Annotated in this window: 46 protein-coding genes (1 of these 46 cut by a window edge); 40 read left to right on the forward strand and 6 right to left on the reverse strand. The window is 45.4% G+C overall.

Going from position 1 to position 57,671, the window contains the following annotated elements; all coding sequences use genetic code 11:
- Positions 1–542: 542 nt before the first annotated feature.
- From DWW60_RS03715 to hydE, 6 genes are all read left to right on the forward strand, one after another.
- Positions 543–2,531, forward strand: a complete 1,989-nt coding sequence (locus tag DWW60_RS03715; protein WP_117874397.1) for a fibronectin type III domain-containing protein — start codon at positions 543–545, stop codon at positions 2,529–2,531.
- A 4-nt stretch (positions 2,532–2,535) separates the two neighbouring features.
- Complete coding sequence (locus DWW60_RS03720; protein WP_117874398.1) at positions 2,536–3,489, forward strand: DUF4430 domain-containing protein; 954 nt, start codon at positions 2,536–2,538, stop codon at positions 3,487–3,489.
- A gap of 59 nt (positions 3,490–3,548) precedes the next feature.
- Positions 3,549–4,430: an energy-coupling factor transporter transmembrane component T gene (locus DWW60_RS03725; RefSeq protein WP_243002910.1), complete on the forward strand. Its 882-nt coding sequence runs from the start codon at positions 3,549–3,551 to the stop codon at positions 4,428–4,430.
- A 13-nt stretch (positions 4,431–4,443) separates the two neighbouring features.
- Positions 4,444–7,227 carry an ATP-binding cassette domain-containing protein gene (locus tag DWW60_RS13635; RefSeq protein WP_117874399.1) on the forward strand — a complete coding sequence of 928 codons (2,784 nt, stop codon included), beginning with the start codon at positions 4,444–4,446 and terminating at the stop codon, positions 7,225–7,227.
- Between the two features lie 31 nt (positions 7,228–7,258).
- A complete protein-coding gene (locus tag DWW60_RS03735; protein WP_015534575.1) occupies positions 7,259–7,933 on the forward strand; it encodes a YkgJ family cysteine cluster protein in 675 nt (224 codons plus the stop codon).
- 103 nt (positions 7,934–8,036) lie between these two features.
- Entirely contained in the window at positions 8,037–9,128 is a 1,092-nt protein-coding gene (gene hydE, locus DWW60_RS03740) for a [FeFe] hydrogenase H-cluster radical SAM maturase HydE (protein ID WP_015534576.1), read from the forward strand.
- A 122-nt stretch (positions 9,129–9,250) separates the two neighbouring features.
- On the opposite strand, the gene DWW60_RS03745 is transcribed toward hydE, so the two are convergent.
- The 3 genes from DWW60_RS03745 to DWW60_RS03755 all read right to left on the reverse strand — a co-directional run bounded on the left by DWW60_RS03745 (position 9,251) and on the right by DWW60_RS03755 (position 12,122).
- Complete coding sequence (locus DWW60_RS03745) at positions 9,251–9,922, reverse strand: YoaK family protein (RefSeq protein ID WP_015534577.1); 672 nt, start codon at positions 9,920–9,922, stop codon at positions 9,251–9,253.
- An 84-nt stretch (positions 9,923–10,006) separates the two neighbouring features.
- Entirely contained in the window at positions 10,007–11,374 is a 1,368-nt protein-coding gene (locus tag DWW60_RS03750; protein WP_055147433.1) for a threonine/serine ThrE exporter family protein, read from the reverse strand.
- Positions 11,361–12,122: a DUF4866 domain-containing protein gene (locus tag DWW60_RS03755; RefSeq protein WP_055280157.1), complete on the reverse strand. Its 762-nt coding sequence runs from the start codon at positions 12,120–12,122 to the stop codon at positions 11,361–11,363. Before DWW60_RS03755 ends, DWW60_RS03750 begins: the two co-directional genes overlap by 14 nt.
- Before the next feature lie 203 nt (positions 12,123–12,325).
- Here DWW60_RS03755 and DWW60_RS03760 point away from each other — a divergent pair, with 203 nt between their 5' ends.
- The 6 genes from DWW60_RS03760 to DWW60_RS03785 all read left to right on the forward strand — a co-directional run bounded on the left by DWW60_RS03760 (position 12,326) and on the right by DWW60_RS03785 (position 19,615).
- Positions 12,326–13,216: a LysR family transcriptional regulator gene (locus tag DWW60_RS03760; RefSeq protein WP_015534579.1), complete on the forward strand. Its 891-nt coding sequence runs from the start codon at positions 12,326–12,328 to the stop codon at positions 13,214–13,216.
- Between the two features lie 4 nt (positions 13,217–13,220).
- Positions 13,221–14,273, forward strand: coding sequence for a LysR family transcriptional regulator (locus DWW60_RS03765; RefSeq protein WP_117874400.1), 1,053 nt, complete (start codon positions 13,221–13,223; stop codon positions 14,271–14,273).
- 169 nt (positions 14,274–14,442) lie between these two features.
- The gene (gene metE / locus DWW60_RS03770) at positions 14,443–16,707 is read left to right on the forward strand and encodes a 5-methyltetrahydropteroyltriglutamate--homocysteine S-methyltransferase (RefSeq protein WP_117874401.1); all 2,265 of its coding nucleotides are present in this window, start codon (positions 14,443–14,445) and stop codon (positions 16,705–16,707) included.
- Positions 16,708–16,777: 70 nt separating this feature from the next.
- Entirely contained in the window at positions 16,778–17,380 is a 603-nt protein-coding gene (locus DWW60_RS03775) for a GNAT family N-acetyltransferase (RefSeq protein ID WP_330417739.1), read from the forward strand.
- A gap of 174 nt (positions 17,381–17,554) precedes the next feature.
- Positions 17,555–18,919 carry an ATP-binding protein gene (locus tag DWW60_RS03780; protein WP_117874403.1) on the forward strand — a complete coding sequence of 455 codons (1,365 nt, stop codon included), beginning with the start codon at positions 17,555–17,557 and terminating at the stop codon, positions 18,917–18,919.
- Between the two features lie 51 nt (positions 18,920–18,970).
- Complete coding sequence (locus tag DWW60_RS03785; RefSeq protein WP_015534583.1) at positions 18,971–19,615, forward strand: phosphoribosylanthranilate isomerase; 645 nt, start codon at positions 18,971–18,973, stop codon at positions 19,613–19,615.
- 137 nt (positions 19,616–19,752) lie between these two features.
- Here the strand turns inward: DWW60_RS03785 and DWW60_RS03790 are convergent, their stop codons facing one another.
- Entirely contained in the window at positions 19,753–23,205 is a 3,453-nt protein-coding gene (locus DWW60_RS03790; protein WP_117874404.1) for a glycoside hydrolase family 2 TIM barrel-domain containing protein, read from the reverse strand.
- A 293-nt stretch (positions 23,206–23,498) separates the two neighbouring features.
- On the opposite strand from DWW60_RS03790, the gene DWW60_RS03795 reads away from it, so the two are divergent.
- The 3 genes from DWW60_RS03795 to DWW60_RS03805 all read left to right on the forward strand — a co-directional run bounded on the left by DWW60_RS03795 (position 23,499) and on the right by DWW60_RS03805 (position 25,305).
- Positions 23,499–24,353 (forward strand): helix-turn-helix domain-containing protein, encoded by an 855-nt coding sequence (locus DWW60_RS03795; protein WP_117874405.1) that lies wholly within the window; start codon positions 23,499–23,501, stop codon positions 24,351–24,353.
- A gap of 97 nt (positions 24,354–24,450) precedes the next feature.
- Positions 24,451–24,636: a hypothetical protein gene (locus tag DWW60_RS03800; protein ID WP_117874406.1), complete on the forward strand. Its 186-nt coding sequence runs from the start codon at positions 24,451–24,453 to the stop codon at positions 24,634–24,636.
- Positions 24,637–24,684: 48 nt separating this feature from the next.
- Positions 24,685–25,305 carry a flavodoxin family protein gene (locus tag DWW60_RS03805; protein WP_015534585.1) on the forward strand — a complete coding sequence of 207 codons (621 nt, stop codon included), beginning with the start codon at positions 24,685–24,687 and terminating at the stop codon, positions 25,303–25,305.
- A gap of 321 nt (positions 25,306–25,626) precedes the next feature.
- On the opposite strand, the gene DWW60_RS03810 is transcribed toward DWW60_RS03805, so the two are convergent.
- Complete coding sequence (locus DWW60_RS03810; RefSeq protein WP_117874407.1) at positions 25,627–26,517, reverse strand: AraC family transcriptional regulator; 891 nt, start codon at positions 26,515–26,517, stop codon at positions 25,627–25,629.
- A 416-nt stretch (positions 26,518–26,933) separates the two neighbouring features.
- Here DWW60_RS03810 and DWW60_RS03820 point away from each other — a divergent pair, with 416 nt between their 5' ends.
- From DWW60_RS03820 to proC, 15 genes are all read left to right on the forward strand, one after another.
- Entirely contained in the window at positions 26,934–28,223 is a 1,290-nt protein-coding gene (locus DWW60_RS03820) for a galactokinase (RefSeq protein ID WP_117874408.1), read from the forward strand.
- A 289-nt stretch (positions 28,224–28,512) separates the two neighbouring features.
- The gene (gene galT / locus DWW60_RS03825) at positions 28,513–30,021 is read left to right on the forward strand and encodes a UDP-glucose--hexose-1-phosphate uridylyltransferase (protein WP_117874409.1); all 1,509 of its coding nucleotides are present in this window, start codon (positions 28,513–28,515) and stop codon (positions 30,019–30,021) included.
- 254 nt (positions 30,022–30,275) lie between these two features.
- On the forward strand, positions 30,276–31,292 hold the full coding sequence (gene galE / locus DWW60_RS03830; protein ID WP_022217011.1) for a UDP-glucose 4-epimerase GalE: 1,017 nt from the start codon (positions 30,276–30,278) through the stop codon (positions 31,290–31,292).
- A gap of 199 nt (positions 31,293–31,491) precedes the next feature.
- Positions 31,492–32,277 carry a glycosyltransferase family A protein gene (locus DWW60_RS03835; protein ID WP_242859110.1) on the forward strand — a complete coding sequence of 262 codons (786 nt, stop codon included), beginning with the start codon at positions 31,492–31,494 and terminating at the stop codon, positions 32,275–32,277.
- Positions 32,274–33,305: a glycosyltransferase family 2 protein gene (locus tag DWW60_RS03840; RefSeq protein ID WP_117874410.1), complete on the forward strand. Its 1,032-nt coding sequence runs from the start codon at positions 32,274–32,276 to the stop codon at positions 33,303–33,305. The genes DWW60_RS03835 and DWW60_RS03840 overlap by 4 nt, the downstream gene beginning before the upstream one ends.
- A 25-nt stretch (positions 33,306–33,330) precedes the next feature.
- On the forward strand, positions 33,331–34,119 hold the full coding sequence (locus tag DWW60_RS03845; RefSeq protein ID WP_015534593.1) for an ABC transporter permease: 789 nt from the start codon (positions 33,331–33,333) through the stop codon (positions 34,117–34,119).
- 12 nt (positions 34,120–34,131) lie between these two features.
- Entirely contained in the window at positions 34,132–34,992 is an 861-nt protein-coding gene (locus tag DWW60_RS03850) for an ABC transporter ATP-binding protein (protein WP_022217009.1), read from the forward strand.
- A gap of 48 nt (positions 34,993–35,040) precedes the next feature.
- The gene (locus tag DWW60_RS03855) at positions 35,041–36,873 is read left to right on the forward strand and encodes a glycosyltransferase family 2 protein (protein WP_055145048.1); all 1,833 of its coding nucleotides are present in this window, start codon (positions 35,041–35,043) and stop codon (positions 36,871–36,873) included.
- Positions 36,874–36,901: 28 nt separating this feature from the next.
- Positions 36,902–39,472, forward strand: a complete 2,571-nt coding sequence (locus tag DWW60_RS03860; RefSeq protein WP_117874411.1) for a polysaccharide pyruvyl transferase family protein — start codon at positions 36,902–36,904, stop codon at positions 39,470–39,472.
- A gap of 5 nt (positions 39,473–39,477) precedes the next feature.
- Entirely contained in the window at positions 39,478–40,578 is a 1,101-nt protein-coding gene (gene glf, locus DWW60_RS03865; RefSeq protein ID WP_015534596.1) for a UDP-galactopyranose mutase, read from the forward strand.
- Between the two features lie 158 nt (positions 40,579–40,736).
- Entirely contained in the window at positions 40,737–44,603 is a 3,867-nt protein-coding gene (locus DWW60_RS03870; RefSeq protein ID WP_117874412.1) for an EAL domain-containing protein, read from the forward strand.
- A 97-nt stretch (positions 44,604–44,700) separates the two neighbouring features.
- Entirely contained in the window at positions 44,701–46,131 is a 1,431-nt protein-coding gene (locus tag DWW60_RS03875) for an MBOAT family O-acyltransferase (RefSeq protein ID WP_117874413.1), read from the forward strand.
- A gap of 12 nt (positions 46,132–46,143) precedes the next feature.
- The gene (locus DWW60_RS03880; protein ID WP_015534599.1) at positions 46,144–47,586 is read left to right on the forward strand and encodes a DHHW family protein; all 1,443 of its coding nucleotides are present in this window, start codon (positions 46,144–46,146) and stop codon (positions 47,584–47,586) included.
- Between the two features lie 51 nt (positions 47,587–47,637).
- On the forward strand, positions 47,638–47,790 hold the full coding sequence (locus DWW60_RS13380) for a hypothetical protein (protein ID WP_158565871.1): 153 nt from the start codon (positions 47,638–47,640) through the stop codon (positions 47,788–47,790).
- A gap of 52 nt (positions 47,791–47,842) precedes the next feature.
- The gene (proC, locus tag DWW60_RS03885) at positions 47,843–48,625 is read left to right on the forward strand and encodes a pyrroline-5-carboxylate reductase (protein ID WP_055272153.1); all 783 of its coding nucleotides are present in this window, start codon (positions 47,843–47,845) and stop codon (positions 48,623–48,625) included.
- A gap of 62 nt (positions 48,626–48,687) precedes the next feature.
- Here the strand turns inward: proC and DWW60_RS03890 are convergent, their stop codons facing one another.
- Positions 48,688–51,267, reverse strand: coding sequence for a hybrid sensor histidine kinase/response regulator (locus DWW60_RS03890; RefSeq protein ID WP_117874414.1), 2,580 nt, complete (start codon positions 51,265–51,267; stop codon positions 48,688–48,690).
- Positions 51,268–51,517: 250 nt separating this feature from the next.
- Here DWW60_RS03890 and DWW60_RS03895 point away from each other — a divergent pair, with 250 nt between their 5' ends.
- From DWW60_RS03895 to DWW60_RS03940, 10 genes are all read left to right on the forward strand, one after another.
- A complete protein-coding gene (locus DWW60_RS03895; protein WP_117874415.1) occupies positions 51,518–52,627 on the forward strand; it encodes an HD domain-containing phosphohydrolase in 1,110 nt (369 codons plus the stop codon).
- Positions 52,624–52,971 carry an Hpt domain-containing protein gene (locus tag DWW60_RS03900; protein ID WP_117550159.1) on the forward strand — a complete coding sequence of 116 codons (348 nt, stop codon included), beginning with the start codon at positions 52,624–52,626 and terminating at the stop codon, positions 52,969–52,971. The genes DWW60_RS03895 and DWW60_RS03900 overlap by 4 nt, the downstream gene beginning before the upstream one ends.
- Before the next feature lie 37 nt (positions 52,972–53,008).
- Entirely contained in the window at positions 53,009–53,263 is a 255-nt protein-coding gene (locus tag DWW60_RS03905; RefSeq protein WP_117550161.1) for a hypothetical protein, read from the forward strand.
- A 71-nt stretch (positions 53,264–53,334) separates the two neighbouring features.
- Positions 53,335–55,209, forward strand: a complete 1,875-nt coding sequence (locus DWW60_RS03910) for a hybrid sensor histidine kinase/response regulator (RefSeq protein ID WP_117874416.1) — start codon at positions 53,335–53,337, stop codon at positions 55,207–55,209.
- Between the two features lie 69 nt (positions 55,210–55,278).
- Positions 55,279–55,824, forward strand: coding sequence for a stage V sporulation protein T (gene spoVT, locus DWW60_RS03915; RefSeq protein ID WP_015534608.1), 546 nt, complete (start codon positions 55,279–55,281; stop codon positions 55,822–55,824).
- Positions 55,825–56,011: 187 nt separating this feature from the next.
- Positions 56,012–56,284, forward strand: coding sequence for an HU family DNA-binding protein (locus DWW60_RS03920; RefSeq protein WP_015534609.1), 273 nt, complete (start codon positions 56,012–56,014; stop codon positions 56,282–56,284).
- Between the two features lie 16 nt (positions 56,285–56,300).
- Entirely contained in the window at positions 56,301–56,540 is a 240-nt protein-coding gene (locus tag DWW60_RS03925; protein WP_015534610.1) for an RNA-binding S4 domain-containing protein, read from the forward strand.
- A gap of 89 nt (positions 56,541–56,629) precedes the next feature.
- The gene (locus DWW60_RS03930) at positions 56,630–56,902 is read left to right on the forward strand and encodes a YabP/YqfC family sporulation protein (protein ID WP_055272159.1); all 273 of its coding nucleotides are present in this window, start codon (positions 56,630–56,632) and stop codon (positions 56,900–56,902) included.
- Positions 56,903–56,910: 8 nt separating this feature from the next.
- Positions 56,911–57,243, forward strand: coding sequence for a spore cortex biosynthesis protein YabQ (gene yabQ, locus DWW60_RS13985; RefSeq protein WP_242859117.1), 333 nt, complete (start codon positions 56,911–56,913; stop codon positions 57,241–57,243).
- Positions 57,244–57,373: 130 nt separating this feature from the next.
- On the forward strand, positions 57,374–57,671 hold the 5' portion of the coding sequence (locus DWW60_RS03940; RefSeq protein WP_055145071.1) for an FtsB family cell division protein. 23 nt of this gene lie beyond the right edge of the window; the window shows 298 of its 321 coding nt (coding positions 1–298); the start codon lies at positions 57,374–57,376; the stop codon falls past the right edge of the window.

Genomic DNA, 57,671 nt, shown 5'->3' on the forward strand with positions numbered 1-57,671 from the left:
CTGCGCTACCGATTGTCGGATATATATATTACCAAGCGGGTCTTACGTTGTGGCCGGCTTTGAGGATTGCATTTTGAAAAAATTTAAAATTGTGTTCTTTTTGGGGGATTTTGGCTTGTTTGGGAGAAAATTGTATCTAAATGAGTTTTAAAATGGCTAAAAGATACAATTCCTGGAAATTTGTGTTATTTTAGGTGCTTTTTTGCAAAAAAGATAAAATTTTGTGCTATTTGACTTGCTTGCTTCAGGTTGACATAGAACATGGGCGTTGATAAGATTGGGGTAATTGTGACAATATAATATGTTGGGTGTATAGTCCCGGAGAATTCCGGCGAATGAGACATACCACACACATTGCGGACTGGGCGTATAAGGAAGCTTATGGTGCCTGGGAGGATGTTGTAAACGAGGTGTGCTCAGTAAGAAGAGAAGTGCGGTGAGAATCCGTCGCAACAGCCATTACTGTATGCAGAGCATAGACTCTGGCAAGTCAGATCGCTTGCTATATATCCACTCGGAATAATGTGAAAGGAGACACGATTATGAAGAGAAGAATTTTTGCTGTGTGTATGGCGATGTGCACGATGGCAATGGTTATGTTCACGGAAACAACAGGAAATGCTGTGAACGTGTATGCGGCGGCTGATGTAACGGATTCTACGATATATGCAGAGTCGGATGGTGTAACAGATTCTACGATATACACAGTGCCAGACGATATGACGAATCCAGCAGTATCTACAGCGACGAATGACGAGACGGATCCGGTGACAGGAACTGCGACAGAGGAAACTGCAGATGTGGCTATGGTTGATTACACTCAGGCCCTTGGCAATACTCTTGTATATCTGAGGAAGACTGCGGATGATCCACAGTATGAGGCTGAGTGGAATGTGATGACTCTTGCCAGATGCGGTTATGAGGATGAGGCATGGTATGGAGAATACTATGACAATATTGTGAAATATGTTCAGTCATGTGTTGAGGAGACAGGTTCTCTGAAGCTCGATAAAAAGCAGTATAAGGGTACGGATAATTCCAGGGTAATACTGGCCTTAACTGCGATTGGCGCTGATGCCACAGATGTTGGTGGATACAATCTGCTTGAGCCATTGGCCGATATGAATTATGTAACAACACAGGGAATCAATGGCCCGGTGTTTGCGTTGATTGCATTTGACACGGCAGGTTATGATATTCCGAAGCTTCCGGATGGAAGTGACGGTGTTCAGACGACAAGAGAAGGACTTGTTGAATATATCCTTGGACGGGAGCTTTCTAGTGGTGGTTGGGCATTTTCTGGTAGTAATGCTGACCCGGATATGACAGGTATGACAATTCAGGCACTTGCGCCGTATTACAAGTCTAACACAGAGGTTAAGACGGCGGTTGACAGGGCGCTTGATGTAATGTCGGGGCTGCAGAAGGCTGATGGTGGATTTGCTTCATGGGGAACTGTGAATTCTGAGAGCTGTGCGCAGGTGATATGTGGATTGCTTGATATAGGCAGGGATGCCGGAACAGATGAGGCATTTGTCAAAAATGGACATTCTGTGATGGATGCTTTGATGGAATTCTATGTTGCAAGTGCCGGTGGATTTGCGCATGCGGCAAATCAGAATGGAGAACTGGTTGTAAATGGAATGGCTTCGCAGCAGGCAGGATATGCTCTGGCTGCCTATGACAGATTCAAAAAAGGAAAGAACACACTGTATGATATGTCTGATGCAAAGTCATTATATATCCGATCCGTGGCGACAGCGGATGTGAAACTCAGCACCAGCACGTATGTGTACGACGGCAAGGCCAAGAAGCCGGGCGTGACGGTGAAGATCGGTGACAGAGAGCTTAAGAATGGTGTGGATTACACCATTTCATATCAGAACAATGTCAATATTGGCAATTCGGCAAAGGTAGTGGTGACCGGCAAGGGAATATTCAAGGGCTCAGCCAGCAAGACATTTGTCATAAAGATGGCTGCGCCGGCTAAGACGAGTGTGTCGGCGGGTAATGGAGCAGCAGGCATAACAGTAAAGTGGAAGAAAGCGGCACGGGCTGACAGATATGTGGTGCTCAGAAAGGTTGGAAATGCAAAGAATTGGACGACTGTGGCCACCACAAAATCTCTGAGCTACACTGACCGGAAGGTCGCAAATGGCAAGAAATATATCTATGCAGTTAAGCCTGTTGGAAGTGGCGGGGAGGCTGCGTATACGACCCAGACAATATACAGGGTCAATCAGGAAAAGATAACAAAGATAAAGTCAACGGTGAAGAAAAAGTGCACTGTGACTTATAAAAAAAATGCGAGTGCTTCGGGTTACAGGGTGATGTATTCCACGGATAAGACATTTAAAAAGAATGTCAAGGTGTACAGGGCATCGGTAAACAAGAAGACAAATGTGACGTTGAGCGGACTCAAGGCGGGAAAGCGGTATTATGTCAGAGTTCAGGGATTCAAGAAGGTTGGAAAGACTTATTATTACGGAGCGTGGAGCAAGAGTGTAAACGTTGTGATCCGAAAGAAGTAGGTATATGGATAAGATCAAAGAATTTGTAAAGAAATATAAGAAACATATAGGCGGAGCTGTGGTTGTTCTGCTGATCCTGGTGTGGGCTTTCTGGTACGGAGGAAATGCGCCGGGGGCCAGAGGTTTCAAGCTGGAAAAGACCGAAGAGGGAGTCACAACTGAAGCTGTAGGCGGTGCGGAACTGACGGAGACAACGAAGAGTGCGACAGAGGAAAATACTGATGCAGGGAATGACAAGAAAAAGAAATCAGACAGTTCTGTAACCGATACCTCCTCAGGAACTCATTCGGATTCTGATACATCGGAAAAAGAATATCAGACTTCCGATGAGAGCACATCGGAGAATGTGACGGAACGAAATACTGAGACAACCACGGAGAAGAAGACGGAGGCTACTACAAAGAAGAATACCACCACGGAGTCTCAAAAAACAACTGAGAAGAAACCGGGGACCACGACGACTACGGAAAAGCGGAAACCGGATAAGACAACTGCTGATTCTTCTGCCACGACAAAGGCAACTACAGAGAATACAACTGAAGCGCCGAAGAAAACCTACAGCTGCACTATATCAATAGGATGTTCCACAATATTTGACAATCTGGAACTGCTAAGACCGGAGAAAAAGGACTATGTACCTGATGATGGTGTCATTCTGGGAACTGTGACTGCCACATTTGAGGAGGGGGACACAGTATTCGAAGTGCTTAAGTCGGTGTGCAGGGATTATGGTATACAGCTTGAATATTCATGGACGCCTATGTATGGAAGTTATTATATAGAAGGAATTCACAATCTGTATGAATTTGACTGTGGTGATGGCTCAGGCTGGATGTACTCGGTAAATGGCTGGTTCCCGAATTATGGCTGTTCAAGCTATGAACTCAAGCAGGGAGATGTGATAAAATGGCTCTATACATGTGACCTGGGAGCAGATGTTGGATCCGAGATGCATTGACAGATTCGTTGAGACATGGGTACTGGACATAGTGATTGATAGGAGATAAAAATATAATTGTGAAAAGACAGGATTCATTTTCCACATATCACCCTATAGTCAATCTGGTATACTTTATATTCACTATAGGATATGCCCTGGCATTTACCCATCCGGTTTGCCTGGGCATGTCTTTTATAGGGGCATTTGTGTATTCGGTATTGCTTAGGGGATATGATGGCTTCAGGACTAATATAAAATATATGATCCCGCTTATATTGCTGACGGCGCTCATCAACCCGGCGTTCAGCCATCAGGGAGTGACGATACTCACATATTTTCCGTCTGGAAATCCGTTGACATTGGAGTCTATAATGTATGGAATCATGGCTGCGTTTATGCTGGTGACAGTGATATGCTGGTTTTCGTGCTTTAACTGCGTTATATCATCGGACAAGATGGTGTATCTGTTCGGCAAGGCGGCGCCAGTGTTGTCTCTGATACTTTCCATGACACTGAGGTTTATTCCGGACATAGCAGGACAGTTTGGAAAGGTGTACAGAGCTCAGAGGGCATCTGGATACAAACCAAAAGGTTCGTATTTTGTGAGAATTAGAACGGGCTGCCATGTGTCTTCTGCCGTTGTAACCTGGGCTCTTGAACGGGCGCTTGTCACTGCAGACAGTATGAGATCAAGGGGATATGGACTTTCCGGAAGATCTGCATATTCACTGTATAGATTTAGAAAAAGTGATACTAAAGCGCTTGCATTTATACTTGTGTGTGGATTGTATGTGCTGGCCGGCAGTGTGTGCGGAGGATTTGCGTTCTGGTATTATCCGTCTATAAGAGGAAGTATAAGTGGTACACTTACTGTAAGTATGTATGTAGTGTATGTATGTCTTATATGTGTTCCAATATATATGCAGGCAAAAGAAAATTTTAAGATTCGCAAAATGTGACAAAGGAGAAGCGGTGAATATATTAGATATAAAAGAACTGACATTTGCATATCCCGATAGCAATGATGATTCGGGCGAGAGATATTTGCCTGATGCATTGAAAAATGTGACACTATCAGTGGGGCAGGGGGAATTCGTGGTCATATTGGGAAGTTCCGGATGTGGAAAGACCACACTTCTTAGGCAGTTGAAGACAAGTATCGCTCCTCACGGAAGATCGTCCGGGAAGATAGAGTTCAAAGGAAGAAGCCTGGAGGAGATGGATGACCGGACATCAGCAAGGCAGATCGGATTTGTACAGCAGGATGTCGATGCACAGCTTGTCACTGATAAAGTGTGGCATGAGCTGGCATTTGGATTGGAGAGTCTGGGATACGATAATGGATATATCAGACGACGCGTTGCGGAGATGTGTTCATTCTTCGGGTTATCCGGGATATTCCACAGGCGTGTCGCAGAGCTGTCTGGCGGACAGAAGCAGATGGTGAATCTTGCGTCGGTCATGGCTCTGTCTCCGGAGGTGCTGATACTGGATGAACCAACCAGCCAGCTCGATCCGATAGCTGCGAATGAATTCATAGCATGTCTTGTGAGAATCAACAGGGAGCTTGGCACGACCATCATCATGACTGAGCATAGGCTGGAGGAGGTGCTTCCGGTGTGCAGCAGAGCGGTGGTCATGGATGAAGGCACAGTGCTGTGTCAGGGAACTGTCAAGGAGGTAGCTGCCACCCTGAAAAATGAAGGACAGAGGTTAAAGGAAAAAGGTATAAACAGAAATGGATTGTATCTCTCCATGCCGGCGGCTGTCCAGGTGTATCTGGGGCTTGATGGCTCGGATGAATCTCCGGTGACCGTAGCGGAGGGGCGAAACTGGTTGTCACAGTTTGACAGTAAGTACAGGGAATCGGGGCATGAGGTTGCGCCTGGGTATGTGCTGGTGGATGAAGGGGATGCCAGGGAGGCAGATGGTCAGAAAACTGACCATGGTGCTGTAGAAACTACAAGAAAAATTGCGAATCGTCAGGACAAGTCCTGGGCAGTCAGGATAGATGAGGTTCACTTCAGATACGACAAGGGTTCGCAGGAAGTACTTCGCGGTCTGGATCTTGACATATACGATAATGAGATACTTATGATAAATGGAAGCAACGGATGCGGTAAGTCGACGTTGCTCTCCCTGATAGCGGGGGTAAATAAGCCGTACCGTGGAAGAATAAAGATAAAACAGGGTAAAAGTGTGGGCATGCTCCCACAGAACCCGGAGCTTCTTTTCACAAGACGTTCTGTACGGGAAGAACTGGTGGACGCAAGTGACAGAAAAAAGTTGGTGGACACAGTGAGGTTCTGTAAGCTGGAGCATTTGATGGACAGACATCCTTACGATCTGTCAGGAGGAGAGAAGCAGAGGCTGGCACTTGCAAAGGTACTTCTGTATGATCCTGATATTCTGCTCATGGATGAGCCGACAAAGGGGCTTGATAATGGGTTCAAGGCAGAACTCAAGTGTATGCTCAGAGATCTGCAGCGACATGGCAAGACCATAGTGGTGGTGAGTCATGATGTGGAATTCTGCGCTGTGGCGGGAGACCGCATAGCGCTGCTGTTCGATGGCGAGCTTGCCACAGTGAACGGTGTACAGGAATATCTGGCGGGCAACAATTTCTTCACCACTGCGGCGGCAAGGATCTCCCAGGGAATACTTCATGGTGCTGTTACTGTTTTTGATATATTGAAGGCATATGGAGTCAGGGAGTCGAGGACGGTATGTGGAGACGGAAACAGGATCGACGATGATGCTATAATAAAGGACATAACTTTGACGAAGGAGCGCGAAGCTGATCCCCTGAAATGGTGGCAGATACTCACGATATCTGTCACGTCGGTGATCATCATATTCTGCTTTTGGCAGACCATGGCCCAGTCCAATCTGGCAGATCTTGTGCAGAGAGGGATGACCATCACGTCAAAGGGATGGAAATATCTGGCTATGTATGGAGTGATGATATGTGCCATAGCGGGGCTGCTCCTTGCTATAAGGCCTGTCACCAGAAAGAAGAACGAGGATATCGTCATGGAAGCTGCCGGTCACAGATCCGTCAGGAGAACGATATTCAGCATAGCGGCTATGCTCGTTGTGATTCCACTTACGATATGGTTTGGATGCGAGAGACTTGGAGACAAAAAATATTATTTTATATCTCTGCTGATTATAATAGAGGCAATGATCCCGTTCTTCGTATCATTTGAGGGAAGAAAGCCCAAGGTAAGGGATATAGTCATATTGGCGGTTATGTGTGCTCTGGCCGTCACGGGCAGGGCGGCATTCTTCATGCTCCCGAACTTCAGCCCGACCATGGCCATAGTGATCATATCCGGAGTGGCATTTGGCTGCGAAGGAGGATTTGTGGTCGGCGCAATGTCCATGTTCGTGTCTAATTTCCTGATGGGGCAGGGTCCGTGGACTCCATGGCAGATGTTTGCCATGGGACTGGTGGGGTTCTTGGCGGGACTCTTCTTCTCCAAAAGCGGAGTGCGGACAAAGAACACGACAAAGCTTGGACTGTGCATATTCGGTGCACTTATCTGTATCCTGATATACGGCGGAATAATGAATCCGGCGTCGGTGATAATCTGGCAGCCGGCTGTGAACAGGAGCATGATCATAGCGTCATATGTGACGGGATTCCCATTTGACGTGGTGCATGGAACTGCAACGGTGATATTCCTGTGGCTGTTGGCAAGACCATTTCTTGAGAAGCTTGACAGGGTGCGGATCAAGTATGGTGTTCTGTAGACAAATAATAAAATGATTGAGGATTACTGCTATGATAAGAAATGAGAAACTGGAAGATATCTCAGATGGAAGATTATACGATGCAAATGATATGGTGAAGGCGTACTGCGATGAGTGCAAGGGGTGCCATGCCTGCTGCACAGGGATGGGGAGTTCCATCATCCTTGATCCACTGGACGTGATGAGACTTTGTAAGGAGACCGGAAAGAACTTTACACAGCTGCTTGAAAAGGAGCTTGAGGTCAATGTGGTGGATGGTCTGGTGCTTCCAAATATAAGGATGACGGCGGATAAGTGCCCATTCTTAAACGATGAGGGCAGATGCAGCATCCATAGCGCGAGACCTGGCTTTTGCAGACTCTTTCCACTTGGCAGATATTACACCGATGACGGATTCAGATACATCCTGCAGATACATGAGTGTGAGCGCGCGGGCAGGACTAAGGTCAAGGTGTCGAAATGGATAGATACAGAGGACTTGCCGCGGTACACGAAATATATAAATGACTGGCACAAGTTCCAGAAGGACATGCAGAGAAACTTGATCGAGTATATGCGCGCTGGCGAGGATGAGACAGCGAGAAATCAGACCATGCTGGTGCTGCAGGTTATGTATGTGGGAATGTATGATGCGGAGAAGGATTTCTATGATCAGTTTGATGCCAGACTTGCGCACATTAGGAGTCTGCTGTGTATGACGGAGTAGAAAGGGATGGAATGGAGTATCTGGATGTAACTTTGTTTACCTTGTATCGGAAGTCACTTGATCATACAGAGTTATAAATGTAAAAACAGGGTATAGAGTTTATATGGGAAAAGTTAGAGATATCATAGATAAGACATTTGAATATGGACAGGGCAGAGGTGAACTGCCGGGAGTCAATGAGCTGGGTGAAGCTATAAGAATTTTGTCGGATTCAGAGAACCCTCAGAGCTCTCAGGATGATCTCTCTGACTTTGAGTATCTCAGAAGGAAGGCTTACGATCTGGCTCATCAGAGTTTTGGCAACAGGATATATATAAGAGGACTTATCGAGTTTACGAACATTTGCAAGAATGATTGCTACTACTGCGGTATCAGGAAGAGCAACAGCCATGTGGACAGATATCGTCTGACAATGGATCAGATTCTGGCTTGTGCCGATGAGGGATATGTGTTGGGATTTCGCACATTTGTGCTTCAGGGAGGCGAGGACGGAGGCTTTTCGGATGAGGCTATAGCTGACATAGTGAGGTGCATCAAGGAGAGATATCCGGACTGTGCTGTCACGCTGTCATTTGGCGAGCATCCATATGAGACTTACAGGCTGTGGCGGATGGCCGGGGCGGACAGATATCTTCTGAGACATGAGACCGCGGACAGGGTGCATTATGAAAGATTACACCCGGATTCGATGAGCTATGACAACAGAGTCAGATGTCTGTATAATCTTAAAAGTCTTGGGTATCAGGTGGGAAGCGGATTCATGGTGGGATCGCCGTATCAGACGCCGGTGAATCTGGCCGAGGATCTGCATTTCCTTGCGAAGCTGCAACCACAGATGATAGGAATCGGGCCGTATGTTCCTCACAAGGAGACGCCATTTGCGAAGATGAAGCAGGGAACGGTCAGGCAGACGTTGGTGATGATAAGCCTGCTGAGACTGATGTTCCCGAAGGCACTCATACCATCCACCACATCTCTCGGAACGATAGCGGCGGATGGCAGGGAGCGTGGGTTTATGCACGGTGCGAATGTGGTCATGCCGAATCTGTCTCCTGTGTCTGTCCGAAAGAAATACGAGCTCTACGACAACAAGATATGCACGGGGGAGGAATCAGCTCAGTGCCGCGGCTGCCTTGACAGGCGCGCAGAGGCGTTCGGATTCCAGGTAGTTGTCGATAGAGGAGATCCCTTATGATGTCTGGAAGCGCACTGATGTGCGCGTAGGTCATCAAGCAAAGCTTGACGATATATCACGCAGACGCCGCGCGAAGCGCCTTTTCATGCGTCTGCTCCTTGAGGACTCGCGTAAGCTCATTTTTACTCTCTCTCTTCCTTGATGAACATGAACAGAAAGCTCACGAACAGCAGACAGCAGGAGAACCAGATGGTCCTCATATCAAATATACGGATGAAGTGACCGCCCACAGCGGCACCGATTCCGAATAGCAGGATGATCGCCCAGTAGCATAGGGATTTGAACAGTGTGTTCCTGTCCTTTGTTCTGAAGTATGCACACAGGGCATCTGTGCCGCTTCGGATATTTCCAATGCACATGGTGCTGGCAAATGCGTAGCCGTTGACCTTCCTGAATGCCTGAACCTGCATGGCACATGAAAATGAAACCATGGCATTTGCGAGAAGATTGAGTTTTATGGGAAGAAATCCCACGATAAGAAGCAGAAAAATCTCACACAATACAACGATCTGTCTCCAGTGAAACTGCTGCATATTCTGAAATTTCTGTTTTATACACTCGGCAGCAGCAATTCCAAGCGCAAAAAATAATAGAGGAACGGCATAGTGTACACACATTCTCCAGTTTCGGTCTACAAGATTCTGACCGAGAAGAACTATGTTGCCTGTCTGTGCATTTGCAAATACCTTTCCTCTGAATATATAGGTATATGCATCCTGCAGACCTCCTGATACTGACAGGAAGGCCGCAGTGATGAAAGATTCTGACATTTGTCTATGTGGATAAAACTTCATGGTTCATATACTCCTTGGTTGTAGATTTGACATTCAGGCGCTGATCCCATCTGGGGGACGGAGGTGCCTGTCCCCATTTGGGGATCAGGTGCAGTACCTGAAGGTTTTGTCCGTCAGGATCCTTGCAAATATCAGTCCAAGTGGCAGGGCTATGATGATCATGATGGCAGCTGCAAACCAGGACACGGCATCGGAAAGTGACATGATTCCAAAGTTGTATATTGCACGATAAAGATAAAGCCCTGGAACCATGATGACTATGGATGGGACTGTCAGAGAGATTCGCGGATAACCGTTGGTGCTTTTGATGAATGAAGCGAGCAGTCCGGCCGTGAGGGCTCCGGCAAATGCGGCGGCAGCTGCAGGGATGCCGGCAAGATCTACCAGTTCAAGACGGAGAGTGTTGGCTATGGCACCGATGGCAGCGGCTGTGGCGGCCATGTGTATGGAGCTGTTGAACATGATGGAGAATCCGAACACACCACAGAAGCTGGCAATCAATCTGAATACCAGATGAAGTCCTGGTGTTATGTCGAGTGCTACAAAATCCTGTGGGTGAAGCTTCAGCAGAAGCGCCATGATCCATGCGAACATCGTTGCCACAAGCACAATGATGATCGAGTATGTAAGCCTCTCAAGTCCTGATCTCAGATCCAGCTTTGAAAGGTCTATGCCGCTGGTGATGAATGGAAAACCCGGTATGATGAACAGCATTGAGCAGATATATCCGGCTTCGTGGAAGGCGGGTATATGGAATGCCAGTTCAGCGGCCTTTAGCAGCAGTGCGTACACAAGACAAGCGGCTGACACGGATACCGCTATGTTCATATATAAAGTAAAATGGTGTTTGATAAGCTTTGTCCTTATGAGGTTTCCAATTCCAGCTGCGACAAATGCCAGCATCATTTCTACAGGCCCGCCGCCTAGAAGAAATGTGAAGGCACAGCAAGCGAGGGCAGAGGCAAGTCCGAGACGGAGAGGAGAGTACAAGGTATGTATTTTTTCTATCTCATCAAGTCTCTGATGGATTTCCTCACCGGTCAGATGCGCCTCTTCATTTGGAAAATTGTCAACAAACTGCTCCATTCTGTAGAGTTTTGAGGTGTTCACGCCTGTATTGGCGATGCACAGGGACTGTGATACACAGTCGTGACCGTCAAAACAGTTGAATTCTATGGACATGAGTCCGACATCGACGGTACATGTGACACCCAGTTCTTTGGAAAGCCTGTTCATGGAAGTACGGACACGCCATGCACCTGTTCCGCATGAGAGCATGATAAGACCGACTCTGCCTATGACAGAAGCCTTTTCAATCAGACCTGCCTTGCATATGAGTACATTGCTGTCGGCACTGGCGTAGTCATGCCATGGGATCTCCATGTGATTTTTCTCCATAATGTCTATGTACGATTCTGCATTTGCGTTTTTTGCATTCTTACTTTTCCGCATATATGATCGCCTCGGCTTTCGCAACGTGTCTTTCCAGATTCTTCATGAGCAGTGAATCCGGCAGGAATATTCCAAGCTCGTCATATCGCATGCCTTGTTTGTCCAAAGTATCCTGACCGTAGAATACAAATGCCATGGGAAGATTCTTCTCCAGTTCAACCATGATGTCCCACACAGCACAGTATGCCTCAGCTTCGGTTTCCTTGAGCTTTACCGTGTCCGGCAGCTCTCTGATGAGCAGGACTCCAGTGCACTCCTCAAGGATCTTCTGTCCGACTTCCATATTGTCAGAAGTGTATTCATGGCTGTATCTGTACGCCTTTGCAAGATACATATTCTCGTTGTGTGTCATATGTGTGTATATATCGTGAAAGTGCTGATAATCCTTTTCTCTTACAGAGTTTCTGAATTCAGGCAGAAGTTCGCCGTGCTCACCGGTCATGATGACAGGATTGGTCTTGCCATCGGCGTTGAAGCGATATGGGATGAGGTAGGAATTCCTTAGCAGATCGAACATGGTATTGTTGCAGATGGACATGAGGAATGCCGACATATCTCTGTCCAGATAAGCTGAGAGCAGTGATTTTGTAAATTCTTCCGGTGAAAGATTGCAGTCGAAGTCATCATTGCAGAACAGGTAATTACAGAATGTGTCCATGAGCTTTTCACATGCCCAGGGATCCCTGAGGATTTTTTCAAATAATATTTCTGATTTTTCTTCCCTTGGGAAAATGGTCTTTTCTTCCATAGATATGCGCATCCTTTCATATGATAAATGCTGTCTTGTCATTTAAATCTGGTTAGATTATACTATTGGAGTAGCAATAAGTGAAAATCATAATTGATATGGCAGTGATAACAAAATGATATGTCGGGGATGCTGCATGGAAAATAATTTTAAGAAAGGGAGTATAGCAGACATGTAATATAGTCTGTGGCTAACAATAGATTATGAACGTTAATTTCGAGTATTATAAGATATTTTATTATGTTGCGAGATATCATAACTTTACCAAAGCCGCAAAGGTTCTTGGAAACAGTCAGCCAAATGTGACCAGGGCGATGAACTGCCTGGAGCAGCAGCTTGGAAGGATACTATTTGTCAGGACAAACAGGGGTGTACAGCTCACAAGAGACGGGGAACAGCTCTATTCATATGTGGAGGCTGCAATGTCACAGCTTCTGACGGCGGAGGATGAGCTGGCAGATGGTGAGAATCTCACTCACGGAAGTATAACGATAGGTGTCAGTGAGACGGCGTTAAATATATATCTGTTGGACAGACTGCGGGCATTTCACATGGCGTATCCGGGTATAAATCTCAAGATATACAACCATTCTACACCTCAGGCTGTGGATGAAGTGAAGAATGGAAGTATAGACTTTGCAGTAGTTACAACTCCGGCTGATGTGGAGGCTCCTCTCAAGAAGATCGTGCTGCAGTCATATCGTGAGATACTTATCGGCGGAACGACATTTTCTTCACTTAAAAAGCAAAAACTGTCCATTGCGGAGATGAGGAACTATCCTATGATCTGTCTAGGCAGGGAGACTATGACATTCAGATTCTACGACAGAATATTCAGGGAGCATGGCGTGGAGCTTGCGCCGGACACAGAGGCGGCCACCACGGATCAGATACTGCCACTTGTGAAGTGTGAGCTTGGACTTGCATTTATACCGGAACTGATGGCGAGGGAGGCAGTAAAGAACAAAGAGGTTGTAAAGCTTTCACTTGAGGAAAAGCTTCCGGACAGGAATGTATGTCTTGTGTATGACTGCCTGCACCCGCTGAATGAGGCAGCAAAGCAGTTCAAGAAAATAATAGTAGAAAGCAGGTGAGAATATGACACTTCAGCAGCTTAGATATGTGGTGATGGTTGCGGATACGGGCACGATCACCGAGGCAGCGAACCGGCTGTATATATCCCAGCCAAGCCTGACAAATGCCATCCATGAGCTGGAAAAAGAGATGGGGATAAATATATTCAACAGGTCAAATAAGGGAATAAGTCCGTCCATAGAGGGCGAGGTCTTCCTCGGCTATGCGAGACAGGTGCTTGAGCAGGCGAAGGTCCTTGAGGACAAATACAAGGGGGACGATGGCGGCAAGAAGAGCTTCTGCGTGTCCACCCAGCATTATTCATTTGCGGTAAATGCATTTGTTGACCTGATAAAGAGGTATGGACAGGACGAATATGATTTCAGCATAAGGGAGACACAGACCTATGAGATCATAGATGATGTCGCCAGGATGAGAAGCGAGATCGGAATATTGTTCATGAATGACTTTAATGAGAAGGTGCTGAACAAGATCCTCCGGGCAAATGACCTGGAATTTCATGAGCTGTTCGTGGCAAAGCCTCACGTGTTCATAAGCAGAAAGCATCCATTGGCGAAGAATGATATCATAACAAATGAAGAACTGGAGGCGTATCCATATCTGTCATTTGAGCAGGGGGAGCACAACTCTTTTTACTTCTCGGAGGAAATATTCTCCACAACGGAGAGAAAGAAAAATATAAGAGTCAGGGATAGAGCGACACTGTTCAATCTGCTGATAGGCCTGAATGGATATACTGTGTGCAGCGGTGTCATAGATGAAAAGCTGAACGGCAAGGACATTATATCGGTGCCACTTGCGGATGAGAGCGATATGAGGATAGGGTATATCGTCCACAGGAAGGCGATCCTCAGCAGACTTGGAAACACCTATCTCGGTGCGTTGGCAAATTATCTCACGGCTGGCAGTGACGAGTCGGAAGATTCAGTAAAAATTCCTCGGAGAAAGCTCCAGCACAGGGGACGCTTCAACGAGATGAGGGATGACGGAGAGCCTGCCTGTGGAGATGTGAGGGAGAAGGCGGCGGAACATATGAGAAGGGTTAAAGCCACATAGCTGACATAGAATAAAAGACATAGAAATAGCGTGGGTATAGCAAAAAACTATATCCGCGCTATATTTTTATGTATTATACAAGCGAACCAGAGCTTCATATAATGTCAACAACAAACAAGAAAATAACACTGGTCTATGAGATATGCCAGTGAGTGAGCAGGAGGATATGATGAAGACATCGGTTATAGGATTTCCAAGGGTGGGAACATTAAGAGAGTTAAAATTTGCATCTGAAAAATATTTCAGACATGAGATAACGGCGCAGGAGCTTACAGGAATTGCAGCGGATCTCAGACACAGACACTGGATGACACAGGTGGCAGCAGGGATAGGCTTTATTCCGTGCAACGACTTTTCATTTTACGATATAGTGCTTGATACAGCAGTTCTTCTCGGAATAGTGCCAAAGAGATACAGAGAGCTAAATGTCTCAAAGCTTGACACGTACTTTGCCATGGCAAGGGGGTATCAGGGAGAATCCGGGGATGTGAAGGCTCTTGCGATGAAGAAGTGGTTTAACACAAACTATCATTACATAGTTCCGGAGATAGAGGATGACACAGTGATAAGCCTTGACTGCGAGAAACTTACAGGTGAATACGAGGAGGCCAAGGAGCTGGGGATCAAGACAAAGCCTGTGGTTATAGGACCATACACAATGCTTAAGCTATGCAGATATGTGGGATCAAAGAATGCAGAAGATTTTGCTGATGATGTGGCAGAGGCTTACAGACAGCTTATCGCCGAGTGCGATGAAGAGAATGTGGAGTGGCTGCAATTTGATGAACCATCATTGGTGAGAGATATGGATGACGATGATAAGGCACTTTTCCACAGGGTGTATGACAGGGTATTTGCAGATCGTGCAGACTGTAAGATACTTCTCCAGACATACTTCGGTGATGTGAGGGATGTGTATGAAGATATCATAAATATGCCATTTGCCGGAATAGGCCTTGATTTTATAGAGGGCAAACAGACCGGTCAGCTTATAGACAGATACGGCTTCCCTGGGGATAAGGTACTTTTTGCCGGCCTGGTAAATGGCAAAAATATATGGAGAAATCATTACGACAAGACTCTCAATGTAGTAGGGCAGCTCCGCGATAAGAAGATAGATGTGGTTCTGTCTACATCATGCTCACTGCTTCATGTGCCATACACACTTAAGCAAGAGACGAAGCTATCACAGGACTATCTGAGGTTCTTTGCATTTGCAGAGGAGAAACTTATTGAACTCTCGGAGCTTGCGGCACTTGCCGAGAGTTATAACTATACAGAGCTTGAGGCATACCACAAGAATCAGGAGTTATTTGCGGGAACAAGAGACTGCAACAGCGACGAGGTGAGACAGAGGCTTGCGGCAGTGACTGAGGCAGATTATGCAAGACTTCCGAAGAGAAGCGAGAGGCAGGCACTTCAGAAGAAGGAATTTGGGTTTCCTGAGCTTCCGACAACCACTATAGGTTCATTCCCACAGACTAAGGATGTGAAGTCACAGAGAGCACAGCTCAGAAAGGGAGAGATATCTGAGCAGGAATATGTGGACTTTGTAAAGGGAAAGATAAAGGAATGTGTAAAGTGGCAGGAGGACATCGGACTGGATGTGCTAGTGCATGGCGAGTATGAACGAAATGACATGGTTGAATATTTCGGTGAGGCACTTGGCGGATTCCTGTTCACTGAGAAAGCATGGGTACAGTCATATGGAACGAGATGCGTAAAGCCGCCTGTGATATGGGGTGACGTATACCGCAAAAAGCCGATCACGGTTGATTGGTCTGTATATGCGCAGTCGCTCACAGACAAGATCATGAAGGGAATGTTGACCGGTCCGGTGACGATACTCAACTGGTCATTCCCAAGGGAGGATATATCAATCAAGGAATCTATATCACAGATAGCGCTTGCGATCAGAGATGAGGTGCTGGATCTGGAGGCGCATGGAATAAAGATGATACAGATAGATGAGGCTGCACTCAGAGAAAAGCTTCCACTCAGAAAATCTGATTGGTATACGGAGTACCTTGATTTTGCGATACCTGCATTCCGTCTGACACACAGCGGTGTGAAGGCTGAGACACAGATACACACACATATGTGCTACAGTGAATTTACGGATATCATACCTGCCATAGATGATATGGACGCGGATGTGATCACATTTGAGGCGTCAAGATCCGATCTGCAGATCCTGGATTCTCTCAGGGAGAACAACTTTGAGACAGAGGTGGGACCTGGCGTATATGATATTCACTCTCCAAGAGTTCCGTCGGTGGCAGAGATCGTGAAGACGGTAAATGTCATGCTCACGAAGATAGGCAGGGATAAGCTCTGGATCAATCCGGACTGCGGTCTTAAGACCAGAGGTGTGCCTGAGACTGACGCCAGCCTCAGAAATATGGTTGAGGCTGCCAGACAGGTAAGAAAATAATATATAAAATGCTTGACAAATTCACATAAATATTACGCAAGTAAGTCATAATGATGATCTGGTTATACGGCTGGAGAAAGAGGATGAATACCGGGAAGTCGAGAATCTGGTGCGGGACAGTTTCTGGAATGTGTATCGTCCCGGCTGCCTGGAACACTATGTGCTCAATCAGCTGAGAAATGACAGTGCATTTGTCCCGGAACTGGATTTTGTAATGCTGTTAGATGGAGAAATCATCGGGCAGAACATGTTTATGAGGGCGGAAATAACAGCGGATGACGGAAGCAGTGTTCCAATTATGACGATGGGCCCTATATGCATAAAGAATGAACTTAAGCGTAAGGGCTATGGAAAGATACTGCTGGATTATTCGTTGCAGAAAGCTGCAGAGCTCGGCTGCGGAGCACTATGCTTTGAGGGGAATATTGATTTCTATGGCAAAAGCGGATTCAGACCGGCAAGCGAGTTTGGCATTCGCTATCATGGACTTGATGAGGGGGAGGATGCATCGTTTTTCCTCTGCAAGGAGCTGATTTCCGGATATCTTGATGGAGTCACGGGTGAGTACGCTCCGCCAGAAGGATATTTCGTGGACGAAAAGGCTGTGGAAGAATTCGACAGGCAGTTTCTATATAAAGAGAAAAAGACACTGCCCGGACAGATATTTTCATAAGGAGGACCCGCCGTAAAATAAAAGAAAATTGTTACTAAAGCTCGCAAAGTTGCATAATCTGCCGAAAAAAGGTTGGAAAAGTTGCAAAAATCACCGCGAAAAGGTTGGAAAAGTTGCAAAAAATTGATATCATAAGGATAGAAAAGTTGCAAATGCAGTGTGTGGGGTGATTTTATGCTGGAAAGATCGGCAAAAAATTATATAGATTCATGGATTCAGAGCGGCAGGGATGCTTTGCTCATAACTGGAGCAAGACAGATCGGTAAGACATATCTTATAAAAGAATGCCTCAGGGAAAGTGGAGTGCCATATGTGGAATTAAATTTTATTGACCAGCCGGAGCTTGTAACATTGTTTGACGGTGCCAGAGATGCAAAGGATCTGCTTATGAGACTTAGCCTGGTGACAAAACAGCCTCTTGAGAAAGGCCGTACGATCATATTTCTGGATGAGGTGCAGGAGTTTAAAGATATAGTGACAAGAGTGAAGTTCCTGGTGGAAGATGGAAGCTACAGGTATATCATGAGCGGTTCGCTTTTGGGCGTAGAGCTGAATGATCTCAGATCTGCACCGGTTGGATATCTGCGAGTATACGATATGTATCCGATGGATCTGTGCGAATTTATGGTTTCTGTTGGTGTGAATCAGAATGTGATCGACACAATGAAGGAATGCTTTACGCAGAGGCTGCCTGTTGATTCGTTTGTACATGAAAAAATGCTTGATGTATTTAATCTGTATCTTATCGTGGGCGGAATGCCGGAGGCGGTCAATACCTATGTGGAGACAAATGATCTTGCGAAGGTAGCGGAGGTACATGAAAAGATAGTTAGATTGTACAAGAGTGATTTTACAAAGTATGAGACAAGATACAAGCTGAAACTGCAGGAGATATATGATGCTATGCCGGGACAGCTTGATCAGAAAAATAAACGATTCCAGATCAATAGTATAGGTAAAGGCCTCAGTTATGATAGGGTTGCAAATGATTTTCTGTGGCTTAAGGATGCTGGGGTTGCGATACCGGTCTACAATATAAGTGAGCCGAAACTTCCGCTTGTGATCAGTGAGAATAGGAATCTCTTTAAACTATTTTTCTCCGATGTAGGACTGCTGACAAGTAGGTATTCGGATCAGGTGAAAATGGCGATACTGAATAAAGAAAAGTCTATAAACAATGGTGCGCTATTTGAAAATGTGGTTTCCCAGGAACTACTCAGCAAAGGTCATAAAGAATATTATTTTAACAGCAAAAAGCAGGGTGAGCTTGATTTTGTAATAGAACTGAATGGTAAAGTAGTTCCACTGGAGATAAAATCGGGTAAGGATTACAAACGACACTCTGCGCTGTGCAATGTCTTGGCTGATGAAAATTACGGAATAGAATATGCATATGTTTTTTCGGAGAGAAACGTAGAGGTCAGCGGCAAAAAAGTATATTTGCCAATATATATGATGATGTTTCTGGAAAACGAAAAGATGGCTGACACGATATATAAACTTGACCTATCAGGGTTGACGTTCGATAAGGATATGTAGCATCAGTTTTCGCCTGTTGACGAGCCGATGTTAAAAAATAGGAGAGACAGCATGAAGATAAAGATGTGCGGAATCACGACCCCGGCCGATGTGGCCGCGGTGAATGAGGTGAGACCTGATTATATAGGAATGGTGATGTATTTCCCAAAGTCAAAGAGAAATGTCAGCGTGGAGACTGCGCGCAGGTTGCTTGAAGAACTGAGGAAAGATGTGAAGAAGGTTGCAGTGGTGGTATCCCCGGATGCGGAGCAGATAGCGGAGATAGGTGAGCTGGGATTTGATGTGATACAGATTCATGGACAGACCAGCGATGAGCTTATAGAGAGTGCGCATTTGCCTGTGTGGAAGGCGTTCAATGTGAAGGATATGGATATGTACCCACATTATCAAAGCCTTTCGAATGTTGCAGGTTATGTGTTCGATGCCGGTGAACCTGGAAGTGGCAAGACATTTGACTGGAACAGTTTGACGGATATCGACAGAGATGGAAGGCTGTTTGTGCTTGCCGGAGGTCTTACGCCGGACAATGTGCGGCGGGCGATAGAGCAGGTGCATCCTGACGTAGTCGATGTGTCATCTGGCATAGAGTACGATGTGGTAGGTGGCGTCCAAAAATCAGGCAAGGATCCGGAGAAGATGCGCCGGATGAAGAGGAATACCGCTGCTTGGCAGATTTCGGGTAAATCTGATAATTGATTCTCGCTAATCACAGTCAAAATGGTGAAAAAGATACAAAATTGTATCTAAATACTCATATAAGCGGAAAAAAGGACAAAGTTTGGAGGCTTTGTCCTTTTTCATGAGATAAACTTAATTTAGCGATAATTTTGTATCTATTTCACATGCATGGTAAATCCAAATTCCCACTCATCCTCGTCAAATCTGTATTTCTCATCAAGCTCGGGGCCGCAGCTGTTGGAGCCGATTCCGTTCTGGCGATAGTCTATGCACAGGACGGACTTGTCACTCTCTGGCAGCTCGTAGTTGTGGGTTGCCACTGTGAGTTCCTCTGCGGTGTAAGGCGAGGCGTTCATTGAAAATGGCACAGCGGATGTCACGGTTATGCTGTGGGCTGTTGTAGCTGCGATCGTTTCGGCTGTCTGCGCATTGCAAATGCTCTGATATGATGAACCGTTGACAAAGTTATTTTTGTCGGAGCTATTCCTGTCAGACTCGTCGCTTGCTCCAGGGGCACTGACCTGAACAAGGCTACAGTCAAAGTGGCTTCCATTTTCCTGTGGCATGATATAGTCCTCGTGCATCTCGTCAATGGATGCAGAAAATGAGCCATGCCAGCTTGCATGGTGCTTGTCTGCGTAGCTTTCATATGGACCCATACCGATATAATTTACATTTCGCATATCTTCTCTCAAAATCATCCTCACGCCAAATCTTGGGAGCGTAGGGAATTCAGCATTTTTCTTTACATGCATTTTTGATTTTATAGTTCCTTCAGGTGTTATTATCCATTCAGCGTTTATCCTCAGAACAGGCTGTACCGTTGGTGCTGAGAGGCTTGACGTGCACGATATCACGGCACATCCATCTTTTATAATGCAGCCAGTCTCATATGTCCTCTCGGATATCATGTCATAGTGGGCTCTTAACCACTCGTTCTTGATATTTCTGTCGTTGTCTGTAGGCGCGCGCCAGATAGTCTTATCGCATGGAGCAGCGAGAAGTTCCTGACCGTCCATTGCAAAGCCTGTAAAGTTTCCTGTGTTCCTGTCAAATATATATTCAAAATTACTTCCGCTGACAACAAATTCTGTGTCGCTTTCCGATACATGAAGATGGGCAGAAGCTGTATCCTGAGTAGTCAGATATTGTTCCGCCAAATTCTGCGCCTTGTCCAAAGACGATGCTTTATCCAGGACCTTGTCTGCGTTCTGTTTTTGTGTGGCAAGTTCTATCTCGTCAAATCCCAACACATCACCTTTCTTTACGAATGCACTGTCACAAGCTGCCTTATATATCACACGGAGAAACATTCTGTGTGTAATAATATCTTTTGTGCAATCGGCGACATCTGAACATTCAACAACACTTGAACGATCAGTAACATCTGAGCTGCCAGAAATGTCAGCATGACTTGCTGCATATAAGTCTGACAATGATTTCTGTATATTTGTAACAGGGCTCAGGCGGATAGTTCCGACACTGTGAGGAGCTATGGAAGGCGTGTCGATATCCCCGGATGCGGCAACCTGACCATCTCGCATAACCTCGTAGCTCATTGTGAGGTAGTCCTTGATGTCAGTGAAATCCATGTAGTTGTGCAGAGTCAAAACTCCATTTGTCTCATCATATCCAGTGATCCTTACCGGGCGGTTGATGTTCTTGAATTCAAGAAGTCCTGTGTGTGGTCTGCGGTCCGGATACACCAGACCGTCCATACAGAAGTTGCCGTCGTGGATAGTCTCACCGCTGTCTCCACCGTAGGCGTACATATCCTTGCCGTTTGCCGCCTTGCCCCTGTATATGGCGTGGTCGCACCACTCCCACACAAAACCGCCACAGGTGGTCTCGTGGCTGTCGAAGAACTGGAAGTAGTCCTCCAGATCTCCAGGGCCGTTGCCCATGGCATGACAATATTCGCACAGGATGTAAGGCTTGTCGCCATCACCATCTATATACTCAGCCATCTCGGATATGGATGGATACATTCTGCTGTAGAGATCCAGATTACTGTAATCGTATTTTCTCTTGCCGTCTGTATACTGGGCGCTCTCGTAGTGGGTGAGACGGGAGCTGTCATAGGACTTGACCCATGCCAGAGCCTCCTCAAATGTCACGCCGTAAGCACTTTCATTTCCCATGGACCAGATGACTACGCTGGCACGGTTCTTGTCCCTGATGACACAGCGCCTGATGCGGTCAAGAATGGATTCACAGAATTCAGGATTGTTGGCGATCGGCTCATTCCACCTTGCTGCCTTGTTATCCCAATTATTATCACAATAGAACAATTCACTTGGACCATGTGCCTCTATGTCAGCCTCGTCTATCACATAGAATCCATATTCGTCGCAGAGCTCATAGAAATAAGGAACATTTGGATAATGGCTGGTCCTTATGGCGTTGACATTGTGCTGCTTCATGAGAGACATATCCCTGATGACCTGTTCTCTGCTGATTGTAAAACCGGTCACAGGGTCAGAGTCGTGTCTGTTCACTCCGTGGAACTTGATAGGCATGCCGTTGATGTACACGATCTTATTCTCTATCGTTATCTCCCTGATTCCTATCCTGTCAGTGATGACCTCACCGGCGCATCTTATGATGACAGTGTAGAGGTATGGCTTTTCTGCATTCCACAGCACAGGGGAGTCGATCGACAAAGTAATGCTGCTGGAGCTGGCTGCGGTTTTGCCTTCGTCTGCATTGGTATTGGCATCGCTCTGAGCGGAAATTTCACATTTTACACAGCCTGATGAACATATGCTGCCATCGGCGTCCAGAATAGTAACTTCAATATCAACATTTGAATCAGCGCCTTTATCAACCACTGTTTCCGGTTTTGATGAAAAACGGTCTTCAACGCAGGAATATTCTGTAAATGCTGTGAAGTCTATGGTTACATCTGCCTTAGTTGGATCCTTTATATCGTCACAGCTGGTCTTTATGAAATAGTCGTATACAGCACCCTCAGAGCGTTTCAGGATATATACATCCCTGAAAATACCGCTCATGCGGAACTTATCCTGATCCTCAAGATAGCTTCCGTCGCACCATTTGAGGACCAGCACGCAGAGCCTGTTGGAGCCGTTTCTTATGAATCCGGTTATGTCAAATTCACTGGTTGAGTGGGACACCTGGCTGTAGCCAACATACCTGCCGTTGAGCCATACATAGAAACAGGAATCTACACCCTCAAAGTTCAAGTGCGCGAGTGGTGCGTCCTCGTTCTGATCGTAGTCGAAGTCGGTCACATATGCTCCGCATGGGTTGTCCTTTGGAACATAAGGTGGGTCAAATGCAAATGGATACCTGACATTGGTATACTGATGATAGTCGTATCCGTGCATCTGCCATACTGATGGAACCGGAATATCATCGAAACCGGATATATCATATCCCTCACTGTGGAATTCGTCTTGAAGCTTGTAAATGCTGTCGTAGTAGCGGAACTTCCAGGTTCCATTCAGAAACTGTACTCTGTCCGAGAGATCCCTTGCATCAAGGGATGTGCTGTATGCCTTCCCAGCAGGAATATAGTAATTCCTATCCGGCATGGTGTTCTCATGCAGAATATGCAGATTTTCGTAGTGACGCGGAATGATCATAACAATACCTCCTGTGGTTAATTTAATATATAAAACGTTGTATATTCGTCGTTTGTTAGATATATTATAAGATAACGGCACATGAAAAGTCCATACATATAATGAGACAAAATATGCACATTCTAGTTTTATAAGGCGGATACACCGCACCCTGCAAGTCCGCTTGCAGGGTGAAGTCTCTGAACAGACAAAAGAAAAAGTATAAAGCATACAGGATGTGTCTGCACACGCTTCAAAATAGTGTAAAAATAGTGAAATAATAGTGTGATTTGCCATATAGAAAGGAGCCACACATGTATACAAACTCAGCATATCTTCACAACTCACTGCTCGACATAGTGGACAAGAGCAGACCGCTCATAGTCACAAGCTGCGGAACGTACAAGCTGTATACACAGAAAGAGTTTACGACCTACAGACCTAAGGGGCGTAAGGATTATCAGCTCATATATGTGGCGGCGGGAAAGGCACATTTTGAGATAGATGGGCAGGATGTGATCGCCTGTCCCGGAAGCATGGTGATATACAGGCCGAGACAGATGCAACGGTATGTGTATTACGGAGACGAACACACGGAGGTGTTCTGGGTGCATTTTACCGGGGGAGAGGTGAAGCAGACACTCAGGCGATACGGAATAAATGACGATGTGAATATGTTCTATGGTGGAGACCATGCTGAGTACAGAATTTTGTTCAGGCAAATGATACAGGAGCTACAGCTCTGCCGGGATGACTATGAGGAGATGTTGGAATACATATTCAGACAGATGCTTATCTCAGCTCACAGACAGCAGGAGCAGGATGATTCAAAAACCTTTTCGGTCATGGCAGAGGAGATGGACCGTGCGGCGGCATATTTGGGAGAGCATTATAACGAAGAGATAGTGGTGGAAAGTTATGCAAATGAGCATAACATGAGCGTGAGCTGGTTCATACGGAACTTTAGACAGCGCATCGGCACCACGCCCACACAGTACATCATGTCAAAGCGTATAGCCAACGCCCAGATGCTTCTCGAGAGCTCTGATTATAACATGACAGAGATCGCCAAGATTGTTGGATACGACAACCCCCTCTACTTCAGCAGGGTGTTCAAGAAAGAAAAGGGGATGTCACCGATGGAGTACAGGAAGTCGATCAGGCGGTGATAAATAGCTGGAAAAAATTTATCATTAAGTGTATATATAATATAGAAGAAACTGCCATGTGTGTGTGGCGGTGGAAATTAACATGGAGGGATAAAACGTGAGCAGCAATTTATACAAATCAATATGTTTTGTAATTTTGGCTATAGTATTTGTGGTGGCTAAGCTGATAAAAAAGTCAGTGTATTCCCTGGGCGTGACGGTATTCTGTGTCAGCGTTTTGCTTGTACTGGCGATAATATTTTTAGTCAAATATATAAAAGAAAAGAGAACTACTGATAAGTAATCGACAGTTACATATAAATAGTGGTGTAAATGATTGGAGGAACTGAATATGAAGGTTTTAATGTTGAATGGAAGCGCGAAGCCGCAGGGCAATACATACCGTGCACTTTACGAGGTAGGCGAGCAGCTCAAGAAAGAGGGAATAGACTATGAGATATTCCAGATCGGAGCAGCTCCACTGAGAGACTGCATAGGCTGTGGACAGTGTACGGAAAAAGGTTGTGTGTTTGATGACGATAAGGTAAATGAGTTCGTTGCCAAGGCAAAGGAAGCAGACGGACTGGTATTTGGAACACCTGTATACTATGCTCATCCAAGCGGACGTGTGCAGTCATTCCTTGACAGAGTATTCTACAGCAGCGGCCGTGCATTTGCATTCAAGCCGGGTGCATCTGTGGCAGTTGCAAGACGTGGCGGAACATCAGCATCATTCGATGTGATGAATAAATACTTTGGAATATCACAGATGCCGGTGGCTGGCTCTACATACTGGAATCTTGTACACGGACGCGTGCCTGGAGAGGCTGAGCTGGATGCGGAGGGTATGCAGACCATGAGGAATCTTGCTAAGAACCTTGCATGGATGCTCAAATGCTTTGAAGCCGGCAAGGCAGCAGGTGTTGCGCTCCCTGACACAGAGAGAGGCAACCAGACGAACTTTATAAGATAAATTAGTAAAGATTATAATATCGTGAAGCAAATGACAAAGATTGAGTTTAACCTAAATCAGAACATAGTGTTAATGGTAGAAAGAGAGATTACATATGTAATCTCTTGAACTATAGTCAAGGTATGGAAATGGTAAGTATTCTACTGCTAACACTTTTTAAAATATAAATGCGTTTGATTCAAAGGAGATTTGGTTTGTGTTTGTTATTGCTGATAATGTGGCATCCGACAATGATCTGGTGATTCATGTAATTGCGTTTATATTGTGCTTATGATAAATAGAATATGTCAAAATGATAAGCGAGCTGTGGCCTTGTAAAGATCACAGCTCGTCGTCCGTCTCGATATAATCCGGCCGGTTATTGTTCATGGTTTCCTGGCTGGAGATGGTTCTCTGGCGTTTTTCCTGCCGGTAGGCATTAGGCGATATGCCGGTGGTCTTGCGGAAGATCTTGTGGAAAGCCTCGGCGGACTGGTAGCCGCATGAAAATGCAATACTTTCTATAGAAAGCTCAGATATGGTAAGCATATGCTGGGCTTTTGTTATGCGGAAATTCTGCAGGTATTTCACAGGACTCATCCCGGTGTACTGCTTGAACAGGTCAGAGAAATAGCTTCTGTTGATGCCTACGTAATCCGACAGCTCCTCCACCTTCATAGGCATACTGTAGTGGTTCTGAATGTAGGAGATGGCGTGGTTTACGTAGGCATTTCCCGATGGAGTCTCCAGCTTGTCTTTCTGTGCATTTGCGATGACAGACAGAGCGAGGTAGAGCATGCCCATGAGCCTGAAGTGGTCTGCGTGATCCGAGGTGTTGTGAGCAAGCATATCAAATACGTACTTTTTCAGTTTGTCGCCATCCTCGCAGGTGAATATAGGCTGGTTCTGGGTGAGCCCGATACTGCTCAGCGTGTCGTGGGCGCATCTGCCCGAGAAACCGAACCATACATAACGCCATGGATGGTGTTCGTCCGATATATATGTGGCGGGGGTGTCAGGTTCAATGAGGAAGCCCTGACCCTTTTTCAGATGATAGTGGGCTCCCTTCACATAGAAGTCGCCCTCCCCCTCAAGTACAAAATGTATAAGGTAGAATGTTTTGACCGCAGGGCCTGCCTTGTGCAGCGGTTCGGTTATCGAGTGTCCGAACACATTCAGGTAGAGGTCTGTATCATTCTCCTGGGGGAATTCCATTACGATCTTATTTTCCATTTTACAAACTCCGCATTTTCTTAATAAAGTAACTTCATAAATTGATCTGATAATCTTCAGGAGATTTTGGCAAAGTCCATATACAGATTCTCGTACTGTTCTAAATTTATAAGATTTGAACGTTTCTGTAATGAAGGCATATGAACTCGTTCTCTCATTATAATATATAAGAGTATAACATACATTCAACCGGATTATCCATACAATAATATGTTCCGCCAGAAAAAACAATCTAACAAATGGACATATATTTGCAACGCTATGCCATGTTCAAAATCTGTATATTGTTATAGAATTATATTCACAAAGCAAGAAGCGCAACGGCGTAGCGCAGAAAATGTGCGCAATATGGACAACAAAATAACGGACATTAAGAAAAAAATATAAAAAGATGGAGAAAGGTGGAGTTACAGACAATGAAGAAAATCGCAGAACTAAAGGAAATTATCGCAGGTGGAGAGTTTGACGAGAAGCTTGCACAGATCTATCTCGACAAGGATATGATCCCATACAACAGGCAAAGATATGTAAAAGCTCTTGATAAATTTACAGAGTTATTCGGAGATCAGGAGGTTGCTATCTACAGCGCTCCCGGAAGAAGTGAGGTGTGTGGAAACCATACAGACCATCAGAACGGACATGTACTTGCTACATCGATCAACCTTGATGCCATAGCAATTGTGGCACCTAGAGAGGACGGCGTGATCGAGCTTGTGTCAGACGATATGCCAAAGGAAGTTATCAATGTAAATGATATCGAGCAGGATCCTGCACTTGAGGGAACAACAACAGCGCTTATCAAGGGCGTTGTTGCAGGAATCAGAGACTACGGATTCAAGGTAGGCGGTTTCACAGCATTTGTGACAAGCGATGTGCTCATGGGAGCTGGAATGTCATCATCAGCAGCATTTGAGAGCCTTATAGGAACTATCCTTTCAGGCCTCTACAATGACATGAAGGTTTCATCAGTTGATGTTGCAAAGATAGGACAGTACGCAGAGAACGTATACTTCGGCAAGCCATGCGGACTTATGGATCAGATGGCATGTGCAGTCGGAGGACTTATATATATCGACTTCTTCGACAAGGCTAATCCTGTCATCAAGCAGGTCCCAGTTGACTTTGAGGCTCACCAGTACAGCCTGTGTATCGTTGACACAAAGGGTTCACATGCAGACCTCACAGACGACTACGCAGCAATCCCTGCAGAGATGAAGCAGGTTGCAAATTACTTCGGCGAGGAACTCCTCAGCAGAGTTTCAGAGGAGGATTTCATCAGCAAGGTTGGTGAGATGAGAGCCAGCGGCAAGGTGAATGACAGAGCAGTCCTTCGCGCACTCCACTTCTACACAGAGCAGGACAGAGTTGCAGAGGGTGTTGCAGCACTTGAGAATCAGGAATTTGACCATTTCCTCGATGTTATAAAGAGAAGCGGAGATTCATCATTCAAGCTTCTTCAGAATATATACAGCGCAAAGGATCCACTCACACAGAATGTATCAATAGCACTTGGCTTCTCGGAGAAGTTCATCGGCAAGAACGGTGTGTGCAGAGTACACGGCGGCGGATTTGCCGGAACAATCCAGGCATTTGTCAAGAATGCGGCTGTTGCTGAGTACAAGAAGAACATCGAGTCGATCTTCGGAGAGGGCGCATGCCACGTCCTCAAGGTAAGACCTTACGGCGGAATCAAGGTAGTTGAATAGATATTTGCGAAACATGACAGTGTATAGTGTTTGAGGCAATTTAACATACCAATCAGGGGTCGTTTCCACTTAACTCAGCCTGCAGCGCATGTAACAGCTGGCTTGCCAGCTGTTGTGGGTAATAGTCAATGCTGATTTTTTAGCATTGACTATTACCTAAGGACCGGCGGCCTCGTATTCCCCTGATTTGGTAATGTTAAATTACCTCAAACATAATACAGGTTTATGGGTTTCGCAAATATCTGTGCGTGAAAAAATATAAGGATATGTAGAAAGAAGGGTTACAACCATGATAGATACAAATATCAAGCAGCTCGTTGAGTACGGAATTGCAAATGAGCTGATAGAGGAAGAGGATAGAATATATACGACCAACACCATCCTCGAGATGCTGAAGAAGGACAGCTACGAGGAGCCGGGTGAGGTGCCAGCTATAGATACACCGGAAAAACTTGAGGAGTGTCTCAAGGGGATTCTGGATTACGCAGTTGAGAATGGACTTATCGCAGAGAATTCAGTTGTCCTCAGAGATCTGTTCGACACGAAGATCATGAATGCGCTGGTTCCAAAGCCAAGCCAGATCATAAAGACATTCAGAGAGAAGTATGCAAAGTCCCCAGAGGAGGCAACAGACTTCTATTATAAGCTCAGCAGAGCAACAGATTATATAAGAACATACAGAGTTGCAAGGGACATCAAGTGGGTAAAGCCTACAGAGTATGGTGATATCGACATCACCATCAACCTTTCAAAGCCTGAGAAGGATCCGAAGATGATTGCCCTTGCTAAGACCATGTCACAGTCATCATATCCAAAGTGCCAGCTGTGTATGGAGAACGAGGGATATGCGGGAAGGATCAACCATCCTGCAAGAGAGAACCACAGGATCATCCCTATAGAGGTAAATGGTAGCAAGTGGGGATTCCAGTATTCTCCATATGTATACTACAATGAGCACTGTATCGTGTTTAACGGACAGCACATCCCTATGAAGATAGAAAAGGCTACATTCCAGAAACTCTTTTCATTTGTTGGACAGTTCCCACATTACTTCCTGGGATCAAATGCAGACCTTCCTATAGTAGGTGGATCTATCCTCACACACGATCACTTCCAGGGCGGACGTTATACATTTGCCATGACAAAGGCACCTGTTGAGACAAAGATTACATTTGCAGGATATGAGGATGTTGAGGCAGGAATCGTGAAGTGGCCTATGTCAGTCATCAGACTTGACGGAGAGGATCCGGACAGGATCATAGATCTTGCTGACAAGATTCTCGGCGCATGGAGAGGCTACACAGATGAGGATGCGTACATATTCGCGGAGACAGACGGAGAGCCTCACAACACGATCACTCCGATCGCAAGAATGAGAGATGGCAAGTACGAGATGGACTTAGTCCTTCGTAACAACATCACCACAGAGGAGCATCCACTTGGTCTCTATCATCCATGGGAGCAGTATCACAACATCAAGAAGGAGAACATCGGACTCATCGAGGTGATGGGACTTGCGGTCCTTCCTGCAAGACTCAAGGGCGAGATGGAAGAGCTGGCAGAGGTTCTTGTGGCAGGTGGAGACATCAAGGCTCATGAGAATATAGCAAAGCATTACGACTGGGTACAGACTTTCATTGGAAAGTACGACATAAATGCAGACAACGTACACAAGATACTTCAGGATGAGATCGGCGATGTATTCGCAAAGATCCTTGAGTGTGCAGGCGTTTACAAGAGAGATGAGGCTGGAAAGGCTGCATTCCTCAAGTTCGTAGATTATGTGAATGCACAGTAATATAGTGTGCACTAAAAATGCAATAATATATGTGTATCTGTGACAGACGTATTCCATAACTAATATTTATTAATGCCACATTTTATTGTGCATAACAGGATGTAGTGGTATAGTGTTGGAGAAAACGTCATTGCAAAATAAAAATGTTTATAAACTGGTGATCGACATTTGCGCAAGACATTAACAGTGCCCCCAAAAGCACAGGTGTCTGGCAGATGGTTATGAGTCACAGTATCATAAAGGAGGAAAACATTATGAAAATTTTGGTAACAGGCGGAGCAGGTTATATAGGAAGTCATACATGTGTTGAGCTGCTTAATGCAGGCTACGAGGTAGTAATTCTCGACAACCTTTACAATGCCAGCGAGAAGGCAGTCGACAGAATCAAGGAGATAACAGGAAAGGATCTCACATTCTACAAGGCAGATATCCTTGACAAGGAAGCTATGGACAAGATATTTGCAGATGAGAAGCCTGACTGTGTAATACATTTTGCAGGACTCAAGGCAGTTGGTGAATCAGTTGTAAAGCCACTTGAGTACTATCAGAACAACATCACAGGAACTCTTAATCTGTGCGAGGTTATGAGAAAGAACGGATGCAAGAACATCATCTTCTCATCATCAGCTACAGTATACGGCAATCCTGCATTTATCCCTATCACGGAGGAGTGCCCAAAGGGAACACCTACGAACCCATATGGCTGGACAAAGTGGATGATCGAGCAGATTCTCACAGACCTCCACACAGCAGATCCAGAGTGGAATGTAATTCTTCTCCGTTACTTCAACCCAATCGGAGCTCATAAGAGCGGACTTATCGGAGAGGATCCAAAGGGTATTCCTAACAACCTTCTTCCATATGTTGCACAGGTTGCAATCGGAAAGCTTCAGAGCGTTGGCGTATTTGGCAATGATTACGACACACCGGATGGAACAGGTGTGAGAGATTACATCCATGTAGTAGACCTTGCAGTTGGACATGTAAAGGCTATCAACAAGATCAAGGAGAATCCTGGAGTTAAGGTATACAACCTTGGAACAGGAAATGGTTACAGTGTCCTTGATGTTATCAAGGCGTTCAGCAAGGCCTGTGGACATGACGTTCCATATGTGATCAAGGAGAGACGTCCTGGAGATATTGCAACATGCTACTCAGACGCTTCACTTGCCAAGAAGGAGCTTGGCTGGGAGGCTCAGTACGGAATCGACGAGATGTGTGCTGATTCATGGAAGTGGCAGTCGATGAATCCAAATGGATATAATGACTAATTCCAAAATATAAATAACATAAAGCAGCAGAGCACCGACAAATACTATATATAATCAGATGTAGATTTGCCGGTGCTCTTTTCTGTGTATTGACTTTTTAAAAGAGACGTTGTATAAGTAAGTAAACTACGCTTTCTGCGGTCTTTGTTAATTATGCCCTTTTTTAGGGCTTTATCAGATAGAAATGGGTGTTTGACATATGAGACTAGAAATACTGCTTTCGTGTATGAACCTTCAGGATGAGGATATCATAACGAAATCCCATATAGAGTCCGACACGATCATAGTCAACCAGTGTGGATATGATGGGTACAATGAATATGACAGGAACGGACATAAGACAAGAATTTTTTCGGTGAATGACAAGGGTCTTACCAAGAGCAGGAACTATGCTATAAAGCATTCCGAGGCGGATGTGTGTCTGCTGTGTGATGACGATGAGGTGTTCAGCAGGAATTATGAAGAAGGGATACTGACTGCGTACAGAGATCTGCCAGAGGCGGATGTCATCATATTCAACATAGGCAACAGACCTGCCCATTGGGGCGACATGCCTAAGAAGCTTGGATATCTGGATCTCATGCATGTGGCATCCTGGCAGATATCATTCAAGAGAGAGAGCATAGTCAATAATAATGTATATTTTGATGAGCGCATGGGTGCGGGCTCGGGCAACGGAGCTGAAGAGGAATTCAGATTCCTCACGGATTGCAGGAAGAACGGACTTGCAATATATTATGTACCATTTGTCATAGCGGATGTTGCGCAGACAAAGTCAACATGGTTTAAGGGGTATAACGAAGAATTTTTCATAAACAGAGGTAATACGACAAGATACATCATGGGTTATGTACCGGCGGTATTGTACGCAGCGTATTACAGCATAAGGAAGAGACATCAGTTTGACAGTGATATATCATGGTTTAAGGCCTTCAGACTTATTATGAAGGGAATACATGAGAACAGGTTAGGGAAGAAGAAATGAGTGAAAAAATATTAAGTGTGATAATTCCGTCTTACAACAGCAAGCCATATCTTGACAAATGTCTTGGATCACTTGTTGTTCCGGAGCTTATGGACAAAATAGACGTGATAGTGGTAAACGATGGCTCGACAGACGGCAGTGAGAGTATATGTGAGGAGTACATTGAGAAGTATCCTGACAGCTATTCACTTATTAATAAGGAGAACGGAGGACATGGCTCAGCGATAAATGCCGGAGCTGAGAAGGCCAGGGGCAGATACATGAAGGTGCTTGACGCCGACGACTGGTTTCTCACAGAGAGTATTCCTGAGTTTATAGGAAAGCTTGAGAATGCCAGTGCGGATGTTGTTCTGACATGTCACCACACCATCAATATAACAACAGGGGAGATAAAGAACTGGAGATGTTTCCCTGATGAATTCGACAGAGAATATACTATGGAAGAGGTCATGTCAGACTGGAAAAAATTTGACAGAAGCCTCACATTCCATGGAATAACATATAGAACACAGTTTTACCGTGAGAATGGAGTCAGACTTGCAGAAAAAGTATTCTACGAGGATCACGAATATGCGACATATCCATGCTGCTTGGCAAAATCCATACTGCCACTCGATATGTTCGTGTACGAGTACAGGATCGGGGATGTGTCCCAGAGCGTATCCGCGCAGAATCAGTTCAAGAGAATCGACCATACCAAGATGGTCATAGTAAAGATGCTCAAGAACAGAGAGGACATCTCGGAGCAGTGGGCTCTTGAATACTGCGACAAGAAGATACATCTTCTTCTGCTGAGCTTCATGGTAACTTCCATGCTATGCGATTCCGACAGAAAGAGAGGTGTTGCACGGGTAGATCAGCTTATGAGTTATATAGTCAAGAGAGACAGACACGTCGTTGATATGACATTGAAGCATTATAAGATACTTAAGCTTCTGAATGCTGCGCATGTGGGTCTGGAAGGCTACAACAAAATGCTTAATTCAAAGCTTTACAACAAGGTAAGGCACAATAAGAGTTTTGAATAGATTTACTATGGAGGATTAACGAAAAATGAAAGTAAAAAGCGGAAGCTTTTTAGAAGTTTTTAATTATAAAGATCTTTTAAATCAGCTTGTTTCAAGAGATATAAAGTTAAAGTATAGAAGAAGTTTTCTTGGATATGTGTGGAGTATCCTGAACCCATTGCTCATCATGATCGTAATGGTTATCGTATTCTCCAAGATGTTCAACAGATCGATACCACACTTTCCTGTGTACCTTTTTGCAGGACGTATACTGTACGAATTTGTAATAGGTGCATGTGGTAAGGCACTTGGAAGTATAACAGATAATTCGTCACTGCTTAAGAAAACGTATGTGTCAAAGTTTATGTTCCCGCTGGCAAAGATCACAAGCTCACTTGTTGACTGCCTGTTTTCACTGGGAGCGTTTCTTATCGTTATCATATTCACACGTTCACCATTTTACTGGACGATGCTGTTGTTCCCATTCATATTCCTTCAGGCCTATATATTTGCCTGCGGATTGGGCTTTTTTCTTGCACAGCTCCATGTATTCTTCAGAGATACAAGATATATATGGAATGCGGTCACCACAGCGTGGATGTACTGTTCAGCGATATTCTATCCTATAGATATGCTGCCAGACTGGTTGAAGTTACTTGTGAATTACTTCAACCCACTGTATGTATATATCAAGCAGTTTAGATGCATAGCGCATCAGGGAGTGATGCCTGATCTCACTACTATCGGTCTCGGATTCCTCTATGCATTCTTTTTCTTTGGACTGGGAGTGCTGTGTTTCAAGAAGAATCAGGACAAGTTCATTCTGTATATTTAGGAGGTGTGGCAGTTGGCTAACGTAGAAGAGAAAAAGAACGAACTTGATGATAAGAAGATTTTCACCTCAAATGCACAGCGTACAACAACTGTGGCAAAGGGTGAGACCATTATAGAGCTCAAGGATGTGACCATAAGATTCAACAAGAACAATCTGAAGGTGGACAATCTGAAAGAGTATTTTATAAGACTTGTGACAAAACAGTTGATGTTCCAGGAGTTCATAGCGTTAAAGGACATCAATCTTGATATAAAGAAGGGCGAGGCGTGGGGCTTCCTTGGAACCAATGGTGCCGGAAAATCCACCCTGCTCAAGGTAGTCAGCAGAATATTGAAGCCTGCCAGCGGTACTGTTAAGGTATCGGGAACTGTGGCAGCCCTCATAGAGCTTGGAGCCGGAATCGATCCACAGCTCACGGCCCGTGAGAATATATTTCTCAACGGAACTCTGCTGGGATATTCAAAGGCATTTATAGAGTCAAAGTTTGACGATATAGTTGAGTTTTCAGAGTTGCAGGATTTCCTTGACTCTCCGGTCAAGAACTTTTCTTCAGGTATGAAGACCAGACTTGCATTTTCCATAGCGACGGCGGTTGAGCCGGATATTCTCATTGCGGATGAGATACTTGCTGTAGGTGATATGCGATTCAAGAAGAAGTGTGCGGCCAAGATGACTGCCATGCTGGAGGATGGAACGACCCTGCTGTATGTATCCCACAACATAGCTGCTGTCAAGAAGCAGTGTAACAAGGCTATGTGGCTGGATCATGGAAATGTAGTTATGGTGGGAGATGCCGATACGGTATGCGATGCATTCAAGGCCGAGATGGATGCACCTGCACCGGCAAAGGCCCAGAGCAAGGACAAGAAATAACAAGAAATCAGGCAAGATGTTTGATATACAACACAGGAGGATTGGATAATGTTACAGAATGTGAAGTTGCAGAATGTGATGCTGCAGATGAATCTGGATGTGAACTTGATAGAGTATCCTGAATTCAGCGCCATTGGAAAGGGAGAGGAATCACCATTTATATACGACTCAGAGAAGAAATGTCATGTTGTTGAGAAGCTCACAAAGGTTAATTTCATGAGCTATTACAACTGCATTCAGGTAAAACGCTGGTCAGAGTATACAGGGGTAAAGAACTTCAAGCTCCACCTCACAATGAAGGGAAAAGCTACAATATCCGTATATGCAATATATTCAGCATCCGTTGCGGTTACCTACAATCCACTTGTATCACAGGTAGTTGAGAGTGATGAGGTTTCAGAGGTGGTTGTGAACATACCAGAGACAGATAAGGCTCTTGTAGGTTTCTATATGGATACCCTGGAAGATACAGAGATATATAGCGGATACTATTCTGCTGACATCGAGGAGGACAGAATAAGAGATGTAAATATCTCTCTTGTCACAACAACATTCAAGAAGCAGGAATATATCAAGCGTAATATAGACCTCATCAAGTCAAATGTACTCTATGATGGAAGCGACCTCAAGGGACACATGTTCGTACACGTCATTGACAATGACAGAGAACTCGATCCATCAGAGCTCGACAGTGAGGATCTCAAGGTTTATATGAATAACAACGTAGGTGGAGCCGGCGGTTTCACCCGTGGAATGATAGAGGCACTGGAGCTTCCAAAGAAGCCTACACATGTACTCCTCATGGATGATGACGTTATGGTCATGCCAGAGAGTTTGTTCAGAACATATTATCTGCTCAGACTCCTCAAAGACGAGTATAAGAAGTGCTTCCTGAGTGGAGCCATGTTCGATTACGACATACGCCAGAAGCAGTATGAGGACGTGGGATTTGTCCACAAGGCAGACGGATCATACGGTCCGGTCAAGTCAGCTATGGATATGAGGCTTCTCAAGAACATAGTTGCAAATGAGAACTACAGTTTCAATGTTGATGATGCATATGCAGGCTGGTGGTATTGCTGTATACCTGTGGAGCACATCGAGGACAGAGGCTTACCACTTCCGGTATTTGTCAGAGGTGACGATGTAGAGTTCTCATTGAGAAATAAGCCGGGATTTATAGCACTTAATGGTATCTGTATATGGCATGTGGGATTTGCAGGCAAATTCAACGCCGCCATGGAGCTTTATCAGGTTCACAGAAACAGTTTTGTTATCCAGGCGGCAAGCGGAATATGCCAGGATGTGGATTTCCTTGCGAGAGTAAAGGGAATGTTCTGGAAGGATATAACCAGATTTGCATACAACAATGCTGAGCTGCTCATAGATTCCATTGAGGATTACCTCAAGGGACCAGAGTATATCATGCATCTTGACGGAGAGCAGAGCCTCAAGGAGCACAATGCTAAGAACGAGAAGCTTGTGCCGCTGGCAGAGCTTGGCTATGCAGGGGATCTTCCTACAGATCCATACAAGTATGAGAGTCTTAATCTGTTCCGCAAGGTAATGTATGTGCTCACGATAAACGGACATCTTCTTCCAAACTTCATGCTCAGAAGAACACCGTATATCATCGCGTACGACTGGTTCTTTGTTCCGGGAAAGAATTACATGAAGAAGACTCTCGTTGCCGTGAACAAGAACGGTGGAACAGGAGTCAGAAGAACGATCAACAGAAAGCGTTGTTTTGCGCTTATAAAGAGATATAGAAAAGTATTGGCTAAATACAAGAAGACACATGTGGAAGTTGAGCAGGCTTACAGAAATGCATTTGACGAGATGAAGACAACTAAGTTCTGGAAGGAATATCTGCATATATAAAGTGATATGGAAGGAGTATCTTTAGGGTATGGCTACTATTAAAGGTATAAAAAACCGTTTGGCGGCTGCGGGAAGAGCACTGGGTGGAGATTACACCTCAGAGAAGAACGGTTCGAAACCAAAGGATAAGCTCAAGGCATCCCAGCGAGTAAATGCGGCGCAGAGGGCGATGAGCGGTGATTACGCTCTCAGAGACGGCGAAAAGCCTGTTGTAAAGGTCGAGCCTGCTGAGATCAGGATGAATAAGGTATTCACCACGAAGGAAAAAGCAGAGCCTGCGATCAAAGTGTTTGAGAAGCAGGAGAGTGCCAGACAGAGAGAAGAAGAGCGAGTAGAGTGGAGAAAGAAAGCGGTGAGACGCGATAGCGACAAGACAGTCGGATGCATACATCCTGATTACTGCTGTGGCTGCGGCGCGTGCTACAGTGTATGTCCGGTAAATGCTATAAGCATGAAGTATGATTCAGAGGGATTTCTTGCTCCTGTAGTGGATCGCAGCAAATGTACAAACTGCGGTCTGTGCAGAAAGATCTGTCCATCTATAAATCTTGAGTATAAGAACACTGTCGAGCCTGCATGCTATGCGGCATATGCAGACGATGAGATAAGGGCAAAGAGTTCGTCAGGTGGAATATTCACACTGCTGGCTGAGTATGCATTTGAGCAGGGTGGAGCTGTATGCGGAGCAGGATACACAGACGATTTCAAGGTTGAACACTTTATCATAGAGAGCTCGGATGATCTGGACAAGCTCAGAAAATCCAAGTATGTTCAGGCTGATGCATCGAAGGTGTATGCGGACGTTAAGAAGATACTCAAGGAAGGCAGAGTGGTAGTATTCTGCGGATGCGGATGTCAGGTCGCAGGACTTTACGCAACACTCAAGAATGTGGATATATCAAATCTCTACACAATAGATCTGATGTGCCACGGCGGCCCATCGCCAAAGCTGTTCGATGATTATCTGAACAAATACCACGGCAAGGATCAGGGCAAGGTTGCTGATGTTGGATTCAGAGACAAGGACTACTTCGGCTGGTCTACAGAGATGACTGTAAAGTACACTGACGGAACAGTTTATCACAGAACAAGGACACAGGATCCATATTACAGAGCATTCCTTCCTTGTATATCGACGAGAAAGTTCTGTGGACACTGCGCATATGCGAAGCTTCCGAGAACAGGTGATATAACACTTGCAGATTTCTGGGGAATCCAGAAGTACAACAGAGATTACACTGACGGCAAGGGAACATCCATTGTGTCAGTCAACAGTCCACAGGGTGAGAAGATATATGCTGCCATAGCAGACAAGCTGCTCCTGAACAAGGAGATACCTTGTGATGATGTACTCAAGACAGGACAGCCATTTGACCACTGCTTCAAGAATCATCCTGCCAGACAGAGATATTTTGAGCAGATAAAGAATGGCTCATCCATGGAGAAGGCATACGATTATGCCATCAAGGACAAGTACGATGTAGGTATATATGGCGTGTGGTTCGGTGCGAACTACGGAAGTGTTGCTACCTATTACGCACTTCACGAGATCATCAGATCATTTGGTCTGTCAGTGCTCATGATAGACATGCCTGCAGCCAAGACCGGAGCCGGCAAGCCTGACACCCATGCGAGAAGATTTGCAAAGGCACATTACCATGAGAGCAAGAGATACACACTGAAGGATATGAGGGAGCTCAATTCCAAGGTCGATACATTCATCATGGGATCAGATCAGGTGTGGAACAGAGGTATAAGCAGAGGCTTCGGCTTCTCATTCTATTTCGATTTTGTTGAGCCGGATAAGAAGAAGATCGCATTCTCTGCATCATTTGGACATGACAGGGATTTCTGTAATGTACAGGACAGGGAGACGATATCTGAATACATGAGACAATTTGATGGAATATCCATCAGAGAGACCAGTGGAGTTGAGATCTGTAAGGATGTGTATGGAATAGATGCGGTGAGAGTTCTCGATCCTGTATTTGTTGCAGACAGAAAGATATTCGATTCACTGGCAGACAAGGCAAAGAAGAAGCACGATGGCAAATATATGCTTGCATATATACTTGATCCAACTCCGGAGAAGAGAGCCGCAGTGGTTGAGGTTTCAGAGAAGCTCGGCCTTGAGGTAGTTGTTCTTCTGGACGGACGTCCAAAGGACCCGGTGAAGAACCGTCAGATCATGGATATGGACGACAAGATCGTCGACGACATAACAGTCGAGGACTGGCTGAACTATTTCAGAAATGCAGATTTCGTTCTCACTGATTCATGCCACGGAATAAGCTTCTCACTTGTATTTGAGACAAACTTTATCGGACTTGCAAACAGTGCAAGAGGAATGACAAGATTTGAATCCCTCGTGGATGTATTCCAGGTGAGAGATCATTACGTTCAGGATGCGGCAGACATTCTTGGAAATGATGAGCTGTTGAAGCCTGTGGATTACGACAATGTTAATAAGATACTTATGTCAGAGAGGGAGAGATCCCTTGCATGGCTTAAGGAAGTATTGTTCAGACCTAAGGAGTTTGAGGGTTATAGAGCATATCCAATTATAGATAAGAGATTGGCGGAAGATAAGGAGGATTAAGTAACATGGCAAAGTATGATTACCTCATAGTAGGAGCCGGATTATTCGGCGCAGTATTTGCATACGAGGCAGGCAAGAGAGGCAAGAGCTGTCTGGTTATAGACAAGCGTCCACATATTGCAGGCAACATTTACACAGAGCAGGTGGAGGGTATAAACGTTCACAAGTATGGCGCACATATATTCCACACATCTGACAAGAAGATCTGGGAGTATGTAAACCAGTTTGCAGAGTTCAACAACTACATTAACTCACCTGTAGCTTCGTACAAGGATGAGCTGTACAACCTTCCATTCAACATGAACACATTCAGCAAGATGTGGGGAATCAAGAAGCCTTCAGAGGCAAAGGCAATCATTGAGAAGCAGATCGCAGATCTGAACATTGGAGAGCCAAAGAACCTTGAGGAGCAGGCACTCAAGCTTGCCGGTACAGATGTGTATGAGAAGCTTGTCAAGGGATACACAGAGAAGCAGTGGGGAAGACCATGTACAGAGCTTCCTGCATTCATTATCAAGAGACTGCCTCTGAGATTCATATACGACAACAACTACTTCAATGACCGTTTCCAGGGAATCCCAATGGGCGGATACACACAGATCATTGAGAAGATGCTTGAGGGCGCTGAGGTCAAGACTGACACAGATTACTTCGATTTTATCAAGGAGAATCCTGACATCGCAGACAAGACTGTATACACAGGTATGATCGATGAGTTCTTCGGATTCCAGTACGGACCACTTGAGTACCGTTCAGTAAGATTCGAGACAGAGGTACTCGATGAGGAGAACTACCAGGGAAATGCTGTTGTGAACTACACACACAGAGATGTTCCATACACAAGAATAATCGAGCACAAGCACTTTGAGTTTGGAAAGCAGCCAAAGACAGTTATCAGCCGTGAGTATTCAGCAGAGTGGAAGCCGGGCGTAGAGCCATACTACCCTGTAAACAACGACAAGAACAATGCGCTTTACGAGAAGTACAAGGAGCTTGCAGAGACACGCAAGGATGTAATATTCGGCGGAAGACTTGGACAGTACAAGTATTATGATATGGACAAGGTAATCGCAGCAGCACTTGAGTGTGTTGAGGCAGAGTTCTAATCGTGAGATAGAGCATATTATAAAGCCATACAAAGGGACGCATACCGGAATACAGATTTTCCGTATATGCGTCCTTTTTGCGTGCCGGAAGCATGGGTGATACGTCAAAATAAAAAAGATATACACTTTCGACAGAACGTGATAGAATTATACTAATTATGGGCATGTTATTTGGTGGATACGATGCCCAGGGGGTAAAAATTAAAAGGGTAAAGGGTGTATATGTTATGACAAGGAAGAGGATTGCGGTACTGACAGCCCAGGCTGATGAGTACACCCAGGGTAGATTCCTCTCGGGGTTTTTTGAGAAGGCATTTCAGCTTGATTATGATGTGTGCGTGTTCTCAATGTATCTGAAGTATCAGGATACAGCTAGCAGAGAAGTGGGGGACGCCAACATATTCAACCTGATAGAATTTGACAAATATGATGCGGTGGTCATATGTACTGACAGGATCAGGACTCCGGGAACAGAGGAGGGACTCCGGTGGCGTGTGGAGCATGAGTTTGATGGCCCGGTACTGATAGTCGGCGACGAGATAGAAGGATATAAATCCATAAATATTGATCACAGAAAGAATATATGCGGGCTTACGGATCATCTCATAGAAGAGCACGGATACCGTGATATAGTGCTGCTTGATGGCTGGGAGAATAATGCCAATTCCGAGCTGAAGAAGCAGGGATTCTTTGACAGCATGAAGAGTCATGGTATCGATGTGGATGAATCGTCGGTCTACTATGGCAATAACTGGTTTGACTCAGGACGCCAGACCGCAATGGAGATAACAGAGAACAGAGACAGACTTCCACAGGCTGTGGTGTGTGCCAGTGATCACATGGCACTGGGGCTGGCGGCTGAGCTGGAACAGAGAGGCGTGAGGGTCCCTGAGGATATAGCGATAACGGGATATGACGCTGCGGAGACGAACGATGACAGAGTCATACCGCTGACATCGGTTGATATACCTGCAAAGGTTGACGGCGAGTACGCCGCAAAATGGATAGACGCAGAGATAAACGGAAGATCTCTGGAGAACTATAGGAGCAGTGCGTCTATACACTGGGGAAAAAGCTGTGGATGTGAGCAGTGTACGGAGAAGCCGGGAAAGAGAGACGTGACGGCATGGGATATGAATGCTCAGCCGGGAAGCTATGGTTCATACTATAACCATATGATGGAGGATCTGTTATCCCAGAGAGATTACAGGGAATTCTACAATACCATATTCCAGTATGCCCACACGGATGGCAACATGAGCAGTTTCAGTCTCTGCCTGAATGAATATTGGAAGTTTCCTGAGGTCATGATGGGGTCAAATGCACTGAGAGTCGGATACACGAAGAATATATACAGGGTCATCAGAAGCTGCGGTGATGGAGACGGTGCGATAGATTTCGATGACTGTTTTGACGTGTCCAGACTGATACCTGAGCTGGATGCAGACAGGGACAGACCTGAGGCTTACATATTCACTCCACTCAATTTCGACGACAGATGTTTTGGATATGCGGTTGTGAGCTATGGAAGCGAGTGCAGGGCGTACGATATTTCATATAGCACATGGATCAAGCAGATCATGCAGGGCATGGAGGCGTTCTACAGACAGGCGAGTCTTCAGAAGCTTCTGGACAAGGTCAATGCATCGCAGATCCGTGATGATCTGACCGGAGTGTACAATTATAACGGATTTATGGCGAGGTGCAGGGATATGTGTAACGATGCCGTTGCACATGGCAGGAGCATTGAGCTTCTGGCTATAGATATAAAGGGACTGGGACAGATAAATGCAAGTCTCGGCAGAAAGGTCGGGGACGAGGCCATACAGGCACTTGCCAGAATGATCTCGGCATCCCTTGAGAAATCAGACGTATGTATGAGAATGTGTAACGATGAGTTCATCGTGGCATATCAGGTGATGGGAGATGCGGAGGATCACGCAGACGCCATAGTTAAGAGTGTGGAGAGCCGTACCAGGGAGTTTAACAGGACAAATGGCGACAATTTTGTCATGGAGATATGCTATGCGGTGGACAGACAGATGGTTGCGAATGCGGAGGCTCTGGACAACTATGTGAACGCACTCATAAGCAACAAGAACAATGCCAAGATTAAGGCGTACATTGAGAGCACGAGAAATGCAGAGCTGTCACAGGAGGATATAGAGAAGGACAAGCTTGCCACGGAGATTCTTGACAGGAATCTGCTCACATATCATTTCCAGCCTATAGTTAATGCCCGCACAGGTCAGATCTATGCCTATGAGGTGCTCATGAGATCGGCAGGAGAGCAGTACATGTCTCCTCTCGACATAATACAGAGTGCTGAGAGACTTGGACGTCTGAGCGATGTGGAGAGAGCCACATTTATCAATGTGTTGAGACTCGTTGAGGACAAGCGAGAGGAACTTGAGGGCAGAAAGATATTCTTTAACAGTATACCGGGCTGCAGGCTGTCGGAGGAGGACACCGCTGTCATAGAGAGCAAACTCAGGGAATTTGGTGGACAGGTGGTCGTGGAATTCACCGAGGAGGCTGAGATGAGCGACCAGCTACTGGATCAGATAAAGGACAAGTACGGCAGGATGAACATAGAGACCGCCATAGATGACTATGGCTCAGGTTATTCAAATGTCAACAATCTTCTCAGATATATGCCGCGTTACGTGAAGATAGACAGGATGCTCATGACAAATATACATGAGGATCCGCAGAAGCAGCATTTTGTTAAGGATATTATAGAATTTGCGCATGACAATGATATCGTCACTCTGGCGGAGGGCGTTGAGCTGGATGTTGAACTCAAGGAGGTCATCAGACTTGGCGCAGATCTCATTCAGGGTTACTATACGGCGAAGCCTTCACCGGAGGCGATTGCCGAGATAGATAAGAGGATCATAAACGAGATAGTCCAGTACAATCAGAACGAGATCACAAAGTATGGCAAGAAGACCTATGTCATAACCGATGAAGACGAGATATCGATGGTTCAGCTTGCATTTAACAAATATACGGCGCTTGATTTCAAGAAGATAGATGACCAGTACAGGTACGTCAACATGACAGGTACACCGGGCTTCAAGTCCAACATGCTGATAACCATAGGAGACGGCTTCAGAGGCGAGCTCAGGGTGGACAGCATAAGCCTTGGAGGAGAGAAGGGCATACCTTGTATAAAGATAGAAGACAACTGCGATGTCAGGATAGTCCTCACCGGGGACAATGAGCTGCGCACAGGCGGTATACAGGTAGCCGAGTCGTCAAAGCTCGAGCTTGCCGGAGATGGAGATCTGAGGATCACACTTGCGGGTGGCAGATACTTTGGAATAGGAAACGATTTTGCGTCGAGACACGGAGATCTGTATTTCAATCAGGATGGAACGCTGTCCATAACGGCCACCGGAATGAGGGGCATTGGAATAGGATCCGGCCTTGGCGGTAATATATATATTGGACACGGACGATACGAGATAGATCAGAGAGGTCAGGAGGGTGTGATGATAGGCTGTATGGACAGCGACTGCACTCTTCACATAGAGAACTGTGACATGGAGATATACAATGGAATCGCCAGGAGTGTATCCATAGGTTCATATAACGGAAGCGCGGATATAGCTATTGACAATATATCCGGCAAGATATCCGGGGCATCCATCTCGACAGCAGTCATAGGAACCATGAATGGAAAGTTCTGCAGGGTTGCCATGAAGAATATCAATATTACCATGAACATCAGGGCAAATGAATGTTATGGTATAGGCTGCCGTGGGGGCGATACGGACGTCAGCATACAGTACGCTTACGTCAAGGTGGTGGCACAGGGCAAGGATGCCTACGCCATGGGTAACAGCACCCACACCGCCAGACTGGAATTCTCCAACTCGGATATCAACACACAGGTGATCAACAGTGTGGGAACTGATATAGGTGCAGAGGAGAAAAATATCGTGATCGGTAACGGTAGAGTGAGCTTCATGGTGAATGGAATATCAAAGAACAGGGAAGTGCAGATGGTCGATCTGTAGGCGCCTATTCCGAAGCGTACAGTTAATCATTATTAATATTGTGTTGTTGACTGTTGTGAAGTATAATACAGCCGATTGACATGATGGGAGAATATTTATGGTTTTTTCGAGTTTAATATTTTTGTTTGTTTTTCTCACTGCAAACCTGATAGCATATTTTGCGGTGAGCCCTGAGAAACGCAATAAGGTATTGCTGATATTTTCACTGGTGTTCTATGCCTGGGGAGGCCCGAGATATCTTCTGCTCCTGGCGGGAGAGACTCTGGTGAGCTGGCTGTTTGCCATTCGCATAGATGAGGCACGTGCCGGATATACCAAGAGATCTGAGAAGTTTTATCTTGTGTGTGACCTTGTGATAATGCTTGGCTGTCTTGCGATATTCAAGTATCTGGGATTTTTCCTCGGCAACATAAAGGCAGTGTTCGGCGTGCCGAAGACCGTGCCTGGAATAGCTCTCCCAATAGGAATCTCTTTCTATACATTCCAGCTCATATCATATGTGGTGGATGTGTACAGGAACGAAGTCAGACCACAGAGAGAATACTGGAAGCTCCTTCTGTATTCAAGTCTGTTCCATCAGTGTATAGCGGGACCTATCGTCAGATATGAGACCGTTGCTGATCAGATAGACAACAGGAAGATAACAGCGAACGACATATACATGGGACTGAGAAGATTTTCAGTCGGACTGGCAAAGAAGGCGATACTGGCCAATTCCTGTGCCAGCATAGCCGACACCCTGCTCCCGGCGGGAGTGGCGAGCCTCAAGGCTCAGACGACACTTGAAATGTGGCTTGGAATGATAGCGTATATGCTTCAGATATACCTTGATTTCTCAGCATACTCAGACATGGCCATCGGAATGGGAAGGATGGTAGGTTTTCACTATGATGAGAACTTTAATTACCCATATATGGCTACATCGGTAAATAATTTCTGGAGGAGATGGCACATATCACTCAGCTCATTCTTCAGGGATTACGTATATATACCGCTTGGCGGCAACAGATGCAGCACAGCGAAGTACATCCGCAACATGGCTATCGTGTGGTTTCTCACGGGAATGTGGCACGGAGCAAGCTGGAATTATATATTCTGGGGAATTTATTATCTGGGCTTCCTCCTTCTGGAGAAGTTTTATCTGGGCGGAAGACTCGGCCCTGTGGCATCCAGAATATATACGCTGCTCGTTATCCTGTTCGGATGGACCATATTCAGATTTGAGAGCCTTCGTGAGCTTGGAACAGTGCTTGCGGGAATGTTTGGAATAGGAACATCGGGATTTGCAAATATGGCACTTGGAACAATATTTGTGAAGAACATATTCTTCCTGATATTTGCATGTATTGCGTGTACGGATCTGGGCAAGAGACTCAGAAAATGGGCTATAGAAGTTGGAAAGGTCAACCCACTTGTATTCAACGTGTTCAATGTAACTGAGATGATAACACCGGTACTTATGCTCGTGATCTCAGTGCTGGCGCTTGTGGGTGCAAGCTATAATCCTTTCCTGTATTTCCAGTTTTAATGGGTGATTTTTATGAAGAGAAGATATACCAGAAGTCAGAGACAACAATTAAAGAAATTCAGAACTCTGGGTGTTCTTATATTTGCCGCAGTCATGGCGATAGGAGCATTTATTGGTCTGCTGTTTTTTGTCAGACCTAAGAAATCCACGGTGGAGAAGAGGACGCTTGCAAAGTTTCCGTCATTCACTATAACGTCATTCCTCGACGGATCATACTTCGAGGACGTGTCACTGTGGTATTCTGACACATACCCTATGAGGGATAAGCTTGTGTCGGCTGACCAGAGCCTTAAGAAGCTGTACGGAATACAGCTCGGAACGCAGGTGGTTGGAGGAAATGCCAAGGGCGATGAGATACCTGATGTGGACAAGAGTGCGGTGACCGCCACTCCTGATGATGCAGGCAAGGCGACAACTGAGAGTACCACGGAGGTTACGACAGAGGATCCTGAGATAGGACTTCCTGCGAGTCTGACATCGAAGAACAAGCAGGATGCGACAACTGAGAGCGGTTCGGTCCAGACGGTCGATCCACCAGATTCAAAGGCTATGGACAAGGCGTTCCAGAAGCAGCTTCAGGACAACCTGTATGTGAAGGATGGTTCTGCGTACAGCCTGTACTATTTCGTTCAGGACTCCGCAACAGAATATATAGATGCTATCAACAATGCAGCGGCACAGCTCTCGGGCCAGACAAATGTGTACGATATTCTTGTGCCGAACAATTCAGGTGTCCTGCTATCGGATGACGAGCTGGATAAGCTTGGCGGTTCCGATCAGAAACAGGCGATAGAGTATTACTATGGCATGATGAATGGCGTGAAGACGGTCGATATATTTGACACGTTAAAGGCGCATAAGGATGAATATATATTCTTCAGGACAGATCACCACTGGACCGCGGATGGCGCGTACTATGCGTATGAGGATTTCTGCAAGACGAAGGGCATAACGGCCATTCCACGTGACAAGAGGAAGACGGATACCTTCAAGGGATTCCTCGGAAGCTTCTACAGCACCCTGCAGAACTCTGACATGAAGAATAATCCTGATACTATATACGCCTACGAACCGATAGGAACAAATGACATGACCTACTGGAACGAGGATGGCTCGGAGCAGAAGTGGAATGTCATAATGGATGTGAATGGATGGGATAAGGGAACCATGTATTCTACATTTGTGGGCGGTGACACGCCGATGGCAGTGATAGAGAACCCGAATGTGACAGACGGTTCATCGTGTGTAGTAATGAAGGAGTCCTACGGAAATGCATTTATTCCATTTCTTGTGGATCACTACTCCAAAATATATATCATAGATTACAGATATTCACAGGTAAACATCCTTGACTTTGTGAAGAGCAAAAAGGTCAATGATTTTATCTGTATAAATAACATATCTCTCATAGGAGATAAAGATGTGGCTGCTACTATAAGCAGTCTGCTGCACTAGGGCATAATCGGAGAATTTGCAGACAGATGCCCGGAGATGGTCAACAGATATATGGAGACTGTTTCTGAAGGTATCAGAGGATTGTTCATGTTCTGCACCATAGATAATGACAAGGATGTGGATGTGTTCCAGGCGCTTGCAACTGCCGACAGACTTCTCTATCAGGAGAAGCGTGCAAAGAAGCTTCGCCGGATGGCTGAGTAAGACAGATATAAAAGACAAAATATATAAAGGCTTGAAAGAAGGAGAATGTATCATGGAGAGATTAGGTTTCATAGGCATGGGTAATATGGCACAGGCATTATGCGCAGGATTTGTGAATTCAGGAAAGATAGCGGCTGAGAGTGTATATGCATATGCACCACACTATGACAAGCTGGTGAAGAACTCAGAGAAGTATGGATTTACCCCGTGTAAGACACTTGCAGAGCTGGTGGATGCCGTGGATACGGTCATCATGGCATGCAAGCCTTATCAGATCAATGACGTTCTCGTTGAGATAGGAGAGAGACTTCACGGCAAGGCTCTTGTGTCGGTGGCAGCTGGCTGGGATTTTAAGAAGTACAGTGAGTATTTTGACAGTTCGGTGAGAGTGCAGTTTGTGATGCCGAATACTCCGGCAATGGTATATGAGGGAGTTATGCTCTTTGAAGCACAGAATTCCCTTGAGGAGGAAGAAAGGACACAGATCAAAGAGCTGTTCGCGGCTGTGGGAATTGTGGAGGAGCTTCCATCGAATCTCATGGGAATAGGAGGCGCAGTAACCGGCTGTGGTCCTGCATTTGTGGATCTGTTCATAGAGGGATATGCGGATGCAGCGGTTAAGTATGGTGTGCCTAGACAGACTGCGTACAGACTCATATCACAGATGATACTTGGTTCAGCAAAACTTCAGCTAGAGACAGGGGAGCATCCCGGCGTGTTGAAGGACAATGTATGTTCCCCTGCGGGAACAACCATCTGCGGTGTTGCATCCCTCGAGGAGTCAGGCCTCAGGAGTGCATGCATTAAGTCTATAGATGCGATCATGAATAAGTAATAACGGCAAAGCCCCTGTATGATTGAAATATCATACAGGGACTTTTTTATTTCTTGACTTTTTTATTTCTTGAATTTTGAGAGGATGCTTATAAGCTGCCTTATGTTCAGCGGCTTTGACAGGTGTTCGTTCATGCCCGCCAGACGGCATCTTTCGAGATCTTTAGCAAATGTGTTGGCGGTGATGGCGATGATAGGAATGTTCTGTGCATCCGGATGCTCGAGCTTTCTTATGGCGTAGGACGCCGAGATTCCATCCATCACAGGCATCTGAAGATCCATAAGGATACCGTCGTAGGTTCCGGCAGCAGATGTGGAGAACATGTCAACGCACACGGAGCCGTCCTCAGCGCGCTCACAGGAAATACCATTCATACCCAGAAGTTCAGACACGACCTCATAGTTGAGTTCGTTATCCTCTGCCACCAGAAGGTGCATTCCTACACACAGGGATTCTGCGTCGCTGCTATCACCGGATTGTCCAGACCACAGATCATCCTTTATGATATAAGGGACGTCGATGCTTACCTCGATGATAGTTCCACCACCCGGATTGCTCTGTACTGTGATGGTACCCTGCATTAAGTCCACAAGCTCCTTTACTATGGCGAGCCCCAGACCGCTTCCGCGCACTTTGCTGATCCTGGTGTCTGTCTCGCGGGAGAATTTGTTGAATATGCTCGCCTGATATTCAGGCTTTATTCCAATTCCCGTGTCGCTTATTCTGGCTACGAGACGTATCTTATCGGAGCCAGGTATATTCTCCTCATATAATTCAAACCCAACGTCGCCATGACCAGGGGTGAACTTGATGGAGTTAGACAGCAGGTTAGAGTAGATCTGTTTCAGCTTGAGTCCATCGGCCAGGATGTAGTCGTGATATATATCGTGACAGTTGAAGGTTATATTGAGTCCGTCGTTCATGAGAGCCTGATCGAAAACCATGTTCAGAGTATGACACAGCTCGGATACAGATGTCTCACAAGGCTTAAGCTGCTGTCTGCCGTTTTCCAGATTCGTTATGTCAAGGATGTTGCTGACGAGCTGTTCTATATAAGCCCCAGACGTCCTGAGCTTGCCCAGACAGTCGTCCATCTTGCTTGGATCGCCTAGTGATCGCTTTGCTATGTCGGCAAATCCCATTACGGCATTCAGAGGTGTTCTTATGTCGTGAGCCATCTTGGACAGAAACTCGGACTTTGCCTCGTTTGCCTTGTTGGCCTCCTCTGCCAGGAGCATCCAGCTCTGTTCACGTCTCTTTTGTTCGCTGATAAGCCTTGTTACATACAGTATGTTGGTCACGTTGCCAAGAGCATCTCGCTTCTTCACAATAAATCTTGCCGAGTGCCAGTTGCCGTCGTTGGCGAGATAATCCATGGCTATGGTCTCGTCTGTGTGGAGACGCTCTGCGATGGTCGACAGATCAAAGAAATCAAGTATCTTGTCCTGATATTCGGGAACGACGAAGCGGTGACACAGCTCCTTCATCTTGGAGGAAGCTCTTCCCATGCGGCCTGTAAGTCTGTGTACCTTGTTATCGCTGGACACCTCCTCGTACATGTCCTGTGTAATATCTATCCTGTATATTGAGAAGTAGATCTTGCTTATGGCGGATATGATCTCATTGTTCAGGTTAGCCTCGTCAAGTGCCTCCTGGAGCTGCCTCCTCGAATTTTGTTCAAAGCTCACAAGCTCGTCTATCTGCTTGAAGCCAATCAGCACCCTTGAAGATGAAGCCGCTGAAAAAGGGAATATCTCAGCCTCAAAGTTTTCCTGGCCCACTGCGTTCGGAGTCACCCGGTATCTGTAAGAAAGCTTAGGGTGAGCGGCAAGATGATTCTGTATATGCTCTGTGCTGAGGATTTCTGTGAAGTCCGGGGCGGATTCTTTGATAACATATTTTTCGTAATACTGTCCGATCAGCTCTGAGTAGCAGAATGTTTTCTCAGCTTTGATGTCGTGTATGTGGGCAGCATTTGCCGCTGGGTCAAGCTTTAAAGGCTCGAGAGAATCATTCTGAAGATCCACGCAGTAGACGGATATGTAGTCCGTGCACAGAACAGACAAGAACATCCTTTCACGGTTCAGATCCGACAGGCTCTTTTCGAGAGAATTATTGCGCTGCTCAAGAAGCTCGGTCATTCTGAGAGTCTCCCTTACATTTCCGAGATGACCGCCCACAACCCCAAGCAGACTTATAAAGGATTCCGAACTCTCTATGTGGGGATTGTCCACACCGATAAAGCCTTTGAGCTGGTCCTTATAGAAGATAGGAAATGCTATTTCAGAGTGAATATCCTGCATGACCAGAAGCTGATACTCGGAAGGCATGAGATCCTTCACATCCTCCACGTTATCTATGATCATACTGTCGCCGCGCTCAAATGCTTCCAGCCAGTAAGGCATGTCGGCGGAATCCACGGACTGAAGATTGTCAATCCATGGCTGCACATTGTCACCGCACCACTCATATGAGTTGCGGAATATGTTGTCAGTCTCATCCCAGTCAAAAATATAAACTCGTTCTGACGAAGTGCAACTTCCGATGATACGGAGCAGAGTCTGTATGGATGCTCGGAGTTCAAAACGGTTTTGGGCTCTGTCAATGGCAACCATCTGCTGTAGTATAACAAAATTATCCATAAAATACCCCCTTTATGTGTGTAGATTTTTGAAATATTAATACATAAGGCTCTGTTTTTAAGACAATTTTACCTATTTTGAGAGAAAAAATCCATATTAATGGCAATTAATTCCATAGACAATATTTGTTAAAGACAATAGAATTAATGTGGGTATTTACAAAGAGCTTGCGTAATTATACAAAAGATCCAATATATGAAAAATACAAAAGCGGTTGCAAGTGAAAATACTACATTGAGGAGTGGATCAAATGAGAGAAAAAGTATTGATAGTCGATGACATTGAGCTGAATAGAGGGATACTTGCAGTTGCACTTGGTGATAAGTATGAAGTGATCCAGGCTGCTGATGGTGAGCAGGCCATAGACATACTGAAGTCTGAGAGTGAAGGGATAACAGCGATGCTCCTTGATCTGATCATGCCGAATGTCGATGGATACGCGGTGCTTGATTACATGAGAGAACACGGACTGCTTGACAGGATACCGGTAATAGTCATAAGTGCGGAATCTGCTAGGGATGTTGAGGTAAAGTGTCTTGAAATGGGGGTTACGGATTTCGTCAGAAAGCCATTTGACATTGTGACAGTCAGACGCAGGGTCAAGAATACCGTGGATCTGTTCATGTATAAGAATCATCTGGAGGATAAAGTCAGACTGCAGACAAGAGAGCTGGAGGAGAAGAACAAACTGTTTCAGGCTCAGGCAGAGCAGATACGTGAGACCAATGAGAAGATAGTGGACGTTTTAGGCACGGTTGTTGAATACAGAAATCTTGAGAGCGGTGAGCACATCAAGAGGGTAAAGGAATTTACCAATATACTTGCAGAGAAGGCTGCGGAGAAATATCCGGAGTACGGCCTTACACCGGAGAAGATAGCTGTAATAGTTGCAGCCAGTCCACTTCATGACATAGGCAAGATAGCCATCAAGGACAGTGTGCTCCTGAAGCCGGGCAGGCTTACAGATGAAGAGTTTGAATATATGAAGACCCACACGACAAAAGGCTGTGAGATACTTACACAGATTGCAGGCACGTGGAGTGAGGAATACGAGAAGATCAGCTATGAGATATGCCGCCACCATCATGAGAGATATGATGGAAAGGGCTATCCTGACGGACTGGCCGGTGAGGATATACCGATATCGGCACAGCTTGTGTCCATAGCGGATGTGTATGACGCTCTTGTGAGTGACAGGGTATACAAGAAGGCTATAGAGAAGGGCAAGGCATATCAGATGATACTTGATGGAGAGTGTGGAACATTTTCACCGAGACTTATAGAGTGCTTCAAGGAGTCCAGACAGGAATTTGAAGAGCTTGTGTGCAGATATGAGATGAAGAAGGAGAACCAGATATGAACATCAGAGAGTGTTATGATACAATAGGAGCAGATTTTGAGGATGTACTTGGCAGACTTGGCAGTGAGAGCCTTATACAGAGATTCGCACTTAAGTTTATAGATGATGGAAGCTACAATGAACTGACAGAGGCTATTACGGAGAAGAATGCTGAGAAGGCATTCAGGGCAGCACATACACTGAAGGGGATATGTCTGAACCTTGGACTTAAGAATCTGTATACAGTGAGCTCGGATCTGACAGAGAAGCTCAGGGGGAGAGAGCTTGATGGATATGAGGCTTTGTATGAGAAGGTCAGTGAGCAGTATAAGATAACTGTAAATGCTCTTAAGAGTGTTGAATAGATCATTGTAGTGAGAGAAAAGAGAGGGGACTTATAAGATGAAGAAGAGGACTATTGCCAGAATGATGGCGGCCGTTATGGTCGTGAGTATGCTTGCTGGTTGTGGTGACTCAGACGGCGATACAGCGAAGAATGTGAATCTTGATCCAGATCATCCGGTATCACTGAAGATATGGCATTACTACAATGGAACCCAGCAGGCAATATTTGACAATCTGGTTGATGAGTTCAATGCTACCAAGGGCAAGGATGAAGGGATATCTGTCCAAGCCGGTGAACATAGGAAAGTTTGAGGAAATGCTCTACGAGGTATGGAGCAGTCATAACAAAGAATTCAGCGTATTGCGCTAAGGGGGGGATAAATATGACACAGCACTTGCAGACGATGATGTGTGAATACACCATACTGATAATCATGCTCTATATAGGTGTGAGATGTCTTAATCAAAGAAATAATAAGATCATAAGATTGTTTTCTCATTTTGTATTCGGAGTAATTGCTTTCCAGATAATAAATATACCTGTAAGAATGGTTGACGCAGGACTGGTGCGTATGCCGGCCGCGGTGGTTTTTGTGTTGAATTGCGGATTCATGATCGCAGAGACATTTGTGACATATGAATTGTTTTATTTTTTCGAGAGTATACAGAATTCATTATTTGTGGAAAAAAAGATAATACGGGTATTGCGCAGTATTCCGCTTGTTCTGATGATTGTGCTGTGTGTGGTCTCGTGGTGGACAGGCTGGCTTTTCTACGTGGATGATACGGGCATGTATCGCAGAGGAGCATTGTTCGCACTTCAGGTGGTACTTCCATATACCTATGTATTTGTGACACTCGTCAGTGCGATAGTATATTCCATTACCAGAAGAGAGAAAAGATCTGCCGTCATCATAACTATAGAACTCATACCTGCGCTTATATGTTCAGTGTTGCAGATTGTTGCGGGTGGTTCTTATGTTCTGGCTGGACTGACGCTTTCGGCGATGTTCGTGTATATAGAGCTCTGCATGGAGGATATTAGAAAGGTTGAGAAGCTTGAGGTTATCGAGAAGGCCAACCACGAGCTGGAGAATGCCCTGGATATGGCGAATAAGGCTAACAACGCTAAGACGGTGTTCCTCAACTCCATGTCTCATGATATAAGAACCCCTATGAACGCGATAATAGGCTTCACAGACCTTCTGAATGACAACCTGTCCGACCAGGACAAGGCGCGCGATTATATAGCCAAGATCAGATCATCAAGTGATTATCTGCTGTCCCTTATCAACAATGTATTGGAGATGGCAAGGATAGAGAGCGGCAAGACAGAACTGGACGAGAGCAGTATATCACTTAAAAGTCTTGATTCGGTGTACTGGCTGTTTGAAAGTCAGATGAAGGAGAAGAACATAGACTTTACATGGAATGTGAATGTGAAGCATAACAATGTTCTATGTGATGTAGTGAAGATAAAAGAGATACTCATGAACATCATCAACAACGCATATAAGTATTCTCTTCCAGGAGACAGCGTTGCGGTGAAGATCGATGAGCTTCCATGCGACAGGGATGGTTATGTGAGGATACGCACAGTGGTCAGTGACACGGGAATTGGAATGTCGGAGGATTTCCTGGAGCATATATTTGAGGATTTCAGCAGGGAACAGACATCCACGGAGAGCGGACAGTTTGGAACAGGACTTGGCATGGCTATAGTTAAGAAGATAGTCGACCTTATGGGGGGAGATATAGATGTGCAGAGTGAACCGGGAAAGGGTACGACATTTACTGTTACACTTGAGCATCGTATATCCCAGAATGTTGAGGATGCTGGTTCGGTAGAGAAGCGCAACGAGGATTATTCATTTGAGGGCAGAAGGATAATCCTGGCGGAGGATAACGATCTGAACGCTGAGATAACAATGACGATACTTGTCGGTGCGGGCATGGAGGTCGACAGAGCCGCAGACGGAATCCAGTGTATAGACATGCTGGAGAAAGCGGAGCCGGGATACTACGATCTCATCCTCATGGATATACAGATGCCGAACATGGATGGTTACAAGGCAACCATGATCATACGAAAGCTGGACGACAGACGCCTGGCGGATATACCTATAATCGCTATGACTGCAAATGCGTTCAACGAAGACCGTAAGAAAGCCTTTGAGGTGGGCATGAACGGATACATAGCCAAGCCGATAAGCGCAGAGGATCTAAAGATGACGCTGGCTGGGATCGTGGAAGAATAATTTTGATGATTTTCCACATAATAACTCCAAAGCAATTATTTAACATGCAATGGAGGGTTAATACTGTTTATGAAGGCGACAGGAATAGTGAGAAGGATAGACGATCTCGGAAGAATAGTTGTTCCTAAGGAGATTAGGAAGGTTCTCAGAATAAGAGAAGGCGACCCGTTGGAGATATTTACCGGCAAGGAGGGCGAGATAGTTCTCAAGAAGTATTCGCCCATGGCTGATCTGACTGCATTTGCACAGCAGTATGTGGAGGCAATATCCCAGAGCCTTGGACTGCCGGTTGCCATCACGGACCGGGATTCAGTCATAGCGGTGGCGGGAATGCCGAAGAAGGAGCTGATGGGCAAGGAGCTTCACAGTGAGCTTGAGAGCGTGATAAACGACAGGAAAGCGATAGTTGCCCGCAAAGGCGATGCGAAGTTCATACACATAACCACAGACGACCTGGATTACGATGGACAGGTGGTGCAGACCATTATATCAGAGGGCGATGCAGTGGGCTCTGTCATCGTGATAGTGCGTGACAGCGGACACAGAATAGGTGAGATAGAGCAAAAAGCAGCGGTGATCGCGGCGGCATTTCTGGGCAAACAGATGGAAGGGTAGCCGGTAATGCAAGAATTTGGCAAAAAGTGAGTAAAATCAAGGGGTTTCGGCCTCGAAATCCCTTATTTTCCTTGACAAATATAACCATTTTAGGTATAACTATACATGTTGAGCTCAGAGTTTTCTGCTTTTGCGGGTAGCAGGCGGATGACAGAGAGCATTTATTTTTTAAAGGAGGAATTATCTAATGAATAAGACAGAATTAGTTGCAGCAATCGCTGAGAAGACAGAATTATCAAAGAAGGACGCTGAGGCAGCATTAAAGGCTTTCACAGACGTTGTAGCAGATGAGTTAAAGAAAGGTGAGAAGATTCAGTTAGTTGGATTTGGTACATTCGAGGTATCAGAGAGACCAGCTAGAGAGGGTAGAAACCCAAGAACTGGCGAGACAATGACAATCGCTGCTTCAAAGGCACCTAAGTTCAAGGCTGGAAAGGCATTAAAGGATTCAATCAACTAATCTTTAAGGGTTTGATATGAGACTTGATAAATACCTTAAGGTATCCAGAATCATCAAGAGAAGAACCGTGGCGAACGAGGCATGCGATGCCGGAAGAGTCATGGTCAACGACAAAGTGGCTAAGGCCGGAACCGATGTCAAGGTTGGAGATGTTATCGAGATAGAATTTGGCAACAAGACGGTGAAGGTCAGAGTTACAATGATTGCAGATTCCACTAAAAAGGAAGATGCCAAGGATATGTTTGAGTATGTGTAAAAATATGCCGGAATATACATAGTGTATTCCGGCATATTTTTTTTGTGGGCTCATATAGTTTATTAAATAGCTTGAGAAGGTTTCTGAACATGGGGGAAGTTAATAAGGCAAAAACCCACAAGGTGGTCATGGACAACAGGAACAGTCTGTCCATGACAGGGATCAGCAAGGTCACATCCATAGATCCTGATCTGGTTCTGCTGGTGACCGAGCAGGGGAAACTCAAGATAATAGGCAAGAATATGCAGGCGACAAATCTGGACCTTGACAAGGGAATACTGGATCTCACAGGAAATATCAACTCCATGATATATTCGGGTGACAAGGAAGGTGCTTTTTCTATAAAGGGGTTGTTCAAGTGATGAGCGATATGGCGGCAGGGCAGCTCTGGGGATATGGGATAAGTGTTGCAGCCGGAGCGTGCTCAGGTGTACTGGGATCGCTGTTCTGGTTCATCTCAAAGCTCTTTAGGAACAGCCGCGCGGTGGCGTGGATATGCGATATTACACTTTGGTTGATATTAAGTGTAGTAGTTATGGCGGTCAGTTACATATGCTGTGACGGAGATCTGAGACTATATATTTTTTTAGGATTTTTTTCAAGTTTTTTACTTGTATTTTTTACTATAAATTGGGCTGCTTCGAAAATTGCAAACCATATATTGTGTAAGAAAAAACAAGATTCAAAAAATGTGAAAATGTGACGGCGAAAAGTGCGTTGACATAATTAGTCTTAAATAGTAAAATTATGTCAATATGTTCGTTTGGCTACGAACTTTTTGTATATTATTACAAGAAAAGACAAGTAATAAAGTAATGAATGGGGAGTTTCTAATGAGTAAGACGGTCGGCAGATCAAAGTCAAAAAAGAATAACAAGATCACAACGAAGCTTGGAATGGTTCTGGTTGTGAGCTGTCTGATATTGCTGGCAGTGGTTGTACTGTACAAAGCACAGAGCCTGAAAGCACAGAAGGAGAGCCTGCAGGTTCAGGCGGCGGAGCTTCAGGAACAGCTTGACAGTGCGAAGGAAGATTATAAGAAGCTTGAAGAGCGTGAGAAATATATGCAGACAGATGAGTATGTTGAGGATGTGGCCAGATCACAGCTCGGTCTCATATATCCTGACGAGA

The sequence above is a fragment of the Coprococcus sp. AF16-22 genome (genome assembly GCF_003461545.1).
Taxonomy (GTDB): Bacteria; Bacillota; Clostridia; order Lachnospirales; family Lachnospiraceae; genus Coprococcus; species Coprococcus aceti.

What these genes read in the sequence shown, in the direction of transcription:
- DWW60_RS03715 (WP_117874397.1), top strand. Translation starts at nt 543, where the DNA reads ATGAAGAGAAGAATTTTTGCTGTGTGTATGGCGATGTGCACGATGGCA.
- DWW60_RS03720 (WP_117874398.1), top strand. Translation starts at nt 2,536, where the DNA reads ATGGATAAGATCAAAGAATTTGTAAAGAAATATAAGAAACATATAGGC.
- DWW60_RS03735 (WP_015534575.1), top strand. Translation starts at nt 7,259, where the DNA reads ATGATAAGAAATGAGAAACTGGAAGATATCTCAGATGGAAGATTATAC.
- hydE (WP_015534576.1), top strand. Translation starts at nt 8,037, where the DNA reads ATGGGAAAAGTTAGAGATATCATAGATAAGACATTTGAATATGGACAG.
- DWW60_RS03745 (WP_015534577.1), bottom strand. Translation starts at nt 9,922, where the DNA reads ATGAAGTTTTATCCACATAGACAAATGTCAGAATCTTTCATCACTGCG.
- DWW60_RS03750 (WP_055147433.1), bottom strand. Translation starts at nt 11,374, where the DNA reads ATGCGGAAAAGTAAGAATGCAAAAAACGCAAATGCAGAATCGTACATA.
- DWW60_RS03755 (WP_055280157.1), bottom strand. Translation starts at nt 12,122, where the DNA reads ATGGAAGAAAAGACCATTTTCCCAAGGGAAGAAAAATCAGAAATATTA.
- DWW60_RS03760 (WP_015534579.1), top strand. Translation starts at nt 12,326, where the DNA reads ATGAACGTTAATTTCGAGTATTATAAGATATTTTATTATGTTGCGAGA.
- DWW60_RS03765 (WP_117874400.1), top strand. Translation starts at nt 13,221, where the DNA reads ATGACACTTCAGCAGCTTAGATATGTGGTGATGGTTGCGGATACGGGC.
- metE (WP_117874401.1), top strand. Translation starts at nt 14,443, where the DNA reads ATGAAGACATCGGTTATAGGATTTCCAAGGGTGGGAACATTAAGAGAG.
- DWW60_RS03780 (WP_117874403.1), top strand. Translation starts at nt 17,555, where the DNA reads ATGCTGGAAAGATCGGCAAAAAATTATATAGATTCATGGATTCAGAGC.
- DWW60_RS03785 (WP_015534583.1), top strand. Translation starts at nt 18,971, where the DNA reads ATGAAGATAAAGATGTGCGGAATCACGACCCCGGCCGATGTGGCCGCG.
- DWW60_RS03790 (WP_117874404.1), bottom strand. Translation starts at nt 23,205, where the DNA reads ATGATCATTCCGCGTCACTACGAAAATCTGCATATTCTGCATGAGAAC.
- DWW60_RS03795 (WP_117874405.1), top strand. Translation starts at nt 23,499, where the DNA reads ATGTATACAAACTCAGCATATCTTCACAACTCACTGCTCGACATAGTG.
- DWW60_RS03805 (WP_015534585.1), top strand. Translation starts at nt 24,685, where the DNA reads ATGAAGGTTTTAATGTTGAATGGAAGCGCGAAGCCGCAGGGCAATACA.
- DWW60_RS03810 (WP_117874407.1), bottom strand. Translation starts at nt 26,517, where the DNA reads ATGGAAAATAAGATCGTAATGGAATTCCCCCAGGAGAATGATACAGAC.
- DWW60_RS03820 (WP_117874408.1), top strand. Translation starts at nt 26,934, where the DNA reads ATGAAGAAAATCGCAGAACTAAAGGAAATTATCGCAGGTGGAGAGTTT.
- galT (WP_117874409.1), top strand. Translation starts at nt 28,513, where the DNA reads ATGATAGATACAAATATCAAGCAGCTCGTTGAGTACGGAATTGCAAAT.
- galE (WP_022217011.1), top strand. Translation starts at nt 30,276, where the DNA reads ATGAAAATTTTGGTAACAGGCGGAGCAGGTTATATAGGAAGTCATACA.
- DWW60_RS03835 (WP_242859110.1), top strand. Translation starts at nt 31,492, where the DNA reads ATGAGACTAGAAATACTGCTTTCGTGTATGAACCTTCAGGATGAGGAT.
- DWW60_RS03840 (WP_117874410.1), top strand. Translation starts at nt 32,274, where the DNA reads ATGAGTGAAAAAATATTAAGTGTGATAATTCCGTCTTACAACAGCAAG.
- DWW60_RS03845 (WP_015534593.1), top strand. Translation starts at nt 33,331, where the DNA reads ATGAAAGTAAAAAGCGGAAGCTTTTTAGAAGTTTTTAATTATAAAGAT.
- DWW60_RS03855 (WP_055145048.1), top strand. Translation starts at nt 35,041, where the DNA reads ATGTTACAGAATGTGAAGTTGCAGAATGTGATGCTGCAGATGAATCTG.
- DWW60_RS03860 (WP_117874411.1), top strand. Translation starts at nt 36,902, where the DNA reads ATGGCTACTATTAAAGGTATAAAAAACCGTTTGGCGGCTGCGGGAAGA.
- glf (WP_015534596.1), top strand. Translation starts at nt 39,478, where the DNA reads ATGGCAAAGTATGATTACCTCATAGTAGGAGCCGGATTATTCGGCGCA.
- DWW60_RS03870 (WP_117874412.1), top strand. Translation starts at nt 40,737, where the DNA reads ATGGGCATGTTATTTGGTGGATACGATGCCCAGGGGGTAAAAATTAAA.
- DWW60_RS03875 (WP_117874413.1), top strand. Translation starts at nt 44,701, where the DNA reads ATGGTTTTTTCGAGTTTAATATTTTTGTTTGTTTTTCTCACTGCAAAC.
- DWW60_RS03880 (WP_015534599.1), top strand. Translation starts at nt 46,144, where the DNA reads ATGAAGAGAAGATATACCAGAAGTCAGAGACAACAATTAAAGAAATTC.
- DWW60_RS13380 (WP_158565871.1), top strand. Translation starts at nt 47,638, where the DNA reads ATGGAGACTGTTTCTGAAGGTATCAGAGGATTGTTCATGTTCTGCACC.
- proC (WP_055272153.1), top strand. Translation starts at nt 47,843, where the DNA reads ATGGAGAGATTAGGTTTCATAGGCATGGGTAATATGGCACAGGCATTA.
- DWW60_RS03890 (WP_117874414.1), bottom strand. Translation starts at nt 51,267, where the DNA reads ATGGATAATTTTGTTATACTACAGCAGATGGTTGCCATTGACAGAGCC.
- DWW60_RS03895 (WP_117874415.1), top strand. Translation starts at nt 51,518, where the DNA reads ATGAGAGAAAAAGTATTGATAGTCGATGACATTGAGCTGAATAGAGGG.
- DWW60_RS03900 (WP_117550159.1), top strand. Translation starts at nt 52,624, where the DNA reads ATGAACATCAGAGAGTGTTATGATACAATAGGAGCAGATTTTGAGGAT.
- DWW60_RS03905 (WP_117550161.1), top strand. Translation starts at nt 53,009, where the DNA reads ATGAAGAAGAGGACTATTGCCAGAATGATGGCGGCCGTTATGGTCGTG.
- DWW60_RS03910 (WP_117874416.1), top strand. Translation starts at nt 53,335, where the DNA reads ATGACACAGCACTTGCAGACGATGATGTGTGAATACACCATACTGATA.
- spoVT (WP_015534608.1), top strand. Translation starts at nt 55,279, where the DNA reads ATGAAGGCGACAGGAATAGTGAGAAGGATAGACGATCTCGGAAGAATA.
- DWW60_RS03920 (WP_015534609.1), top strand. Translation starts at nt 56,012, where the DNA reads ATGAATAAGACAGAATTAGTTGCAGCAATCGCTGAGAAGACAGAATTA.
- DWW60_RS03925 (WP_015534610.1), top strand. Translation starts at nt 56,301, where the DNA reads ATGAGACTTGATAAATACCTTAAGGTATCCAGAATCATCAAGAGAAGA.
- DWW60_RS03930 (WP_055272159.1), top strand. Translation starts at nt 56,630, where the DNA reads ATGGGGGAAGTTAATAAGGCAAAAACCCACAAGGTGGTCATGGACAAC.
- yabQ (WP_242859117.1), top strand. Translation starts at nt 56,911, where the DNA reads ATGGCGGCAGGGCAGCTCTGGGGATATGGGATAAGTGTTGCAGCCGGA.